Source organism: Prosthecobacter sp., from assembly GCF_034366625.1.
In the GTDB taxonomy this organism is placed as follows: domain Bacteria; phylum Verrucomicrobiota; class Verrucomicrobiia; order Verrucomicrobiales; family Verrucomicrobiaceae; genus Prosthecobacter.
In genome coordinates, this window is record NZ_JAXMIH010000007.1 from 57,672 (window position 1) to 115,342 (window position 57,671).

The 57,671-nt window shown below is 59.5% G+C and carries 47 protein-coding genes (2 of these 47 cut by a window edge); 31 read left to right on the forward strand and 16 right to left on the reverse strand.

The genetic code is table 11. The annotated features are described in order from the left end of the window. The 8 genes from U1A53_RS08225 to U1A53_RS08260 all read left to right on the forward strand — a co-directional run. Window positions 1–992: the 3' portion of a hypothetical protein gene (locus tag U1A53_RS08225; RefSeq protein ID WP_322280174.1), read on the forward strand. The gene continues 313 nt to the left of window position 1, outside the view; only the last 992 of its 1,305 coding nucleotides appear in the window; its start codon lies off the left edge, out of view; it ends in the stop codon at window positions 990–992. A 2-nt stretch (window positions 993–994) separates the two neighbouring features. Beyond that, entirely contained in the window at window positions 995–2,500 is a 1,506-nt protein-coding gene (locus U1A53_RS08230) for an alpha/beta hydrolase fold domain-containing protein (protein ID WP_322280175.1), read from the forward strand. Further along, window positions 2,497–4,155 (forward strand): phosphate ABC transporter substrate-binding protein, encoded by a 1,659-nt coding sequence (locus U1A53_RS08235; RefSeq protein WP_322280176.1) that lies wholly within the window; start codon window positions 2,497–2,499, stop codon window positions 4,153–4,155. The genes U1A53_RS08230 and U1A53_RS08235 overlap by 4 nt, the downstream gene beginning before the upstream one ends. Window positions 4,156–4,265: 110 nt before the next feature. Further along, the gene (locus tag U1A53_RS08240; protein WP_322280177.1) at window positions 4,266–5,651 is read left to right on the forward strand and encodes a hypothetical protein; all 1,386 of its coding nucleotides are present in this window, start codon (window positions 4,266–4,268) and stop codon (window positions 5,649–5,651) included. Window positions 5,652–5,679: 28 nt separating this feature from the next. Then, complete coding sequence (locus U1A53_RS08245) at window positions 5,680–6,747, forward strand: sialidase family protein (protein ID WP_322280178.1); 1,068 nt, start codon at window positions 5,680–5,682, stop codon at window positions 6,745–6,747. After that, window positions 6,744–7,664: a dihydrodipicolinate synthase family protein gene (locus tag U1A53_RS08250; protein WP_322280179.1), complete on the forward strand. Its 921-nt coding sequence runs from the start codon at window positions 6,744–6,746 to the stop codon at window positions 7,662–7,664. The genes U1A53_RS08245 and U1A53_RS08250 overlap by 4 nt, the downstream gene beginning before the upstream one ends. Then, entirely contained in the window at window positions 7,661–8,659 is a 999-nt protein-coding gene (locus U1A53_RS08255) for a D-2-hydroxyacid dehydrogenase (protein WP_322280180.1), read from the forward strand. The genes U1A53_RS08250 and U1A53_RS08255 overlap by 4 nt, the downstream gene beginning before the upstream one ends. After that, window positions 8,656–9,903, forward strand: coding sequence for a mandelate racemase/muconate lactonizing enzyme family protein (locus U1A53_RS08260; protein WP_322280181.1), 1,248 nt, complete (start codon window positions 8,656–8,658; stop codon window positions 9,901–9,903). Before U1A53_RS08255 ends, U1A53_RS08260 begins: the two co-directional genes overlap by 4 nt. 51 nt (window positions 9,904–9,954) lie before the next feature. Here the strand turns inward: U1A53_RS08260 and U1A53_RS08265 are convergent, their stop codons facing one another. Next, the gene (locus U1A53_RS08265; RefSeq protein WP_322280182.1) at window positions 9,955–13,989 is read right to left on the reverse strand and encodes a hypothetical protein; all 4,035 of its coding nucleotides are present in this window, start codon (window positions 13,987–13,989) and stop codon (window positions 9,955–9,957) included. A gap of 304 nt (window positions 13,990–14,293) precedes the next feature. Between U1A53_RS08265 and U1A53_RS08270 the strand changes: the two genes are divergently transcribed. Both U1A53_RS08270 and U1A53_RS08275 read left to right on the forward strand, forming a co-directional pair. Then, the gene (locus U1A53_RS08270) at window positions 14,294–15,685 is read left to right on the forward strand and encodes a hypothetical protein (RefSeq protein ID WP_322280183.1); all 1,392 of its coding nucleotides are present in this window, start codon (window positions 14,294–14,296) and stop codon (window positions 15,683–15,685) included. Between the two features lie 72 nt (window positions 15,686–15,757). Continuing rightward, window positions 15,758–17,047 (forward strand): MFS transporter, encoded by a 1,290-nt coding sequence (locus U1A53_RS08275; RefSeq protein ID WP_322280184.1) that lies wholly within the window; start codon window positions 15,758–15,760, stop codon window positions 17,045–17,047. A gap of 9 nt (window positions 17,048–17,056) precedes the next feature. On the opposite strand, the gene U1A53_RS08280 is transcribed toward U1A53_RS08275, so the two are convergent. Both U1A53_RS08280 and U1A53_RS08285 read right to left on the reverse strand, forming a co-directional pair. Further along, window positions 17,057–18,376, reverse strand: coding sequence for an ATP-binding protein (locus U1A53_RS08280; RefSeq protein ID WP_322280185.1), 1,320 nt, complete (start codon window positions 18,374–18,376; stop codon window positions 17,057–17,059). Window positions 18,377–18,435: 59 nt separating this feature from the next. Further along, on the reverse strand, window positions 18,436–19,680 hold the full coding sequence (locus U1A53_RS08285; RefSeq protein WP_322280186.1) for an MFS transporter: 1,245 nt from the start codon (window positions 19,678–19,680) through the stop codon (window positions 18,436–18,438). A gap of 102 nt (window positions 19,681–19,782) precedes the next feature. Between U1A53_RS08285 and U1A53_RS08290 the strand changes: the two genes are divergently transcribed. The 8 genes from U1A53_RS08290 (at window position 19,783) to U1A53_RS08325 (ending at window position 30,090) form a co-directional block, all read left to right on the forward strand. Then, window positions 19,783–21,312 (forward strand): hypothetical protein, encoded by a 1,530-nt coding sequence (locus tag U1A53_RS08290; protein WP_322280187.1) that lies wholly within the window; start codon window positions 19,783–19,785, stop codon window positions 21,310–21,312. A gap of 19 nt (window positions 21,313–21,331) precedes the next feature. Further along, window positions 21,332–22,228 carry a hypothetical protein gene (locus U1A53_RS08295; protein ID WP_322280188.1) on the forward strand — a complete coding sequence of 299 codons (897 nt, stop codon included), beginning with the start codon at window positions 21,332–21,334 and terminating at the stop codon, window positions 22,226–22,228. A 14-nt stretch (window positions 22,229–22,242) separates the two neighbouring features. Further along, window positions 22,243–22,902 carry an acyltransferase gene (locus tag U1A53_RS08300; protein WP_322280189.1) on the forward strand — a complete coding sequence of 220 codons (660 nt, stop codon included), beginning with the start codon at window positions 22,243–22,245 and terminating at the stop codon, window positions 22,900–22,902. Beyond that, window positions 22,899–24,434 carry a hypothetical protein gene (locus U1A53_RS08305; RefSeq protein WP_322280190.1) on the forward strand — a complete coding sequence of 512 codons (1,536 nt, stop codon included), beginning with the start codon at window positions 22,899–22,901 and terminating at the stop codon, window positions 24,432–24,434. Before U1A53_RS08300 ends, U1A53_RS08305 begins: the two co-directional genes overlap by 4 nt. Before the next feature lie 69 nt (window positions 24,435–24,503). After that, the gene (locus U1A53_RS08310) at window positions 24,504–26,012 is read left to right on the forward strand and encodes a hypothetical protein (RefSeq protein WP_322280191.1); all 1,509 of its coding nucleotides are present in this window, start codon (window positions 24,504–24,506) and stop codon (window positions 26,010–26,012) included. A 55-nt stretch (window positions 26,013–26,067) separates the two neighbouring features. Beyond that, window positions 26,068–28,371 carry an aminotransferase class III-fold pyridoxal phosphate-dependent enzyme gene (locus U1A53_RS08315; RefSeq protein WP_322280192.1) on the forward strand — a complete coding sequence of 768 codons (2,304 nt, stop codon included), beginning with the start codon at window positions 26,068–26,070 and terminating at the stop codon, window positions 28,369–28,371. Window positions 28,372–28,385: 14 nt separating this feature from the next. Then, window positions 28,386–29,360 carry an amidohydrolase family protein gene (locus U1A53_RS08320; RefSeq protein ID WP_322280193.1) on the forward strand — a complete coding sequence of 325 codons (975 nt, stop codon included), beginning with the start codon at window positions 28,386–28,388 and terminating at the stop codon, window positions 29,358–29,360. After that, on the forward strand, window positions 29,338–30,090 hold the full coding sequence (locus U1A53_RS08325) for an SDR family oxidoreductase (protein ID WP_322280194.1): 753 nt from the start codon (window positions 29,338–29,340) through the stop codon (window positions 30,088–30,090). Before U1A53_RS08320 ends, U1A53_RS08325 begins: the two co-directional genes overlap by 23 nt. Here the strand turns inward: U1A53_RS08325 and U1A53_RS08330 are convergent. Then, entirely contained in the window at window positions 30,047–31,504 is a 1,458-nt protein-coding gene (locus U1A53_RS08330; RefSeq protein ID WP_322280195.1) for a sodium/solute symporter, read from the reverse strand. The two genes, U1A53_RS08325 and U1A53_RS08330, sit on opposite strands and share 44 nt — an antisense overlap. Window positions 31,505–31,619: 115 nt before the next feature. Between U1A53_RS08330 and U1A53_RS08335 the strand changes: the two genes are divergently transcribed. From U1A53_RS08335 to U1A53_RS08345, 3 genes are read left to right on the forward strand one after another with little or no spacing between them, the layout of a single operon-like run. Next, complete coding sequence (locus tag U1A53_RS08335; RefSeq protein WP_322280196.1) at window positions 31,620–32,135, forward strand: hypothetical protein; 516 nt, start codon at window positions 31,620–31,622, stop codon at window positions 32,133–32,135. Continuing rightward, a complete protein-coding gene (locus tag U1A53_RS08340) occupies window positions 32,132–32,686 on the forward strand; it encodes a hypothetical protein (RefSeq protein WP_322280197.1) in 555 nt (184 codons plus the stop codon). Before U1A53_RS08335 ends, U1A53_RS08340 begins: the two co-directional genes overlap by 4 nt. Further along, window positions 32,643–33,620: a kelch repeat-containing protein gene (locus U1A53_RS08345; RefSeq protein WP_322280198.1), complete on the forward strand. Its 978-nt coding sequence runs from the start codon at window positions 32,643–32,645 to the stop codon at window positions 33,618–33,620. Before U1A53_RS08340 ends, U1A53_RS08345 begins: the two co-directional genes overlap by 44 nt. A 51-nt stretch (window positions 33,621–33,671) precedes the next feature. Here U1A53_RS08345 and U1A53_RS08350 read toward each other — a convergent pair whose 3' ends face one another. From U1A53_RS08350 to U1A53_RS08370, 5 genes are all read right to left on the reverse strand, one after another. Next, window positions 33,672–34,448, reverse strand: coding sequence for an SDR family oxidoreductase (locus U1A53_RS08350; RefSeq protein ID WP_322280199.1), 777 nt, complete (start codon window positions 34,446–34,448; stop codon window positions 33,672–33,674). A gap of 5 nt (window positions 34,449–34,453) precedes the next feature. Then, a complete protein-coding gene (locus tag U1A53_RS08355; RefSeq protein ID WP_322280200.1) occupies window positions 34,454–35,263 on the reverse strand; it encodes an aldolase/citrate lyase family protein in 810 nt (269 codons plus the stop codon). Then, window positions 35,260–36,222 (reverse strand): Gfo/Idh/MocA family oxidoreductase, encoded by a 963-nt coding sequence (locus U1A53_RS08360; RefSeq protein ID WP_322280201.1) that lies wholly within the window; start codon window positions 36,220–36,222, stop codon window positions 35,260–35,262. The genes U1A53_RS08355 and U1A53_RS08360 overlap by 4 nt, the downstream gene beginning before the upstream one ends. Continuing rightward, window positions 36,219–37,208: a Gfo/Idh/MocA family oxidoreductase gene (locus tag U1A53_RS08365; protein ID WP_322280202.1), complete on the reverse strand. Its 990-nt coding sequence runs from the start codon at window positions 37,206–37,208 to the stop codon at window positions 36,219–36,221. Before U1A53_RS08365 ends, U1A53_RS08360 begins: the two co-directional genes overlap by 4 nt. A gap of 75 nt (window positions 37,209–37,283) precedes the next feature. Then, on the reverse strand, window positions 37,284–39,995 hold the full coding sequence (locus tag U1A53_RS08370; protein ID WP_322280203.1) for a DUF1592 domain-containing protein: 2,712 nt from the start codon (window positions 39,993–39,995) through the stop codon (window positions 37,284–37,286). Between the two features lie 141 nt (window positions 39,996–40,136). Here U1A53_RS08370 and U1A53_RS08375 point away from each other — a divergent pair, with 141 nt between their 5' ends. The 3 genes from U1A53_RS08375 to U1A53_RS08385 are packed head-to-tail and all read left to right on the forward strand — an operon-like array spanning window position 40,137 to window position 42,764. After that, window positions 40,137–40,541 carry an FKBP-type peptidyl-prolyl cis-trans isomerase gene (locus tag U1A53_RS08375; protein WP_322280204.1) on the forward strand — a complete coding sequence of 135 codons (405 nt, stop codon included), beginning with the start codon at window positions 40,137–40,139 and terminating at the stop codon, window positions 40,539–40,541. Window positions 40,542–40,560: 19 nt separating this feature from the next. Next, entirely contained in the window at window positions 40,561–41,313 is a 753-nt protein-coding gene (locus U1A53_RS08380; RefSeq protein ID WP_322280205.1) for an SDR family NAD(P)-dependent oxidoreductase, read from the forward strand. 32 nt (window positions 41,314–41,345) lie between these two features. Beyond that, window positions 41,346–42,764: a N,N-dimethylformamidase beta subunit family domain-containing protein gene (locus U1A53_RS08385; protein WP_322280206.1), complete on the forward strand. Its 1,419-nt coding sequence runs from the start codon at window positions 41,346–41,348 to the stop codon at window positions 42,762–42,764. Between the two features lie 46 nt (window positions 42,765–42,810). Here the strand turns inward: U1A53_RS08385 and U1A53_RS08390 are convergent, their stop codons facing one another. From U1A53_RS08390 to U1A53_RS08415, 6 genes are all read right to left on the reverse strand, one after another. After that, window positions 42,811–44,160, reverse strand: a complete 1,350-nt coding sequence (locus U1A53_RS08390) for a DUF1501 domain-containing protein (protein ID WP_322280207.1) — start codon at window positions 44,158–44,160, stop codon at window positions 42,811–42,813. Between the two features lie 102 nt (window positions 44,161–44,262). After that, window positions 44,263–46,254 carry a DUF1549 and DUF1553 domain-containing protein gene (locus U1A53_RS08395; protein WP_322280208.1) on the reverse strand — a complete coding sequence of 664 codons (1,992 nt, stop codon included), beginning with the start codon at window positions 46,252–46,254 and terminating at the stop codon, window positions 44,263–44,265. Beyond that, complete coding sequence (locus U1A53_RS08400) at window positions 46,251–47,768, reverse strand: hypothetical protein (RefSeq protein ID WP_322280209.1); 1,518 nt, start codon at window positions 47,766–47,768, stop codon at window positions 46,251–46,253. The genes U1A53_RS08395 and U1A53_RS08400 overlap by 4 nt, the downstream gene beginning before the upstream one ends. Before the next feature lie 8 nt (window positions 47,769–47,776). After that, window positions 47,777–48,430, reverse strand: a complete 654-nt coding sequence (locus U1A53_RS08405) for a hypothetical protein (RefSeq protein WP_322280210.1) — start codon at window positions 48,428–48,430, stop codon at window positions 47,777–47,779. Window positions 48,431–48,462: 32 nt separating this feature from the next. Then, on the reverse strand, window positions 48,463–50,223 hold the full coding sequence (locus tag U1A53_RS08410; RefSeq protein WP_322280211.1) for a M56 family metallopeptidase: 1,761 nt from the start codon (window positions 50,221–50,223) through the stop codon (window positions 48,463–48,465). A gap of 126 nt (window positions 50,224–50,349) precedes the next feature. After that, window positions 50,350–50,754, reverse strand: a complete 405-nt coding sequence (locus U1A53_RS08415) for a BlaI/MecI/CopY family transcriptional regulator (protein ID WP_322280212.1) — start codon at window positions 50,752–50,754, stop codon at window positions 50,350–50,352. A 139-nt stretch (window positions 50,755–50,893) separates the two neighbouring features. Between U1A53_RS08415 and murA the strand changes: the two genes are divergently transcribed. Next, window positions 50,894–52,156: a UDP-N-acetylglucosamine 1-carboxyvinyltransferase gene (murA, locus tag U1A53_RS08420; protein ID WP_322280213.1), complete on the forward strand. Its 1,263-nt coding sequence runs from the start codon at window positions 50,894–50,896 to the stop codon at window positions 52,154–52,156. Here the strand turns inward: murA and U1A53_RS08425 are convergent. Beyond that, entirely contained in the window at window positions 52,153–53,013 is an 861-nt protein-coding gene (locus U1A53_RS08425; RefSeq protein WP_322280214.1) for a LysR family transcriptional regulator, read from the reverse strand. The genes murA and U1A53_RS08425 overlap by 4 nt on opposite strands. Before the next feature lie 80 nt (window positions 53,014–53,093). Between U1A53_RS08425 and U1A53_RS08430 the strand changes: the two genes are divergently transcribed. From U1A53_RS08430 to U1A53_RS08455, 6 genes are all read left to right on the forward strand, one after another. Further along, window positions 53,094–53,909 carry a sugar phosphate isomerase/epimerase family protein gene (locus U1A53_RS08430; RefSeq protein ID WP_322280215.1) on the forward strand — a complete coding sequence of 272 codons (816 nt, stop codon included), beginning with the start codon at window positions 53,094–53,096 and terminating at the stop codon, window positions 53,907–53,909. 36 nt (window positions 53,910–53,945) lie between these two features. Beyond that, entirely contained in the window at window positions 53,946–55,097 is a 1,152-nt protein-coding gene (locus U1A53_RS08435) for a Gfo/Idh/MocA family oxidoreductase (RefSeq protein WP_322280216.1), read from the forward strand. 88 nt (window positions 55,098–55,185) lie between these two features. After that, window positions 55,186–55,962, forward strand: coding sequence for an ABC transporter permease (locus tag U1A53_RS08440; protein WP_322280217.1), 777 nt, complete (start codon window positions 55,186–55,188; stop codon window positions 55,960–55,962). A 2-nt stretch (window positions 55,963–55,964) separates the two neighbouring features. After that, window positions 55,965–56,774, forward strand: coding sequence for an ATP-binding cassette domain-containing protein (locus U1A53_RS08445; protein WP_322280218.1), 810 nt, complete (start codon window positions 55,965–55,967; stop codon window positions 56,772–56,774). Continuing rightward, window positions 56,771–57,250 (forward strand): outer membrane lipid asymmetry maintenance protein MlaD, encoded by a 480-nt coding sequence (mlaD, locus tag U1A53_RS08450; protein WP_322280219.1) that lies wholly within the window; start codon window positions 56,771–56,773, stop codon window positions 57,248–57,250. The genes U1A53_RS08445 and mlaD overlap by 4 nt, the downstream gene beginning before the upstream one ends. Beyond that, window positions 57,247–57,671, forward strand: the 5' portion of a protein-coding gene (locus tag U1A53_RS08455) for an ABC transporter substrate-binding protein (protein ID WP_322280220.1). Its footprint extends 154 nt past the window's final position; the window shows 425 of its 579 coding nt (coding positions 1–425); its start codon is at window positions 57,247–57,249; the stop codon falls past the right edge of the window. Before mlaD ends, U1A53_RS08455 begins: the two co-directional genes overlap by 4 nt.

Genomic DNA, 57,671 nt, shown 5'->3' on the forward strand with positions numbered 1-57,671 from the left:
GGCATGAACTGCAAATCGGCAACACGCATGATGTCATCGTGCGGCATCTGCGTTGTCGTCCTGGCGATAAAACTTCCCAACCCGGCGACATGGATGCTTTGACGATCTGGGATGCACAAAACGTGATCGTCGATCATTGCAGCGCTACTTGGAGCACCGATGAGTGCCTCTCCGTCACGCGCGATTCCGACCGCATCACCGTGCAACATTGCCTTATCGCCGAGGCGCTTACTTCACACGGCCTCGGCTCTATCATTGGCTCTTATCACGGCCAGATTTCTTTCCTGCACAATCTCTACGCCAGCAACCGCGCGCGCAATCCACGCCCCAGTGGCTACCAGACGATGAAGGGTCATGAGAACGATCCCGGCCCGAGCATCGACTTTCGCCACAATGTCATCTTCAACTGGCAAAGCGGCGCAGGCTACACGGGCAGTGACATGGCCGACCAGCCCGAGCGCATCGCCATGAACTACGTCGGCAATTACCTCAAACCCGGCGCAGACACGTCAGCAACGTATCGGGCCAATGCACTCACCATTTACGCAGGCTCGACCGCCGAGATCTACCTCGACGGCAATCAAATCGATAACCCACCGCAACCGATCAACGTGCAAGCCGACCTGCTCATGCTGAAACCCGGCAGCACCCTCATTCTGCGTGACAAACCTCTCCCCTTTGAACCACTCGCCGTCAAACTCGCCTATCCGCAAGTCCTTGAAGAAGTCGGCGCGGTGAAACCCAAACGCGATGCCGTGGACACGCGCATCATCACCGGTGTTAAGGATGGCACAGGCCGCCTGCCCAAAGAACTCGCTGCGGATGCTTGGCCCGAATTGAAAACATCTGCTCCATCACCTGACGGCGATCACGACGGTCTGCCCGATGCCTGGGAGCAAGCCCACGGCTTGAACCCAAACGATCCCGCCGACTCCTCCAAGCCCTCGCCGCAAGGCTGGACGCATCTGGAGCTATGGATGAACTCGCTTTGACCATGAAACATCTCGCTTTCGCCTTTCTCGCTCTCCTTTCGTCTCTCGCGGCGCAGGAAAAATATCCGCCGATGCATCGCCTGACGTGGGAGGAGTATGCGGGCACACTGGCGCATTGGCGGAAGACGTATCCGAAGGTCGCCGTGCTCGAATCGCGCGGGATGAGTGGACAGAACATGCCGGTGTATTTGCTCAAGATCACCGATGCCACAGTGAAGAACACCGACAAGCAGGTCTGTCTCATGACGACGCTGCACAGCGGACCGGAGCGCACGGGGACGACTGGCGCCATGGCCTTTGCAGAGTGGTGCCTGAGCGATGATCCGCTGGCAGTGGAGACGCGGAAGCAGCAGATCGTGCTCATCATGCCGTGTGTGAATCCGTTGGCGATGTTTTATGCGCTGCCACCAGACATCCAGCCTGATGAAGAACTGGCTGCGGTGCAATCCGTGATCAACGAACATCGGCCTCAAGTTCAGATGGACCTCCATGAGGCCGGCTTGCAGGAAGCTAGGGCAGAGGCGCAGAAGTCCGGGCAAAGCAGCAGCCTCGCTGATCGGATCCATGGCCTCATGCGTGCAGGCTGGATGCCGCCCGCCGAAGTGCGCAAGCTTTACGCCACCGACAAGTCTGATGCCACGCCAGCAACCTTCGTCGATGTGGCGTATAGTCCGCATTTCCGCCAGACGATGGACGTGTGGCTGGCGAAGTCCGCGAAGCCCACGCCGGTCGTGTTTTACATCCACGGCGGCGGCTGGGGCGCACAGGACAAGACGGACATCCACCAGCATCTCGATGTGCGTGCCTTCCTCGATGCCGGCATCGCCGTGGCGTCGATCAACTATCGTTTCCTCGCCGATGCGAACGCCGCGAAGGTCTCGCCACCGCTGCAATGGCCGCTGCAAGATGCCGCGCGTGCCTTGCAACATCTGCGTTCGAAAGCGGCTGAGTGGAACCTCGACAAAACCCGCATCGCCGCCAGCGGCGTGAGCGCCGGTGGCTGCTCCAGCCTCTGGCTCGCCATGCACGACGACATGGCCGATCCGAAGAGCAGTGATCCCATCGCACGCGAATCTACACGACTCATCTTCACCGTCACCAAAGCCCCGCAGCCATCGCTTGATCCGAAGCAACTCGTCGAATGGATTCCCAACAGCGAATACGGCGGCCACGCCTTTGGCTACTTCGGCAAAACACGGAAAAAAACCTTCGCTCCCTTCCTCGCGAACCGCGACAAGCACCTCGACGACCTCCGCCGCTACTCGCCCATGTCCCACGCCAGCGCCGATGATCCACCCGCTTTCATCCTCTGCACGAAGGACGACAAACCCCTGATCAAAGGCGAAGCACAGAAAGATCCGACACACAGCGCACTGCTCGGCCTGATGATGCAAGACACGCTGAAGCCGCTCGGAGTAAACTGCGAGGTGCGCCATCCGCTGGATGGCCAACCGACGACCACGATGCAGGAGATGCTTCTTCAACAATTCAAAACTGAACATCCATGAAGCGCTGCCTTTTCGCCACAGCCTTGCTGCTTTCTCATTCCTTTGCGGAAGAGCCGAAGCCAGCCATCTCCGGCATCTGGCTGATGGGGCAATCGTTGTGCGACGGCTCGGAGTCGCTGCCCATTGTCACTACCGATGTCACAGGCTGGGGAAACTTTGCTTTCAAGCGCGGTGTGCGCACCTGGCTGCCTCGCGATAACTCCGCCACTCCAGAAAAGCGCCCCGCAGAGCAGTTTCGGTTGGTGCCTCTTCGCGCGCAGGCAAATGGCGGACTCGGAGAGACGGTAGCGAGCGGGCTGGCGGATCATCTCAAAGCGGCGCTCGTGGGAGCGAAGAAAAATGGGCCGCCACATTTTCTCGTGGCATGTGCGGGTCAAGGAGGCAGACAAATCCAGGAGCTTTCGAGCGCGGATCTCTCGACGGATGAACGCACGCCGGAGTCGCGTCGCAACGGCGGCGGGTATTACCGTACAAGCCTCGATGATGCACGGCGCGCGATGGAGCAGGCGAAGGCGATGGGCGCGAGCTTTCGCATCGAAGCGCTCTACTGGATGCAAGGCGAGGGCAATGGCGGGCCGACGGGCGGCATCATGCCCACACGCTGGGATACGGAGCTTCCAAGAGCACAAGGCCTAGCGTGGTATCGCGATCAACTCATGGCGTATCGCAAGCAGTGGTCGGCAGACCTCTGCGCCATCACAGGCCAGCGTGGGGAGCTGCCCATGTTTACTTATCAAACCCTCAGCCAATCTGGCGATGCGCAACTCATGGCGGCAGATGCAGTCACTTCCATCTACATGGTCGGACCTCACTACGCCGTGCCCAGCGCCATCAACAGCCGCACGACGCTAGGTCGGCACGGCGACGCCATCCACCTTTCCGCCGATGGCGAACGCTGGTGGGGCGAGCAAGTTGGCAAGGTGATGCATCGCGTGCTGCATAAAAACGAAGACTGGCAGCCGCTGCGTCCGCGTCGCGCAAAGCTCGATGCGACGCGAGATGGTGTCGTGATCGAGTTTACGGTGCCGCGACCGCCGCTGGTGATCGATATGAACTTCCTCATGCGGCAGGAAATTGCCATCAAGGGCGGCTTCACCTCGCTTGCGGGATTCCAGGTGCGCGGTGGTGGTGGTCAAACACTTACGCTGACCTCTGTCGAAGTCGTTTCGCCAACGAACGTGCGCATTCGCTTCGCCAAAGCGCTGCCAGCGAGCGAAAAATGCCGTGTGAATTACTGTCATCCTTTCGCGGCGGCGTTGGGGGCGATTGCCGTGATCCAAAAGACTGCGGACGGCGATGAGGAGCTGGTGCTCACGCGGCGTTTTGCCAAGGAACTGAAGCCGCTAACTGATGAAGGCGCGTTCCTCGTGACGAACACCTCCGGCACGAACACCCGCGTGCCGATTCGCAGCGTGCGCGAGGAAAACGGCGTCACCGTGCTGCGCTACGAGCCGCGTGAACTGCGCAATGGCACACCTTTTGCCATCGGACAGCCGGTGGTGGCGCAGAGATCCTTCAGTTACGGCAATCTGCGCGACTCCGATGCCGAGCGTTCCGTTCACACCTTCGCGGATGCCGCCTATGGCACTCGTGTAGGCCAGCCATATCCGCTGTGGAATTGGTGCGTGTTGTTCTCGGATTTCGAGGTGGAGTGAGGTGGTCTGACGGATGGAAAAAGAAGTCCTGGAGGTGGCTGGTCTGCTCAAAGGACCAAAAAAGCGTCGTTGGTTCTGCTGCCTATCGACCGTTCCTGATCACTACTGCCATGAAAGCCGCTTCACTCCTTTACCTCGCCCTCGCCACCACCGCGTGCGCCGAACCTCTCGACCTCGGCTCACGCTGGGAGCTTTTTGTCGATGAATTCCTCGTCGCACAGAAAAGCGGAGTCTCTTTGAAGCTCCACGAGCCCGTGCGGCGCGAGATCGTGCTCACCACCGATAAACCCTGGGAAGGGCCGACGTGCGCTTACTTCTCCGTCATCCAGGATGGCAAGAAGGTGCTCTTGTATTACCGTGGCTCCTCCGGCGGCTCGGATCACAGCGATGCCCAAGTCACCTGCGTTGCCGAAAGCACCGACGGCATCCATTTCACGCGTCCGAATCTCGGTTTGATCGAGGCTGGCGGCACGAAGGACAACAACGTCATCTGGCGCGGGGTCGAGTCGCACAACTTCTCGCCATTCCTCGACAGAAACCCCAATTCCAAGCCTGAGGAACGCTACAAGGCTCTTGGTGGGGTGAAGCAGCCTGGCAAGAACTGGCATCAAGGTGAAACGCCCGGAGGTTTGTATGCCTTCTCCTCGGCGGATGGCATCCATTGGAAGAAGATGAAGGACAGTCCGGTCATCACCAAAGGTGCGTTCGACTCGCAGAACCTCGCCTTCTTCGACACCACGCGGAGCCGCTACGCCTGCTTCAGCCGAATCTTTAGCAACAAAGTCCGTGCCGTACAGAGCTGCACTTCCGCCGACTTTCTCGCCTGGAGTGACGGCGTCCCGCATCGCTATGCCAAAGACGTGCCGATGGAGCATTTCTACACCAGCGCAACGGTGCCATGCCCCACTGCACCACATCTCTTTCTCTCATTCCCAAAACGTTTCGTCACCACACGGAAGAAGGTGCCTGAGCACGAAGGCCCCGGTGTCAGCGATGCCGTCTTCATGTCCAGCCGCGATGGCGTGAACTGGGATCGCCCCTTCCTCGAAGCCTGGGTGCGCCCCGGTCCCGATCTCAAGAACTGGACTGACCGCAACAACATGACCGCCAACGGTGTCATCGAGAGCAGCGACACCGAGTGGTCGCTCTACATCAGCGAGCATTACCGCCACGCCGATCACCGCATCCGCCGCCTCACCGTGCGCAAGCAAGGCTTCGCCTCCATGCACGCCGACGCGAAAGGCGGCGAATTTACAACACATCCGATCAAGTTCACCGGGAGCAAACTTCACCTGAACTATTCCACCTCCGCCGCCGGATCGATCCTGATCGAGGCTCAGGATGCAACTGGCAAGCCCCTTGCCCAAATGCCCGAACTCTATGGCGACGATCTCGATGCTTCCGTCCTCGATGTCAGCTCTCTCAAAGGCAAAGCCATCCAACTTCGAGTGAAACTTAAAGACGCCGATCTCTATGCGCTCCGCTTCGCCGACTAACTCATTCATCATCTTGCCCTTCCTTATCATGCGCTCCCTGATTCTCCTCTTCGCCCTCGCCTCGCTTCAAGCCGAGGAAGCCACCCCGCCATCCATCAAGCGCTTCGTCGCCATCGACAACGTCTGCGCCTGGCCGAACCTCACCCTGATGCCGGATGGCAGCATCAACACCACCATCTTTGGCAAACCGAGCCATGGTCAGGTCGCCGGAGCTGCGGAATGCTGGAATAGTCCTGATGGCGAGTTCTGGTCACTGCGCGGCATCCCCGCTCCAAACGATGCGGACACCAACCGCATGAACGTCGCCGCCGGTCTCGCGAAGAACGGCGACCTCCTCGTGCTCTGCTCCGGCTGGACCGATGTGAAACAACCGCAGCGTCCGAAGCAGCCCGTCTTCCGCGATGACATCCTCAGCACCTGGGTCTGCCGCAGCAGCGATGGCGGCAAATCTTGGTCGCAGATCAAATCATTCCCCGCGCCTGATGACGGCTGGACGAGCTACATCCCCTTTGGCGACATCAAGATCGGCGCTGACGGCGCACTGCATGTCTCCTGCTACGGCGGCGAGTGGAAAGAGTTCGCCATCAGCACGAAGACAAAGGGTTACCGCTCCTGGCACTTCCGCAGCGATGACGATGGCAAAACGTGGGTGCGCACTGGCACCATCCACAAGACCGGCAACGAAACCACGCTTCTTCACCTCGGCGGCAAGCGCTGGATGGCAGCCGCACGTGAGACAGGCATGGATCTCTTCATCTCCGAAGACGATGGCGTGACCTGGGGTGAGCCGAATCGCGTCACTGCCAAGAACGAGATAAACGGACACCTTGTTCGTCTCAAAGATGGTCGTATCCTCCTTGTGCATGGCAGCCGTGTGAAAGGCCAGTTCGGCGTGCTCGCCAAGCTCACCAGCGATGAAGGCAAAACCTGGAGCACAACCATTCGCATCGCTCACACGCTCGAATCGGACTGCGGCTATCCCAGCACCGTGCAACGTGCCGATGGAAAACTGGTGACCGCTTGGTATTCGAAGACCTCCGAGAACCACCAGCGCTATCACATGGGTGTGGCGATCTGGGAAGCGCCGATGCCATGATCTCTCCTCGTTACCGCCCCTGCGTCCTCGCCACATGCTGCATACCGTGGAATGAACGCTTTGAGTTCGAAGAGGTCATTTTTCGCCGGTCGGTGCGGCTGCAAATCGCCAGCGGCATTCGGGATCTCTATATCTTTGGCACCGCAGGTGAAGGCTATGCAGTCACCGAAACGCAATTCGACGCGGTCACGCGTGTGTTTCTCGATGAAACGCGAATCGACGGCGTGCAGGCGATGATTGGTCTCATCAGCCAGTCGCTGCCGATGGTGATCGAGCGCATCGAGCGTGCTCGCGACATGGGCGCGAGGCGATTTCAGCTCAGTTTGCCGAGTTGGGGCGTTTTGAACGACGCGGAGCTGAAAACCTTCTTTCGTGAGACCTGCGGCCGCTTCCCCGACTGCGAGTTTTTGCACTACAACCTCATGCGCACCGGACGAATCGTCACCGGAGCCGAGTACGGCCTCCTGGCTGGCGAGTATGAAAATCTCGTCGCCACCAAGAACAGCACCGCGGATGAGGCCAGGCTCACGAGCCTGATGACGGCGTCTCCGCAGCTCCAGCACTTCATCACCGAGGCAGGATTCGCCAAAGCTGCGTTGATGGGCGAGTGTGGCTTCCTCATCTCGTTCACTTCGACGAACTTTGTTCGTGCTAGCGAGTACTTCCGCGCGGGTTGTGAACAGGATGCTGCGAAGCTTGCTGCCATCGCCCGTGATTTCGACGGCCTCATCGCCGCCTTCAAAGAGGCTGTCGGCAGCACCGCGCACATGGACGGGGCTTTCGACAAGCTCTTCTGCCGCGTCCACGATCCCAAGTTCCCCCTGCGCCTGCTGCCGCCGTATGAAGGCGTGAGCGACGAGCGTTTCGACCGCTATCTCGCGCTGCTCCGTCAAAATCTGCCCCACTGGCTGCCATGAAGCCCCTCTGCCTCACCACCGCGCTGCCATTCGCCACGGCGGAGCCTGACATCGACGAACTCGACGTGCGTGTGCTGCGCGGACTGCCTGCCGATGCTCCGTGGCCTGAAGACGATGCCGATAAAGTTGAAGTCATGTTTTGCACCCATGCACCGCCGAATATCGCGGCCTTCAAGAACCTGCGCTGGCTGCAAATCGAGTCGGCGGGTTTCTCGCACTTGTTTCCGCATCGGCTGGGCGAACGCGGTGTCCTGGTGACGAATGCTCGCGGCATTTTTGATTGTCCCATCGCGGAATGGAACATCGCGATGATGATCAATCTCGTGCGGGATGTGCGCACGCTGATCCGGCATCAGGATGCGGGCATCTGGGAGAGGTCGGCGCAGTTCACGGGCGAGGTGCGTGGCAAAACGGTGGGCATCTGGGGTTACGGCGGCATTGGGCGCGAGACGGCGCGGCTGGCGAAGACCATGGGCATGACGGTGCATGTGCTGACACGCTCGGGTGTGAAGTCGCGGGCAGACTCGACGTTCATCGCGGGCACGGGCGATCTGGATGGCTCGTTGCCGGATCGCTACTTCACCGAGGAAGAAACAACGGCGTTTCTCAGCGGCCTCGACTTCCTGATTCTCGCTTTGCCGCTCACCACGAAGACGGAAGGCATCATCGGCGAGCCAGAGCTGCGCACGTTGCCGCGAGGAGCCTTCGTGCTGAATCCCGCACGCGGCACGCTCATTCGAGAAGCTGCGTTGCTCGCCGTGCTGCGTGACGGGCATCTTGGCGGCGCGGCCATCGACACGCATTATCAGTATCCGCTGCCGCCGGAGCATCCGCTGTGGGCCTTTCCGCATGTCATTCTCACGCCGCACATTTCAGGCACCTCGTTCTCGCCGAACTACAGTGCGGGCTTGCTGAACATCTTCCGCCAAAACGCCCGCCGTTTCGCCGCGGGCGAGCCTTTGCTGAATGTCATCCCACCTGACGACCTCCAATGAAAATCACCAAAGTCCGCACCATTCTCTCCACCGCGCCACAGCGGGATGTTTTCATGAAATCACGCGTGCGACGCTCGGCGGCGTTCATCGTGATCGAGACGGACACGGAGTTGACCGGCCTCGGCGAAACGTATGCGGGCTATTTCGTGCCGGAGTGCGTGCCAGACATCGTGGCGTTTTACGAGCCCATTTTGATCGGACAATCGCCGCTGGATGTGGATGCGCTGTATCGCCGCATGTTCATAGCGGGGAAGTTTTGGGCGCGTGTCGGGCTGGGCAGCATCGTGCTGAGCGGGATTGAGGCGGCGTTGCTCGATCTGAAGGGAAAAATGCTCGGCGTGCCGGTGTATGAGTTGCTCGGCGGGCGCTGTCATGAGTCGCTGCCGTGCTACGCGACGGGCGGCACGAGCCCGCATGATCGCGGCGAACTAGAGGGCAAGGTGGAGGCGTATTTGAGCTGCGGATTCAATGCGGTGAAGCTCGGCGCGGGCTTGTATCGGCCCGGACATCCGATCCTGGCCTCACGCACGCCGCAGGAAGCGCGTGATGTCGAGGTGAGCAAGGTGGAGTTCCTCCGCGAGCGCTTCGGCGACACCTTCCAGCTCAATCTCGACGCGCACATGGACAACCTCGCCGAGGGCGATCACCTGTGGGACGTGGCGACGGCGAAGTTCGTGCTGAACGCGCTCGAAGCCTATCCCATCGGCTTCTTCGAGGAGGCGCTGCCTTATACCGACATGCGCGCGTATGCCGAGTTGCGCAAAGCAACGACCATCCCCGTCGCGGGTGGCGAATGCCTCAGCAGCATGGAGGAATGGCGCGACTGGCTGGAGCACAAGCCCTTCGCGCTCGCCCAGCTCGACGCGAGCTTCATGGGCGGCCTGATGAGCTTCATCAAGATCGCGCGACTGTGCGAGTTGCAGGGCGTGAACATCGCCACTCATGCCTGGAGTGCCACGCCTGGAGCCGCAGCGAACCTCCACGCCGCCTTTGCCAGCCGAAACACGGCCATCTGCGAAATGGCAGCCTACAATCCCTCCCGTCCCGAACTGAACAAACACATCGAAGCGCCGCTCATGACTGAGTTGTGGATCGAGCCCCCCGTTTTGGAAAACGGTCGCGTGAAGCTCGCGGACACGCCTGGCCTCGGCGTGCGACTGCCCGATGGCTTCGCCGAAAAATACCCGTTTGAGCCCGGCAGCGGCGAGTTCTGCTCCGTGAAAGGGAAAGTGCTGCTGCCGTGAAGTTGTGGCAGGACATCAACGCCGAGGTGGGGGCGGGAGGTCGTGACGTTTTCAATCATCCGGCCATGGTGACTGTTCTTCTTCGGCACGTTTGATCGCGCGTTCGCTGTTTTGCACGATTTCCAAATAAAAGGCTCGCAAAAGGGGACGCTGGCGGTGTAGCGCAGACATTTCGAGTGCCTTGTCCCGATTATGAAGGTCGTGACCACGAGCTTGGCCTGGTTGCGCAGAGAATGAACGCGGGTGCAGGGAACTACGGAGACAGCGGCGCACGGTTTCCTGGCATGAAGCGCTCTGTTTGGCGGCCTGTTGGAGGATTCTTTCCGTGAGATCAGGATTGTTAAACGGCAGGCACGATTCGAGGCGCACTGGTTGTAGGGCGAAGGTCAGTTCTTCCTCATGAAGTGCGGACAGATGATCGCTTAGCCAGTGCTGGTAGGTTTGCCACGCGCCTTCGCCCAGGATATGAAACCAGTTACTCAGTTTGTCGGCCAGGGTAAGGTCTTGGGAGTGATGTGCGCCGATAAGTTGCTGGAAAGCGCTGTCGATCCTCTCGATAATCGCTGGGACAGAATCAAGCGAGTTCAGGTCGAGGTAGCCGAAGGGCTGATATTCGGCGTTTGGGGTGAGTTGCCAATGATCAAGACGTGCTCGGAGATAATCGACGACTTGTTGTGGATCGTGACGGCTCCAGGCTTCGATGAGATCATCCAAGCGCAGTTTTTGCAAATCGGGGATGAGCAGCAGCTTTTGGAGGATTTCTGCGCCGTGCGGAACGCCCTCGTAAGGAGGCCAGCCGAACCAAGTCATGATGCAGTCGCGGAGTTCTCCGCCAAGCCTGGGTTCCTCGACTTTGACCTTCACGGCAGCGATGATGCCGAAAACGACTTCGAGATGCGTAAAGTAGGTGTGCGCCTCTTTGGTCCAAGAAAAGACGTGAGAGCGAAATTCCACATCTTCATGGCTGGCGTAGCGTTTCAAAGCTGCCAGCTCATCGGTGGTGAGTTCGCGTCGATAGCGAAGACTGCGCAGCGCTTCCAGAGCGAGTGTTTTGCGTGGGCTTTGCAATGCTCGGAGCGTCCACTCGGTGCGGGTGGTTGGTTCGTCTTTCCAGGCATGATCGAGGGCTTGGTAAAGCCTGTCTAGCGTGCTGCTCTCGGAGGCCAAGAGGTGTTCTGCTAGCTGGGGAAGTAGCTCGGGCTGCTGTTTGCCGATGGAGCCAACAAATGCCCAAAAACTCATGCTGCCGAGCTTTTCGAGTTTTGGGTGCCATTCTTCAAGAAAGCGCCAGAGGCCACTGGCGTCGCTCGTGAGCTTCACAACCTCGTGAGTGGTGTGATCGACGAAGGCAGCCCACGTTTGGCGCTTTAAGGCGATTTCATCCTGGATGCTGTCATAACTTTCTTTGGAAGTGAGCTGCTTACCAGCTTGGTAAAGTGCCCTGCGACTGCATTCGGCGACACTTTGAGGCACATCGGATTCCTCAGAGGAAAGGAAGAGGCGATGAATCCGCAGTTCCAAAGTGTCAGGGAAGGCTTCCAGCAGGTCATGGATGCCGTGGCGGCCCGATTTTTCCTGGAGGGCTGATTGCAGGCTGTTGATGAGCGTTTGCCGCAGAGCCCAGAGTGTGGCGGCATCTTCGATGGCTGGAATGGCCTTCTTGAGTGCGCTGACTGCCCGCGCTTGCTCCTGTCGCCATGCCTTGCGGTCCTCGGCTCTTGCCCCATCTGCTTTCACTGGCATTTGGTCAGGCACGAAGAAGTGGCGGAAGTAATGAGCGGCGGATTGCCTCGCCTGCCAGATGGGGGAATGCAGCCAGTTCAGACAGATCGTGAGGACTTCCTTTCGCAAATGCTTCGAGGGGCCGAGTGGCAGCAGGTAGTTGTGAAACTGGAGTGTGCGCTGATCTGCCCACTCGTTCTCCATCTTGGTAAGTTGGAAGCATCCATCTAGCATGGCATGGAGAAGTGCTCCGAGCCTTTCATGTGATGGCAGAAGTGCAGGGTCGTAGATGCGGGCCTTGATCCACGGCATGGCTTGATTGGCAAAAACGGGCGGGCCAAAGCAGGCGACGGAGCAGATGGTGCTGATCTTGGACAAAAGGTCGCCGTATTGGCCGCCATCGATTTCCCAGAGCAGATCAAGGCAGGTGGTGACGTACTCCAGTTGAATGCTGCCGATGGTTTCGGCGATGCCAGCAGATACTTCGAGGATTTGGGCGAATGAAGGGGGCGCTGTGGCGAATGCTTCTTCAATTTCATTCGGCGACTCGGCAGGTTGGTCATTCTTCAAGCGCAAGGCTTCACGCGCCTGTAAAAGAGACTCGTGCGGCTGTAGCTCGCAGATGCCTTGCCACAGATTGAGGATACCTACACGACGACGCCAGCCAGCCTGGCGATATTCGCTTTTCAGCGCCTCGACGAGAGGTGTGGTGACACGCGAGGCTTGCGGGTGAATGAGGCGGGTGATGTATTCGGCCTCGGAGAGGTTTCGCAGCACTGCTGGCAGCAAGGTGTCACTTCCTAGTTGAGTCCAAAATCTCGCTGGCAATGGCTTTGCGTGCCCCTTTTCATCAAAACAAGCCTCGCAGGCACGGTAGTCTGCCGCTAGGTCGGGAATGAGCCTCCAGGTGCTCTGCTGCAAACCAGCATCCGCTTTGATCTGGAGGTGGCCAGACTCCTTCAAGACATCCAACAACCGACGAAAGTCTGGTGGAGTCAGGCCCATGAATGAAGCTGCTTTTTCCTCCAATACGGCGTCCACGGGCGCGGAAGATAGTAGGGCAAGAAGATCCAATGCTTCCTCAATCACAAACTCGGAGACTCCGTGTGTGGTAGCGAGCTTGGGCGTGTCAAAGAGGCTATGAAGCACCTCGCGGCGAAAATGCGCGTCCTGGTGCAGGTTGACCTTTCCGTCGTGTTTGTTGAGATGTTCAGCACCCGTCAGAATGATGAGAGGACTGCCACCCGCAGCATCCACGAGCGCTTTGGCAAGCTGTGTGAGGTTTGGAGCAAGCGCAGCTTTGGCGAGTTTTAGCTGCGCAGGCCGCTTGATCGAAGCTAGGGCAGGGAGGGGGTGGATCGGGCGAATTTCGGCCTGTCTGAGTTCGATCTGCAAATGGCGGAGGCAGTAAGGCCGTGTGCCGATGACCAGCCGGAGACGCGCACCCCAGCGGAGGCGCATTCTCTCGAAATGCGCCCGCAGCTCTGGCTGCCACCTGTGGGCGTCGTCCAGGATAATGACTGCTTCATCACACGGAGGCATCCATTGCATGGCTTCGTCGAGTTCCGTGGGCGTGCATGGCAGCAGAAAACGCACGCAGCGACGGATCGGCTGCTCAGCGGCTTCCTTGGCAAATTCAAGCAGGAGGCGCGTCTTTCCTTCGCCGCCAGGAGCAGGCAGAAGGATGGCTTGATGGCCTGCGTCGAGAGCATCCAGCAGCGATTTCTTTTCAGCGTCCCGGCCGAAAAGTTTTTGCTTATGGCTGAATGAGCCCTGAAATCCTTCCATCATCGCCAACTCGGTGATCAGTGGGCTGGCTTCGGTCATGCCGAGCACATCGAAAGATGTGCCCCTTCCGAAGTATTTGGTAAGGAGTCTGGCTCCTTGCGGGGTCTTGAGGTTTTGCCCGATGTGGCGCTCAATATCGCTGATGAAAAAAACATGCCAGTGAGGCTGCCCGGCTGCTTTGGTGCGATTATGCTCGTTAATGGCGCTCTGGATCGGGCCATCACCACCACCGCCAGCATCCATCGCTAGCACGAGCACACACTCGTCCGCCGCTACGGTGACTTTGGAGATCGCTGTGCGTGTTTTGTCTGCATCCCAGTCGCGGGTGCGTTTGCACTGGAAGACGACGCGCACTCGTTTTTCCTCTCCGGTCGGGTCATGTCTGAGCACATCAGTCTGGATGTCGATACCATCCTGATTCTGGCCGGAGCGGGCAAAAGGCTGGGCATGGATCACCTCGCCGCCGAGCAGCGGTGTGCAGGGGCTGAGCTGGAGCCATTCGCAGCAGAATTGCTCGAACAACGGCCCAGAAAGCGTGTGAACCCGGGTCGGCAGGGTATTGTTTTCGCCATTCATAGCTTGGCAGTGGGCTTGGGTTTCATCGGTGTTTGCGGGACGAAACGATCTATGGTGTGGCGTGCATCTCTGGATGGTGGCAAGCGCCGGAATGGTGGCAAGCCGGGAAGGAGTATCCGCTGTCGCGTGATGGGGGGCGAACTGACGCGACAGGAGCAAACTCATCGGTTTGTGCCTCTAGTTGCTTTTCATTTGGTCCTTCAAATGAGCCAGAAGGTGCGGACGGAAACGGTCGTTTGCATGGGTGATGTCTGCTTTCTTCTCCTCTGTCTCGCGCTCATTGTCGGTTCTCCCATGTATCTGCATGCTGTGGCTGGTCGGTTTTGGCATGGCCGCTGAGCCGATCCAACTCGATTCACGCAGCGAGTTGTTCGTGGACGAGCACCTCATCGAATCGAAGAACGGCGTGACTTTGAAGCTGCACAAGCCGCAGGCGCAGAATGTGGCGTTGATTTGCGATGCGCCATGGGAGGGCAATACGTCGGGCTACTTCACGCTGCTTCAAGATGGCGATCTTTACCGCTGCTACTACCGAGGCTCGCATCATGGTGAGGAAGGCGGGAGGCCGAGTCAGTCAGGCGTGACCTGCTACGCGGAAAGCCGCGATGGCATCACCTGGACGAAGCCGAATCTCGGGCTGCATGAGTTTGAGGGATCGAAGGACAACAACATCACGCACATGGGCGATGGCTGCTCCACCTTTGCCCCGTTCCTCGACACGAACCCGAACTGCCCGCCCGAGTCACGCTACAAAGCGCTCGCCACCACGGGCGACAACGTCGAGCGCAAAAAGAACCCGTCCCTGCAAGCCTGGCATTCCGCCGATGGTCTGCGCTGGTCGGTGATGCGCGAAAAGCCGGTGATCACCGCAGGTTCGTTTGACTCGCAAAACACCGCGTTCTTTGACAATGAACTCGGAGCCTATCGCGCTTACTGGCGTTATTTCACCGGCGGTTATACCGATGAGCGCGGCTGGAAGCCCGCTGGTGTCCGCGCCATTCGCACAGCAACTTCGAAGGACTTCCTTTCCTGGGAAAATCAGGCCGACCTCGCCTACGGCAAGGATGCGCCAACCGTGCAGCTTTACACGAATGCCGTGCGTCCGTATGCGCGAGCGCCGCATCTATTGCTCGGCTTTCCCACGCGCTATCAGCCGAAGGGATCGCAAGTCGAGCCTGTGCTCATGACCAGCCGCGATGGCGTAAATTTCAAGCGCTGGGAAGAGCCGCTCATCCCCATCACCGCACCCAAAGATCGTGACTGGAACCGCAGCAACTACATGACCATCGGCGTGCTCTCGCTGCCAGGAAAGCCGAACGAACTCAGCGTCTATGCCAGCGAAGCCTACTACCAAGGTCCCGGCAGCCGCATCCGCCGCTTCACCTTCCGCGTGGATGGTTTTGTCTCCGCTTCATCGGCGAAAGGCGAACTCATCACCAAGCCGCTGACCTTTGAAGGAACGAAACTCATGCTGAATCTGCTCAGCGGCGGCGAAACGCGTGTGGAAGTGCAAGATGAGGCTGGCAAAGCCATTCCAGGCTTCGCGCTCGATGACTGCACGCCACTGAAAGGCGATCTCATGGATCAAGCCGTCACCTGGAAAGGCGGCAGCCTCGCCACGCTGGCTGCAAAGCCCGTGCGGCTGAGGTTTGAGCTGCGCGGGGCTGATTTGTTCGCGTTGCAGTTTGTTCCGTGAATCAACGCCATGGAGGCAGGAGAACGCGATGAATCGAATGCCACTTAAATTCAACTGTCTCCACCTTCCATCGTGACCCCAACCACTCCTGATCTCGCCATCCGTGTCCGCAACCGAGTGATGGGGCGGTTGATGCCGTATTTGATCCTGCTGTATGTGGTGGCGTATCTGGACCGGGTGAATGTGAGCTATGCAGCGTTGGAGATGACGGCGGATCTTGGGTTCACGGCGGAGATGTATGGGCTGGGCGCGGGGATTTTCTTTGTGGGGTATTTTTTGCTGGAGGTGCCTGGGGCGGTGATCGCGCAGCGCTGGGGCGTGCGGGTGCTGGTGTGCCGGATCATGATCACCTGGGGCGTGCTGGCAGCGGCGATGGGATTCATCCAAAACGCGACGCAGTTTTACTGGCTGCGTTTCCTCATCGGTGCGGCGGAGGCGGGCTTTTTCCCGGCGATGATTGTGTATCTCGGGCATTGGTTCCGCGCGGCGGATCGCGGGAAGGCGGTGGCGCTGTTCATGTCAGCCATTTCACTGGCGATGGTGATCGGTGGGCCGGTTTCGGGCGCGTTGCTAAAGCTGGACTGGCTGGGGCTGGAGGGATGGCGGTGGTTGTTCATCCTGGAAGGAATGCCGGCGGTCGTGCTGGGCATCACGAGCTGGTTTTTCCTCACGGAACGGCCTGCGGACGCGAAGTGGCTGCCGGACGATGAAAAAGCCTGGCTCGTGGCCGAACTGGAGCGCGAGCGCATGTCGCGTGAGGCCTTGCAGACTCGCAAACCGACGGTGTGGCAGGCATTGTGTGATCCGCGCGTGCTGATCTTTTCAGCGGCGTATTTCTTCGGACTGCTGGCCTCGAACGGCCTCGGCTACTGGCTGCCGACGATGATCAAGTCGCTCTCCGGTTTCTCGAACTTCACGGTGGGGCTGCTCGTGTCGCTGCCTTACTCGCTGGGAGTGATCGCGAAGGTGCTCGCAGGCTGGTCATCGGATCGCACGGGCGAGCGGCGCTGGCACACGGCGGGTCTGCTGCTGCTCGGTGGCGCGGGTCTCGCGGCGGTGGCGATGCTGGAGGCGCATCTCGCCTTCGCGCTGCTTTTTCTCTGCATCGCCGTGATCGGCCTCACAGGCTACACACCGAGCTTCTGGGCCTATGCAACGAGCTTCCTCGCAGGCACGGCCAATGCGGCCGCCATCGGCCTCATCAACAGCATCGGCAATCTCGGCAGCTTCGCGGGCCCGTATGCGATGGGCTGGCTGAAGGAGCACACCACGGGCTATGCGGCAGGTGTGTGGATGCTGGCAGCTTCATCGGTGATAACGGCACTGTTGGTGCTGGCTGCTCGGGGGAACCCGAAATCGTGACTGATCGGCTCACTGCAACAGCCAGCGCCACATGCGAAGGTGCTCGATTCCTGCCGGGATGACGGCACCTCGCGGCAGATCGCTTTCGGTCAGCAATAATCGACGGGCATCGGGAAAGGTGGCAGCGGTTCCCACCAACGAACGCACTTCGCGTTCAAAGGTGGCTGGCGAAGTCACGTCGGCTGAGACTTGAATCAGGCAGCGTGAGCCATCAAACATCGTGGCGAGAAAATCGACCTCGTGACCGTCTTTGGTCTTCACATAAGCCACATCGCTGCATTGCCGTGCGAGTTCGCAGGCGACGATGTTTTCCAGCAAGTGCCCGCGATCTAGTCCCGGCCCGGCACTGAAGGCACGAGCGAGTCCGTGATCAGCCAGATAAAGTTTTCGCGGGTTTACCTGCCGCCTGCGCTCGGAGCGCGAAGCAAGAGGCACGGTGAAAACGAGGAAGGCGTCCTCAAGGTGCGCCAGCATGTCGAGCAGTGTCTCCTTGGAAACTCCGACGCCGCGCGAGTGAAAGTCGGCGTGAATCTTGCTGACGCTGAACGTGGTGGATGGCTGGCGTAAAAGTTGGCGCACAAAGGCACGTAGGGCCACAAGATTGACCACACCATGACGCTCCGCCACATCGCGGAACAAAACGCTGTCCACATAGCCTTGCAGCAGCGCCGTTCGCTCGCGTGGCTGCTCGAAACGGCCCGCCTCTGGAAAGCCGCCGATTTCCAAATATGCGTCAAGGTGTGCCAGCCATGCCGACTGAGCAGCAGAACTCACGAGTTTGCCCGCAGGCGGTGTGGCACCACGCGCACGAGCAAACTCGCGGAAACTAAATGGCGTGATGATCGTCTCCAGCGCTCGTCCGCGCATGGTTGTCGCAACCTCACGGCTCAGCATTCGCGCGGATGATCCACTCAGCAGCACCTCCACGTTTTCTGAGTCGAGCATGCGGCGCACAAATTTCTCCCAGCCCGGCACAAGCTGGATTTCATCCAGGCACCACGTCACACACGACTCCCGACGATGACGGGGAAAGTCGCGGTAGTAGGTTTCCAAAATCATGCCGAGGTCTGCCGCCTCAAGCCCTTCCAACCGCTCATCCTCAAAGTTGAAATAGACCAGCCGCTCACGCGCAACACCTGCGGCAAGCCGGTCTGCCAGGCATTGATACAAAAATGAGGTCTTCCCGGCACGCCTCATGCCGATGACCGCACGCGCTTTTCCAGATGGCAATGCGGAACCCGGAGCATCCCGCCGCGTCAGCTTTGGAAATGGGAGAGTGATGGCATCCCCGAGCTTCTGCTGGATGGCTTGGAGCGTTTGGTCTTTCATGGCGACCAAAATACCTCAAAACCAGTCTTTAGCAAAGACCGCTTTTAAAGTGAGCCCGATCACTCGCTCCGCGCAGGACGCACGGCGGCGAGCAGCACTCCGCTGAGCAGCACGCCGAAGGCGGAGGCCATGAGGATGTAGCTGAGGTCCACGTTGCGTTCCTTGAGCCAGCCGCCGAGATACGCGGCCACCGCTCCGACGAGGCAGGCGATGAAATTCAGAATACCGTAGCCAGTGGCGCGATGGCGTGGATCAGCCACCTGACAAAGGATAGGCATCATGTTTGAGTCGGAGCAGCCGCGCGCGAAACCGAACACCACGAGACAGGCGGCGACGATCCACAGGGTGTCGCTATTGGCGCTGATGAAAACGAAGGGCGAGGCCAGCGTGAGGGCGATCATCGGCACAAAGATGCGTCCACGCGGATGCCTGCGGCTCCAGCGGTCCGCCAAGACGCCGCCGCAGAGCACCCCCGCGAGCGCGGCGGCCTGCATGTAGGCCGTGGCGGTGAATCCGGCCTTCGTTTGCGTGAGATCGAAGTGCTCACGCAGATAACTAGGCATCCATGTGACGAAGGCCCAGCCTGCAAAGCCGAGCAGGCTCCAATGCAGTGTCAGCAGCCAGAGCTGCCTGTTGCGGCCTAGCACGGCGAGGGTTTGGAAAAGCGGCACCGTTTCGACCACGTTGTCCTCGTTTTGTACACGCGGCACATCGCGCAGAAAGGCCGCCAGCACGACTGCATACGCCACGCCAAACACGCCAAACACGAGAAACCCGGACGACCAGCCGTGGGTGTCCGCCATCCAGCCGCCGAGCCCGCCGAGCGCCATGCCGGCATACACGCCGCTGATGTTGATGCCCGTGGCGAGCGAGCGCGTGCTGCCACGATGATAGTCCGCGATGAGCGCCAGCGCCGCCGGAATGTAGCAGGCCTCGCTCACGCCCATGAGCACGCGAGTTGCGAGCAGTTGATTGTAGGTTTGCACATAAGCCGTGGCCCACGTCACGGTGGACCACACAGCCAGACTGACCAAGATGACACCGCTGCGGCTGAAACGATCCGCGCACCATCCGCCGAGCGGACTGAGCAGGCCATACACAATCAAGAAGGCCATTGTCAGCGCACCGAAATCATCATCGCCCATCGGGATCGCCGCCTTGATGGAATCACGCATCGTCGTGAGCAGCACGCGGTCGAGGTAGTTCAGACAACCCACCACCCACAGCAGGCCCACGATCAGCCAAGCGCGTGGCAGCGGGGCCGTGTCCGCAGCGCGGGAGGTGGAGAGAGAGTCTGCGGACATGTGCAAAACCAAACGCGCGGGAGGCGGCTGAACTTCGATCCGGATTCCTGGTCTTTTGATTGAACCAGGAAACTGCGGAGCCTTTGCCACGTTACGCAACGGATGAAATCATTGACCTGTGCTCTCACGGCCCTGCTGCTCCACGGCGGACTCAGCACTGCGCACGCCGCTCCTGCCTTGGAGGCAGCCGCGTTGGAGTTCAGCATCACGCCGGGCACGGGCGGCCACACATCGAGCAAAGTCGGCGCGCTGGTGCAGAAGGTGGAGGGACCGCTGAAAACGGCGGTCACGCTGCTGAAAGCGGGCGAGACACGCGTGTGCCTCATCACTCCGCACATGAACTCGCCGAAAGGTGCGAACATCAGCCCGCTCATCCGGCGCACGGCGGCGGAGGCTCTCAATTTGCCGCTGAGTCATGTGCTGCTCATGGTCTCGCACAACCACACGGACCTCAATCTCGTGAGCAATCACATCGAGGCCTACTCAGCCATCTCGATGAAGCCGGAGGAACTTCCAGCGCCGAAACTGGTGCCTGCGGGCGAGGAGTTTTTGAAACAACTCACCGCCACGGCAAAACAACTGCCCGCGCTGCTGCAACCCGTGACCGTCTGGTGGGCGGAGGGCACGGAAGGTCGCATCAGCTATAATCGCAAAGGTCGCTATGCCGATGGCACGAGCTACCTCATCCGCGAGGAGGATCGCGACCTGCTCGGCGTCGATTTCAATGGCGACATGGACAGGCAGGCACCTATCGTGGTGCTAAAAAACGAGCGCGGCGAGGTCGTCACAGCGATCACACACTTCACCAGCCATCCGTGCTCCTGCTTTCGTCCTGAGAAGCCGATCATCTTCGGCGACTGGCCGCAAGTGGCCTGCGAGCACGTTGCACAGCACCTATCGCCATCGAAGCCGATCACCGTGAGCTTTCTGCAAGGCTGCGCCGGTGATGTGAACTCCAAAGGCATGTTTCGCGGCGACGCCGATCTCTCGCGCAAATATGGCCGCATGCTCGCCGACAGCTACATCACTGCATTGGCTGACTTGAAAGCATCGAAGCGAGACGGTCTCGATTTTGCCACCGAGAAGGTGCGCATCCCGCTCGCGCCGCTGCCGTCAGAAGAAGCGCTGAAGGCTGAAATCGCCGAGATGGAGGATTTCATCAAGCGCGCAACCGCAGGCGATGAAAACACGCTGCGCTGCATCGGGCATAATTTCCCGCGCGAGCTTACGCCTGCCTATCGCGGCAAGTTGATCGAGATGATCCTGCCCTGGAGCAAGTGGGCGCTCGATTTGCGACAGCAGGGCAAGGCGGACACCGTGGACAAATTTCTCGAAGTGGACATCCAGGTGCTGCGCCTCGGCGATGTGGGCATCGTCGGCATGCCCTTCGAGCCATTTCAAGGCATCGGGCGGCAAATCCGCGCCGGATCACCGCTGCCACTCGTCCTTCCCTGCGGCTACACGAATCTCTCGTATGGCTATCTCACCGACGGCGCGAACACCAACCCCGGCGACGGCGAATACATGAGCGCCCACTACCGCTACAGCAAGTTCCGCGCTCCTTATGCCAAGCCTGCGGGCGATGTCATCGCGGTCAAAGCGGTGGAGGTGCTGAACCGCTTCGCGAAGTAACTTCAAGCCCATCAAACCCATGACTGCGCTGACTCACTGCCGACTAGCCACCCACCTGCTCATCTCGTGGGTCGCCACCGTGCTGAGCTTCGTGTGGCAGGCTTCGGCAAGCGCTGAATCCGTCGCGGAGCCGGTCAAAGGTCAGCGCGTGTTCACCGCCGGGCACAGTCTCTTGATGTACATGCCGCCAGTGCTCGCGGAAGTCGCGGCGGCGGCCAAAGCCGAAGGTCATGTGCAGGCGGGCATACAGAGCATCGGTGGTTCGCAGGTGATTCGGCATTGGGATCTGTCGGGCGCGAAGAACACCGTGAAACCGGCACTACGCAGAGCCGCGGTGGATGTGCTGATGCTCTCGCCGATCTATCTGCCGGATGAGGGCATCGAAAAACTCGTGATGCTGGGTGCACAGCACAACCCGGACATCCGCGTGCTCGTGCAGGAGTTTTGGATTCCGTATGATGATCCCACCGTGCTGAAAGCTGGCGCAGGCCCGAAGATCGTGGATCGTGATTCGCGGACCCTGGACGAGCTGCGCACGATGCATGCGGCCTACTTTCAGAGCATGGACGATCACGCCAGCGCGCTGAATGCGAAGCTGGGCAAGCGCACGGTGTTCATCGTGCCCGTGGGCCAGGCGGTGATGGCGCTGCGCGGCAAGATCATCGCGCATGAAGCACCGGGCCTCACCAAGCAGAGCGCGCTCTTCACGGATGGCCTGGGCCATGCGGGGCCGGTGGTGAAGGTGCTCGCCACCTACTGCCATTTCGCCGTCATCTATCGCCGCAGTCCCATCGGTCTGCCCGTGCCAACGATGCTAGCCAGCCAGCTCGAGGCGGAGAAACTCAACCGCTTGCTCCAAGAACTCGCATGGGAAGCAGTGACGGCACATCCTTTGAGCGGGATGAAAAATAATTGAAGCCTCTCCACCCCATGAGTCTCCCCACACAACCTTTCCACGAAGTCGGCGCGAACGCGCAGATCGATCCCGATGTCATCCTCGGCTATCGCTACCCCGGCGACTCACAGCCCACGCGCATCGGCGATCACGCCATCATCCGCAGCGGCAGCATCATCTACGCGAGCACGACCATCGGGCATCGCTTTCAATGCGGCCATCAGGTGCTCATTCGTGGTGAGATCGTGATCGGCAACCGCTGCGTGGTGCATCACAAATGCACACTGGAGGGCCGGCTCAAGATCGGCAACGGAGTCAAAATCATGGCGCACGTCTATGTACCCAGCCGCACCACCATCGGCGACTATGTCTTCATCGGCCCCGGCACCACGTTTTTGAACGCGAAGTATCCCATGCGCGAAGGCACCGTGCAGGGCGCGACCATCGAGGAGCATGTCTGCATCGGCGGTGGAGTCACGATCTGCCCCGGCGTGACCATCGGACGCGGTTCCTTCATTGCCGCCGGAGCTGTCGTGAACAAAGACGTGCCGCCCGGCATGATCGCCATGGGTGTTCCCGCACGATTCAAGCCCCTGCCGCCCAACATCCTGCCTGAGAACCTGATGGAGCAGCTTTTACCGCAGACGGATTTGTTTGGAGCCCACCACGACGACACCTGGAAAGACGAACTATGAAACGAATCGCCCTCCTTCTCGCCATCAGCCTCTCGACTGTTGAAGCTGCCGACTACTTCGATGAAACGAAGGCCACGACACTGTTTGCTTTCGACACCGTCTCCATTCCGCACACGCAGAACCTGCGGATCGAAATGCGCCAGCCTGCGCGGCATCCGGCGAATCCGGTGGTGAAGCGTGGAGCGCCGGGCACGGCGGATGCGCATGGCGTGCAGTTTTATGGTTCCATTATCAAGGACAACGGCAAATACCGGCTCTGGTATGTGGCCTTTGATGATGATCCTAACAACAAGGTGGCCTCATCACGCTGGCGCGCGGCCTACGCGGAGAGCGTGGATGGTTTGAACTGGGTGAAACCGGATCTCGGACTCGTCGAGTTCCATGGCAGCAAGAAAAATAACCTTCTCGACATGTGCGGCGAGTCCTGGGGCTTTGTGAATCTCAAAGTCCTCAAAGACGACGCCGATCCTGATCCTGCGCGGCGCTACAAAATGACCACGCACGTTTATTATCGCCACACGCGACGCCTCGGCACGCTGCTGCCGTTCGTGAGCGCGGACGGGCTGCGTTGGAAGCCGGTGAAGGACGTGAAGCCGCTCAAGGCGGAACTGCGCAAGGAAGACCTCTTCATCCCCGGCTTTCACTTCGAGCCCAGCGGCGGCCTTTACCAATGGGACGGCCAGTTTGTCATCTCCGGGCAAAACGCCATGCCTGGCATTCATCCGTATCAGGGCCGCTCAGTCCGGCACTATCGCAGCGCCGACTTCGTGAACTGGTCAGCCACCAACAATATCGCCTTCGTGCGCGCGTCGCAATATGAATGGCTGGGTCCAAATCGCAGCCGCGAGGGCGAGCAGTGTCACGAAGGCATCAGTGTGTGGAATCGCAGCAACGTGCTGCTTGGCATCTATGGTCTCTGGCATGGCGCGTCAGAGTGGAAGGATGTGCGCATTGATCTCGGCCTCGTGATGAGCAACGATGGTCTCAACTTCCGCGAACCCAAACACGAATGGACCTTCCTCGAACGCGGCAAGGATGGCGAATGGGACCAGGGCGGTCTGATCCAAGGCCAGGGCTTCGAGAACATCGGCGAGCAAACTTTTGTTTATTACGGCACCTGGGATCCAAGGCCGACGGGTGGCCCCGAAGTGCCGCGCGGCGGTGTCGGGATCGCCGTTATACCAAGAGATCGTTTCGCGGGCCTCATGGTGGACACAAGCGGTGAAGGGCCGGGTGACTACCAATTGCCGAAAGTAACTGCGGAACTGGTCACCCACTCGTTTGCCGTGACCAAACCGAGCTTCTTTATCAATGCAGATGGTTTGGGTGATGAGGCGGCTTTGCGCGTGGAACTGCTCGATCACCTTGAGCGGCCCGTTCCAGCATACAGCAGCGTTGTTCGTCAAAGTGGCTTTCAAACGCCGGTGGTTTTCAAAAGCGACGTGAAGCTTCCGGATCGTGTGAGGCTGCGAATCGTGTTTGAAGGCTCAAAGCGCCGGGACATTCGCTTGAGCGCGATCTATGTGAAATGATCGACTGGTCTGCCAACTGAACCAGGAACTTGTACTGGTAGGGGTATGGTCGAGGATCAGAATCACAGCATGAAGTACATCTTTTGCCTCTTGAGTTGTCTCGCGCTCCAGGTTCATGCCGTCGAGCAGGTGTTTTTTGCTTTTGATGACCACAACATCGCCTGGCAGCACAATCTGAAGGTCACGCTGGAGGTGGCAAAGAAGCATCCAGCAAACCCGGTGCTTCGCAGCGGAGCGCCCGGCTCGCCTGATGCAGGCCATGCCATCCTCTACGGCACCGTTTTGAAGCAGGGCGACACCTTCCGCATGTGGTATCTCGGCATGCATGAGCCGGAGATCAAAGCCGGGCAGGCTCCGGGCTGGTGGCGGCCGATGTGCTACGCGGAGAGCAAGGACGGCGTGACGTGGACGAAGCCGGAACTGGGCCTCGTGGAGTTTAATGGCAGCACGAAGAACAACATTTGCCTGATCGAGGGCGACCCGAATTCGATGACTCGGGTGAATGATTTTCTCTCCGTGCTTTACGAGCCCAATGAACCTGATCCATCGAAGCGTTACAAGTGCGCCTACATCGCGCACATGCCGATTGAAGAGGTGAAGGGAGGGCGCAGTAAGATCGGGCCGAATGAAAAGCGCTGGGGTTCCTTCGTCACGGCGACGAGTGCGGATGGTCTGAAGTGGAAGTGCGTCGGAGATCGCCCGGCAAACGCGGGCGGAGAGCGCTTCGAGGTGAGCGGCTTGTATCGCTTCGGCGATTTCTATTATGCCACAGGTCAGCTTCTCAGCCCGTGGTCGTGGCGGCCGGATGGTAGTGACATCGGGCGTGACATGCTGGCGTATCGCTCACCAGACTTTGTGACGTGGTCGAAGGCGAAGGCGATGTCGTATGCACGGCCCGGCCAGCTTTCCAATCCGCCCGTGGAAGGCCAGCAGATGCACATGGGCGCGGGCCTATGGAATCGAGGCAACGTCATGGTCGGCCTGCACGGCATGTGGCAGGACGCGGAGCAACCGCCGCCGAAGGGCAAGAGCTGGAACTACGGTGTGCGCGTCGATCTCGGCCTGATGATCAGCAACGACGGCGTGCATTTCCGCGAGCCTGTGCCGGGTTTTCAAATCATCCCGCGCGGCAAAGAAGGCGAGTGGGATGATGTCGCGATCCTCCAAGGCCTCGCCTTCGTGAACGAGGGTGACAAGACGATGATCTGGTATTCGCACTGGGACACCGGCGGCGTGCTCGAAGACATGGACATCGGCCTCGCCACGCTGCGACGCGATGGTTTCGGCTCGCTGTCACGCAAGGTGGCTGAGGAAGAGGGGCATTTCATCACGAGCACGTTCGAAGCGAAGCAGATCGCACTGAACGTCGATGGCATCACCGCAGAGTCGCCGCTCTCTGTCCAACTGCTTGACCATCTTGACCATGTTCTTGACGGCTACGAGGCCAAGGTGACCACGAATGGTGTGCGTGTGCCGCTTACCTTTTCGAAATCGCTGCCAGAAGGCAAAAAGCTGGCTCTGCGTGTGAACTTTGCCGCTAACTGCGGAGCGAAAGTCTATACCGTGTATGTAGAATAGGCTTTCTAGCCTGTTTCAGAAACCCACAGGCTAGAAAGCCTATGCTACGAATCTCATGTCCCTCAAACTTGTCACTGAACTCAACGATACTGACCGCAAGCTGCTGAACCGTGCTTTGGACGGCTTTGTGCCGCAGAAGGTCTTCGATGCGCATACGCACCTGTTTCATTCGCGGAATTTCGCGGAAGGAAAGCGGCCGGCGTTCCTGGATGAAGATCACGGCTATGGCATGGCCGATTTCCAGGCGGCGATGCGGCTATGGATGCCGGGCAGGGAAGTCGAAGGGCTGTTCTTTGGCTATCCGAGCGCTGGTAATGATCGAGCAGGCGAGAATGCGTGGGTGCAATCCCAGATCGACATGACGACAAACTCGCGCGCTCTGGTACTGGCTGCACCGACGGATAATCCGGCGGAGATGCGGCGGCTGATGAGCACGGGCGCGTTTGTGGGCATCAAGCCGTATCGTCTTTATGCCGATGTGCCGGACACGCGGGAGGCAGAAATAGAATCCTTCGCGCCGGAGTGGATGTGGGAGATCTGCCACGATCACGATGGCATCATGGTGCTGCACATCATGTTAGCGGGCGGCATCACCGATCCGCGCAACGTGGAGGCCATTCAGCGACTGTGCCGCCGCTATCCACGCTGCAGGCTGATCCTGGCGCATGTGGCGCGGTCTTTTAATTATCGTCATGCCCGTGAGGGGCTGCATCACCTCGTCGATCTCGACAACGTGGTCGTGGACACTTCGGCGGTGACACAAGCGGGCGCGTTTCGAGCAGCGATTGAGATATTGGGGCCGCAGCGCGTCCTCTGGGGCAGCGATTACATGGTCAGCGAGCTGCGCGGCTCCTGCATCACGCAGGGCGACGGCTTCACCTGGATTCACCCGGAGATTGCAGGCGATAAACTGACGATCTTCGGCCAATACACGACCGTGGGCATCGAATCGCTCATGTGCATGCGTGAAGCATGTGAAGACACAGGCATGACGCAGGGTGATCTGGAGGACATTTTCTGCGAGAACGCCCTGCGGCTACTCAAGCCGGCCTCCGAGGTCAAAACCGGCCCAAAATTGTGGGAAGAAGCGAAAACGAAAATCTCTTGTGGCACGGGGCTCCTTTCGAAGCGGGCGCATCTCTTCGATCCGCAGTCGTGGCCGTCGTATTTCTCGCGGGCGAAAGGCGGGAGCATCTGGGATCTGGATGGGCGGCGCTACACGGACTTCACGGGCGGTGTCGGAGCCATTTTGCTCGGTCATGCGGACGATGAGGTGAACGCGGCAGTGAAGCGTCGCGTGAATCTCGGTAGTTACGCCACACTGGCGTCGCCAGATGAGGTGAAGCTCGCGGATCTGCTGCTCGATCTGCATCCGTGGGCTGGCAAGGTGCGTTATGCGCGCGGTGGCGGCGAGGCGCTCGGACTCGCGGTGCGCATCGCGAGAGCGGCCACGGGCAAAAGCGGCATCGCCTTCTGCGGCTACCATGGCTGGAGCGATTGGTATCTCGCAGCGAACCTCGGCGATGATGCCGCGCTCGATGGTCATCTGCTGCCCGGTTTGCAGCCGCTGGGTGTGCCGCGTGAGCTGGCGGGAACGGCGGTGCCGTTTCGCTACAACGACCTCTATTCCTTCCGCGCTGCCTTACAAAGGCTCGATGGTAAACTGGCCGCCGTGGTGATGGAGCCGATGCGCAGCGAGTGGCCGCGTGACGGCTTCATGCAAAACGTGATCGACGCCTGCCATGCTGCTGGCGCGGTGTTTGTGCTTGATGAAGTGACGAGCGGCTGGCGCTTTGGCTTCCCCGGCGCAGCGCCGGTGCTCGGCATCGAGCCAGATCTCGCCGTGTATGCGAAGGCGATGTCGAATGGCTATCCCGCCGGGGCGATCATCGGCAAAAATGAGGTCATGGATGCCTCGAACAGCAGTTTCATCTCCAGCAGCTACTGGACGGACGGCGTGGGCACGGCTGCCTCATTGGCCTGCATTGGCAAAATGCAGCGCGAAGGCGTCCAGCAGCACGTTTGGGAGCTTGGAGGACGATTGCAGAGCGGTTTGCGTGAGGTGGCGGCACGGTATCCGGCACTGCAACTCAAGATCGGCGGCATGCCATGCGCGCCTTCGCTCGGCTTTGCCGATCCGGCAGCAAAAGTGCTCATGATTCGCCACATGCTCCAACGCGGTTATCTGATGTCGAGCCAGCTCTATGTGGCTTGGCCGCACACGGATGAACTGATTGCTGGAATGCTCGCGGCGCTGGATGAATCGCTCGCTCTCGTTGCCAAAATGCAGGAACGAGGCGAGTTGAAGGCCGAAGCGGGCGTTGAGGTCGTTCCGCAAGGCTTTGCGCGTCTTGTCTAACCTAATTCACCTCCATGATCATTGATTGTCACAACCACGTCGGTTCCGATCTGCTGTTTTACCTGCACGGCGACTTTCCCTATGCCCAGCACCTCGTAGCGATGCACGACGAGGGCCGGGCGCTTGGGATCGACCGCTGGATCGTCTTTCCGTTCGTCAGCCACCTCGCGCTCGATGTGACGGCATTCATGGACAACGAGATCAAGGACGAGAAGGGCCGCCTGCACGACATTCCGTATGCTTTCGAGAACCGCCGGCTCATGAAGGAGTGCTACGAGCTGTTTCCCGACGAAGGGAAGCGCATGCTGCCCTTCGTGATGGCTGATCCGATGCGGAACACGGCGGCGCAGGCTGTGGAACTACGCAAGCTGCGCGGCGAATACCGTTTCCACGGCATCAAGATGCAGACGACGATCCTCCAGGCGGACATCAAGCACCTGCGGGACCGCGGAAAGGTCTTCGTGGAACTCGCGGCTGAGTGGGATGTGCCGTTTTTGATTCATTCGAGTGTGGCGGAGAGTGATCTGTGGGCGCAGGCGAGCGACATCCTCGACATCGCGGAAGAAAATCCGGGCGTGCGCTTCTGCCTTGCTCACTCGTGCCGCTACGACAAGGAATGCCTCGACCGGGTGCAAGCGCTGCCGAACACTTGGTTCGACAACTCGGCGCATTGCATTCATTGCGTGGGTGCGGTGAAGGACATGCCCTACATTGCGCCGAAAGCCCGCCGCTTTGACAGTGACTACACGAATCCGGCCCGCGTGATCGCCGATCTGGCGGCGGCGTATCCGCGAAAATTCATGTGGGGCAGCGATTCGCCGTTTTACAGCTATGCCGCCGAGATCAATCACGAAGTCGTGCGCCTGATCAGCACCTACAAGGCTGAGGTCGATGCGTTGACCGCCGCTGGCGAGACCGTGGTGGCCCGCATTGCGAACACAAACATCCGCGATTACCTCAAGCTCCATGATGAAAGCATTCTCTCTTGAAGGCCATGCCGCATTGGTGACCGGATCATCGCAGGGCATCGGCTTGGCGATGGGCAAGGCCTTGCAGCAAGCTGGAGCCAAAGTGGTGTTTCATGGCCTTCAGGATGCCGTGGAAGGCCTTTCCAGTTATGTGAAGGCCGATTTGATGGAAAACGATGGGCCGCAGAGCCTCGTCGAGCAAGCTTTTGTGCTTCAACCCGGCCTCGACACGCTCATCTGCAATGCAGGCAGCTTTTTCGATCTACCGCTGCTGGAGATGACGCGTGAGCGCTGGGACAAGACGATGCAGCTCAATCTGGCGTCGGCGTTTTTCACGGCGCAGGCCTTTGCGAAGCGTCTTGTGGCCGAGAAGCGTGGTGGCAGCATTGTCATCACGTCCTCAACGAATGGATTCCAGGCAGAAGCGGATTCGTGCGCGTATGACGCGAGCAAAGGAGCGCTGGTGATGCTGACGAAGTCGCTCGCGGTGTCGCTGGCGGATCACGGCATTCGTGTGAACGGCATCGCGCCCGGTTTGATCAAAACGCCGCTGACTTCGCAGTGGATGGAGTCGCGGGACCGCTCGGTGCTGGAGCACTACGAGAAGAAAATTCTACTGCGTCGGGTGGGTGCGCCGGAAGATGTGGCCGGGGCAGCGGTGTTTCTGTGCTCAGACGCCGCCAGCTACATCACCGGCGAGATCATTGTCATTGATGGGGGACTGACGGTTTCGCAAATCGGCCGGATGTGACATGACCAGTGATCATGGTCACAATGGCGCTGAACATCGTGATCCAGAGGAAGGAAACGTGGAAATAGAAATAGAGGCTTGAGGCCAGGCCAACGACGCAGCCTATGATGGCACCTCGCTGGTCCGCTTTCTTGGTGAACATGCCGAGAAGGAACAGCCCTAACATCGGTCCACCGATGACGCCCATGATGACGTTGATGGATTCGACCAGATTTGTCTGAAACTGGGAGATGACAAAGGCGAACATGGTCACGAGGACGCCATAGATCAGCGTCCACCAGCGTGCGCGGCGCACCTGCACGGCTTCGGGGACTTTGTCCTTCTCCAGGGTCTGGTAAAAGTCGCAGAGTGTCGCCGAAGTAAGCGAGTTCACCCCGGCGGAGACGGTGGACATGCTGGCGGCGAAGATGGCGGCAACGAGCAGGCCAGGCAGGCCGGAGGGGAGCTGCGTGATCACGAAGTAGGGGAGAATCTGGTCTGCCCTCTGGATGAGTCCGGCGGCAATCGGGTCACCGTGCTGTTGGTAGAAGGCATGGAGCACAAAGCCCGTGCCGAGGAAGATCAGAAAGACAGGGACAAACATCCACAGCTTGATCCAGAGCGCGCGTTGCGCGTCGCGCAGGCTGCCCGCTGTGAGGTAGCGCTGCACGGAGACCTGGTCGGTGGCCATTTGCACGAGATTGAGGAAGGTGCCGCCAATGAGCGCTGCCCATACGGTGATGCGCGCCTGGGGATCGAGCGAAAAATTCAAATCCAGCTTTCCTGCCGCCTTCGCTGTGTCCCATGCTCCGGCGAAGCCGCCGTCCACCATGCCAGCCGCCACGAGCATGATGAGGAACTGCCCGCCAAAAAGCACGCCGAGTTGCATGACATCCGTCCAGATCACGGCCTTCATGCCGCCCTTCATGGTGTAGAGGGTGGAGATGAGGCCGGTGCTGAGGATGGTGAAAGGCAGCGGCAATCCAGTGACGGCTCCGATCGCCAGCGCTGGCGCAAAGATCGCCCCGCCCAGCCACAGTGACACACGCAAGATGAAGAGTCCTGACGCCAGCAGCCGGACGGAAAGGCCGAAGCGATCCTGAAAAAAGTGGTAGGCCGTGAAATAGCGCGCGTTGTAGAAAAACGGCATCAGGAACACGGCGGTGAAGGGCGTGGCAATGAAGAATGACAGGAGGACAAAGGAGAAACCGATGCCGTTCAGATACATCTCCGCCGGTGTCGCGATGTAGCTGATGCCGGAAAACAGCGACGCGAGCACCGTCATGGCAACGACGTAGCGGTTCACACCGCGGCCAGCGAGGAAGTAATCGGAGAGCGTCTTCCCCTTGCCTCCAGCCATCAGGCCGACAACCGTCGTGGCAACGAGATAGACGCCGAAGATGGTGTAGTCGAGCCAGGAGAAATGATGCGTCATGAGGGAGATGTTACTGGAGGCGGTTTTCCCGAAGCAATCGCTGTTTGCGAGCGTTTAGTATTGCGTGCGGTTGCGGCATCTTTCACAATCGTCTCAAGTTCTGAAATTACGGCTCATGATCGACCCCCAACCCATGTCCCAAGCGCTGCCCTACACCGACACGAAGCCGGTCGGACACGCGGATTTCTATTTTGCGGTCAATGCGACGTTTCGCTTCATCCTGAAACGCTTCGGCTATGAAAAGCTACGGGAATACTGGCAGGACATCGGCACCAGCTATTACAAACCGGTCTCCGAGCAGTGGCGTGATCATGGCTTCGCCGGTGTGGCGGAATATTGGCGTGTATTCTTCAAAGCGGAGCCCGGTGCGGAGGTGGCGGTGCATGAGTCGGCTGATGAAGTTCGTCTCGAAGTGCAGCGATGCCCGGCGATCCATCATCTGCACGAGAACAAGCGCGAGATCGTGCCCTGCTTTTGTCAGCACTGCTTTTTTGTGAACGAAGCCATCGCCGCACCTGCCGGCATGACCGTTCGCGTCCAAGGCGGGAATGGCAGTTGTGTGCAGCGCTTCATGAAACGCACCGCGGAACTGCCGCCGCAAAGCCTGGAGGACATCGCCACGGCATCATGATCGGCTGTTACGATTTCTGCGGGCATTACGAGTGGACTTTCGAGTGGTTGCGAAAGCAGGGCGGGCATGAACTGGTGAAAGCCTACTGGGACGAGGCGATTCATCACGATTCACAGCTTCACGCCTCGAAACTGATCGGCGAAAAGGGCATTGAGGGCATGAAGGAGTACTGGGGCCCGACGCTGGCGGATGAGGGGGCGGTGTACGAACGCACGGTGACGGAGGATGTGTTCCGCATCGACATGCATGAGTGCCCATCCAAGGGATTTCTTCTGCGCAACGGACTGGAGCAATACCGTGACTACTGCGATCACTGCATGGGTTGGATCGGACCGCTGATGAAGCAGGCGGGCTTTGTGGTGGATCATGAGCACAATCACTGCGGGCAGTGCTGGTGGGAAATCCGCCGCAAAGACGATTCCACGCCAGCCAGCGCTCCGGGAGACCTCAGTGGCGATCACGACGTGCGCCTGCGTCCCGGCTGGAAATCCACTCACACCGACCACTATGACCGCACGACCGACCCTGATGACAAGAGCACTCTGTCTTAGCCTCACTGCTGCATTCGCCGCCAGTCATGCTGGTGAATGGGAGGCGCTGCCTTCGATGCCGGAGCCGAATGGGGGATTCTTCTGCGGCGTGGCGCATGGGAAAATCTGCGTCGTGGGTGGCACAAACTGGGAAGGCGGGAAGAAGAACTGGCTCAAGGCGGTTCGAGCGTATGATCCCATGACGAGAACTTGGACAAAGCTCAAAGACCTTGAAAATCCGGTGGCCTACGGTGCCGTGCTTCGAGACGGCGACGTTTTTGCCTACGTTGGCGGAAGTGATGGCAAGCAGGCGGTCAAAACGCTTGCAAGCATTGAAGAAAAGATGTCGCCAGTTCATCTGCCCGGACTGCCTGCTTCGGTCGTTTCGATCGCAGGGGGATCTGTGGGAAACCGACACATCATCGCTGGCGGCACTGACGACGCCTTGAATGTGGCAGGGGTTCAGCGCGCAACGCATGCAATCGAGTTTGTGGCTGGAAGCTGGAAGGTGGGCAAACTGGCTGACTACCCTGGCAAACCTTTCTCCACGGCCGCATCCGCTGTTGTGGGTGATGAGCTGTTGATCTTCGGTGGCATGAACTACGTTGAAGCTACCCAGCAGGTGGTGAACACGACCGAGGCATATGCTTTCTCGCCTGAAAAGAACGTCTGGCGCAGACTGAAGCCGCTGGTTATCGCGCGTCGTGGCATGTGTGCGGTGGCGTTGGATGAGGGGCTGGTGTATCTTGCTGGCGGTTACGCGGAGGAGTTTACGACCGATGCGTTCATCTATGATGCGAAGACGGACAGCTACCGGCCCGCGAAATCGCTGCCGTATGCCGCGATGGTGTCGCTGGTGAAGCACGATGGCTTTGTGTATTGCCTCGGCGGCGAGGACAAGAAGCAGTCGCGCACGGACAAGTTCTTCCGCATTCCGCTGGCGGAGCTAAAGTAGTAATGAGCTTCAGCTCGCCATTCCAGGCACGGGCTAAAGCCCATGACTACTTTATTTCGCCGTGTAACCGCCATCGACGGGCAGATTGACGCCGGTGATGTAGCGGGAGGCGTCGCTGAGCAGGAAGATGACGGAGCCGCCGAGATCGGAGTCGTCCGCCATGCGGTTGAGCATGGTGTGCTCACAGTAGCGTTGCAGGAATGGTTCTGGCTGATTGTTGAAGAAGCCGCCGGGGGAGAGGCAGTTCACTCGGACGCTCTTCGGGCCGTAAAGCGCGGCGTAAAAACGAGTGAGGTTCAGCATGCCGCCTTTGTGGAAGAAATAATCGGGCGGCATATCGCCCATGTTCGTGCCGGTGTAGAGTTCGTAGCTGGGGCCGATCATGCCCTGGATGCTGCCGATGTTCACGATGCTGCCGCGTCCGGCCTCGGCCATCGTTTTGCCAAAGTGGCGATGCATGAGCATGATGCCGGTGGCGTTCACGCGCATGGACTCGGCGAATTGTTCCGCAGCTCCGTTTGCGCCCTTCATCGGGCGTAGCACGGCGTTGTTCACGAGGCCGTCCAGAGCGCCGAATTTGGCTGTTACTCTTTCATGAAGGGCCAAAACGGAGGCTTCATCGCCTTGATCGAGTGATTCGGCGAAGACGCGATGACCTTTGGCGGTTTCTTCATCGGCCACGAATTGCAATTTTACCACGTCGCGGGCCGCCAGGATGATCGTGGCACCCGTTTGAGCCAGCATTGCGGCCAGACCGCGGCCGTAGAGCCCAGCACCGCCAGTGAGGAGGATGGTTTTGTCCTGGAGGGAGAAGAGGACGGCAGACATGATGGTTACTTGGATTGGTAAACAGAATCACTGCTTGGTGCCGCTGACCCGCCGCCGAAGTCTTTGACTATTTTGTGGAAGGCGTTGCCGAGTTCGATGACATCGGCTCCGAGGGTGAAGATGCGAGTGCCTTCTTCGATGAGCTGGTCCTTTTGACCGAAGAGCGAGGCGACAGCGACATACTTCCCTTGCTTGATGGCGGCGGCATGGACGCGTTTGCGAGCAGCGACGACTTCGGGGCAGGTGGCCTGGCCGAGTTTGCCGATGCGGTGGCTGAAGTCGCCCGCGCCGAAGAGCAGCATGTCGAATCCGGGCACGGCGGCGATTTCATCGACGACTTCGAGGGCCTCGGGACTTTCGATTTGGAGGATGACGAACTTCTCGGTGTTGCAGTGATGCGCGTAATCAGCCAGCGGCACCTGGCAGAAAAGGCCGTCCATGTTGCCGGCGTCGAGGGCTTTGCTGCCAAGCGGGCGGGTGCGGACCATATCGACCACATGGCGTGCTTCATCGGCGCTCGTCACGTGCGGGACCATGATGCCGGTGGCGTCGCACTCGAAGGGCTTGATGTAGTCGCTGTAGCTGCCTTTGCTGACGCGGACGATGGTGTCCATGTCGTAGAGCTTGGCCGCGCGGATCTGGTGCTCCAGATTGAGCCAGTCATTCGGCACATGCTCATTGCAAAGCCACACGCTGCTGGCCCCGGAGAGTCCTGCAAGTTCGACGATGCGGGGATCACCCATGTTGAGCTTGATGACAGTGCTGTTTTGACCGGCGCGGAGTTCGCGGAGAATGCGGGAGGGGCGGAGTTTCATGAGTGAAGTTCGGAAAGAATGTCTGCGATGTGAATGAGCGCGCCATTTTGCTCACGGCTGCGGCGTCCCGCGATGATGACAGCCATGAGTTCGACGGTTTCGTCGAAGGGCAGGGGACGCGTGCCCGTTTGGAGCATGTCGATGAAGGCGACGAGCTGAGAGCGGAAGGCGTTGTAGGTGTCGGTGAGGCGCAGCGGGAGCTGCCCTTTCGTGCCGTAGAGATGCACGGCTCCGAAGCTGCCGTAAGCGTCGTGGATCGCGCCGATGGTGACGCGGACGCCTCTGCGATGCGTCAGGTGCATGACATCGCCGCCGGAGTCGCTGTGAGCCTGTACGGTTAGAAAGCCGGGCCCTAGGAGCGGTTCGATGGCTTCTAGGGCATGGATGCCGTAACGCTCCCATGTTTTGCAGGTGAAGCTGGTGATCCAGCGCAGATCACCGAGCTGGGTGAGCTGTTCATCGCTCAAACGCATCTCCGGTGCGTACCTCATGCCGCTGGTGGAGAGCAGGGTGGCGCCAGCCTGATGCCAGCGAACGAACTGGCGAAGATCGGCGATGTTGGTGGCCATGGGCTTGTCCACGAAGACGGGCAGGCCGGCTTCGATGAACGGTTTCACGCGGAGTATGTGGTCATCGCCGTCATCAGTCGCAACGATCACGGCATCAACGTGTCCAATTACATCCTCGGGTTTGGTGACGATGTTTTCGATCAAGCTGGCCGCTGCGACTTTCGGTGCGTCGGCGCGATCGTCGGTCCAGAGATGCGTGACTCGTGCACTGGGGATCCGCACGGACTCCAGTGGCTGCAGGTCCATGTAGGCGGAAATGCCCGGGTAGGGACACTTCGCCATCTCGACCGGATTGTAGCCATTGATGATGCCGCTCCATGAATACGGATGGCCGTTGCCTTCGATCATGCCCAGCATCGCGAGGCGTAGTTCTTTGCTGCTGCCGCTCATGGAAGGTCGATGGGAAGTCCGGTGGTGGAGGATTCGAGAGCGGTTCGATTGAAGCGCAATGTTTGCACGGCTTCGTCGAAGGTGCTGAGAGCACACGGCTTGCCTTCCATGCCATCCAAGAAGGCATTGGCCTGGACAATGAAGAGTTCATCGCGCTCAAGCGGCGGTGTGACGTGCCAGGTCCAGTCTTTGTCTCCAAGTTTCATGGTTCCCCAGCGCTGCGCATGGGATTCGATTTTCACGCTGCCGTGTTCGCAGTGGATGAGCAACGTTGTTTCGTTGGGGGCCTGAAATTGCGTCATCGCATAGCTGGCGAGGACGTTCCCGTGACGCGCGGTGACATTGACCGTGTCTTCGACGGTCACGCCTTCGAGTCTTTGGTGCGAGGCATCGCAAAACACGCGCGTCATCGGGCCGATGAGCCATTCCATGGCATTCACGAGATGCGTGAGGGCATCCTGAATAGCTCCACCGCCAGTTTCATGGCGGGTGTAGTAGATTTCACGATACGCAGGACGAAACGTGGGGAAATGCTGTCCGGAAGCCACGCTGGCATGCAGCGGGGCACCCAACGAGCCACCAAGCAAAAAATCACGAGCGGCCGCGACCCACGGGAAGCAGTGATAGACATACGCCACGGCGGTGAACCGTCCGCTGTGGACGATAGCCGACCGGGTTTCCTCGATGCCATCCAAAGTCACAGACAGCGGCTTTTCGATCAGCAAGGCGGCTCCGTGTGCCGCACCTTCACGCGCAATGGCGAGATGCGTGTGTGCGGGCGTGCAGATGACCAAGGCATCGAAACGTTGTGCGCCAAGGGCTTCCTGAAGACTGGCAAACGCTGGCACAGCATAGCGCTGGCTGACATCGGTCAGCAGCTTGGCATTCGCATCACAGGCACTGACCTTGCATCTGCCGGTCTTTTGAAAACAGCGCAAGTGGCGCTCGCCAATGCTGCCGCAGCCGATGATCAGGATGGAATGCATGAATGGGAGTAAACGCGGAGCAAAGACTGCTCAAAGGTGAATCGTCTGGTCTGTGCAAAGAACCAGTGAGCCGGATCACTCGGCGGCTTGATTGACGCGCATCTTTTGAAACGGCACGCTTTCACAAACAGCGAGGATGATGTCCTGGAAGCGATTGCCGGAGGCCTTCGCCTTGCGCAGAATCTCTTCAACCGTTGGTTTGTCCGAGTATTCGACACCGCGGCCCAAGGCATAGGTCAGGAGGTTCTCCGCGAGGTTTTTGACAAACTGGTCACCCATGTCTCGCACGAGGATGGTGCGCAGATCGGTGAGGTTTTGGAAGGTCTGGCCACGCACGAGGCTGCCGGAGGCATCAATGGGCTGGTTCTTCTCCTGATCACGCCAGCGGCCGATGGCGTCGTAGTTTTCAAACGCGAATCCCATGGGATCGAGGAAGGCGTGGCATCCAGCACAGGAGGCGTTGTTGCGATGCTCGGCGAACTGCTGGCGCAGTGTGAGATTGGAGCGGCGGGCCTGTTGTTCATCCAGCGGTGGCACGCCGCCCGGAGCAGGCGGCGGCGGGGTGCCGAGGATGTTTTCGAGCAGATACTTGCCGCGCTTCACCGGCGAGGTGCGCGTGGGGTTGGAGGTGAGCGTGAGGATGCTGCCCTGCGTGAGGATGCCGCCGCGTGGCGTGCCTTGCAGCGAGACTTTTTGGTATTTGTCTCCTTTGACGCCATCGATGCCGTAGTAGCGGGCGAGTTTGTCATTCAAGAAGGTGTAGTCGGCATTCAGGAACTCAATCACGCTGCGATTCTCACGCAGGATGTGATCGACGAATGTTTGTGACTCCTTTTTCATCGCATAGGCGATGCCGCCTTTCCAATCTGGGAAGGCACGTTCGCTGGGGGAGGCGAGATCGATGTCGCGGAGTTGCAGCCACTGGCCGGCGAAGTCCTCAGTAAGGCTCCAGGCGCGATAGTCGCCAATCATGCGCTTCACTTCGGCGGCAAGGTTTTTGCGCAGTTCGCCTTTGGCCGCGAGTTGCATGAGCTTGTCATCGGGTGGGGCCGACCAGAGGAAAAATGAGAGCCTCGAAGCGAGACTGTATTCATCAATCAAGGCGATGCCGTTTTGCGCATCGCCCACAGGCTGGGGTGAGCCGCGATAGAGAAAGGCGGGAGAAACCAGCATGCCGCGCAGCACATAGCCGAGTGATTCCATCGGCTGGAGGCCTTCCTTGATGCCTAGATCGACGAGGCCACGCCACTTTGCCTTCTCATCCTCACGCAAAGGACGGCGGAAGAGGCGCTGACCGAGTTTGTCGATCAAGGGGTGAGCATCCGTCGCGGCGATGCCCGCAGGCTGATCGACCGGACCTTCAACTGTGAACTGGTGCAGCCAGAAATTGCGGTCCTGCTGCGTTTTTTCGTCATAGAAATCGTTCAGGAACCACACCTGAATCTCGTGTTTGCCAGCGGGTAGATCGACTTCTGCTTTGAACCACTGGGGAGCCTGATTCTTGGCGGTGATGGAGAATGAGCCTGCGTTTTTTCCAGCGAGTCGCACGTCAAACTTCGCCGGTTCGCTTCCTGCCTGCTGAGCGCCAGCTTTGACAATGAGGCGATATTTGCCCGGCTTCTCGATAGTGAGGGGATGCTTCACATATCCGCTGCTGGCGAGTTGAATGGCACCGGTGTCACGATGGGAGTCACCTTCGCCACGCTCGAAGTCCTCTCCGCTCAGCTTCATGGCGGGCAGACCGGCGGGTTTGCCATCCAGCAGCCATTGCATGAGGCGTGAACCACGCGGTGGGAGCAGACCGTCGGGGCCTTCGATCTCGATTTTGTCGAGGGCGAGGTTGCGGTCGCGTTTTTCAGGATCGGGATTCTGTGGATCGCTGAAATCATTCAAAAACCGTACCACGACTTTGTGTTCACCGCCTTTAAGCGGGACTTCCTGGCGGATCGTCTGCCACGGGCCTTTTTCGCCGTGGTAACGGGCGGTCACGTCGAAAGTGCCGAGTTCCTTGTCATCCACACGCAGCGCCACTTTGGCCGCATCAGGCCCGGCCTGCGTGGCGGAGACGCTAAACTTTAACTCATAGGTGCCGCTGGCGGGCACGGTGAATTTGGTGGCGGCATCCGCATTGCTGTGAAACCAGCGGATGCCCTCCCACTCCTTCGTTTCGCCCTTCTGGTTCCAGAACTTTTTCGCTCCCAGCTCGAGATCGACGCGTTCGACATCGGAGGTGTCCATGGCCTTTTCAGCCACGGCTTTGGCGGCGCGGATGTATTTCTCCATCAGCATCGGTGAGATGGTGAGGACGTCGCCGATGTTATCGTAGCCGTAACCCGTGTCGTCGGGTGGGAATTCATTCGCCGGGCGCATGTCCACCATGAGCGCGTCACGGATGGTGTTGTTGTATTCCGTGCGGTTGAGACGGCGATAGGTGATGTGGCCGGGATCAATCTTCTGTGGATCAAACCAGAACACAGTGCTGTCGATCCAGGCGACGATCTCATCGCGCTCTGGGAGCGAGGGTTTGTCCTTTTTCTCCGGCGGCATCACATGCGTGACGAGCTGTTGGCGTGTGTGGTCCCACAGCACCTTGTCAGAGATCAGCTTGGAATATTCGGGGTATTCGTCCAAAGCGAAGTCGCCTTTGTCCGAACCGTCGCCGTGGCAGTCGTAGCAGAATTTTTGCAGCAGCGGCAGGATGCGCTGGTTGTAGGCTTCCTGACCGCGTTCAGCGGCGGTGAGCAGGGACGGCAGGGCGATGCACGCGAATGTGAGGCGTCGGAGCATGAAAAAGCAGGTTTTGGGGGCTTGAAAGGTTACGTCTGGAAAGTGGCCCGGATTTCGCCGAATCCAACGGCGCATTGTGCGGGATTTGCGGTTGCAACGGTGCGGTCCCGCAGGAAGAACACAGGCCCAACTTCTCATCGCATGTCCCAATCTGCTCTCGAACTCGGCAAAGCCTTCCTCACTGAAAACGCCCGCAAACCGGGCATCACCACCACCGCCAGCGGCCTGCAATATGAGGTTTTGCACGAAGGCACCGGCCCAAGCCCGAAGGCGAAGGACACCGTGGTGGTGAATTATCGCGGCACTTTGCTCAATGGCGTGGAGTTTGACAGCTCCTATCTCGCGGGGCGCGAACCGGCGGAGTTTCCGCTGAAGCGTGTGATCAAAGGCTGGACCGAGGGACTGCAGCTCATGCAGGAAGGAGCAAAATTCCGCTTCTTCATCCCGGCAGAGCTTGCGTATGGCAAGCGCGGCGCTGGGATCGACATCGGCCCGAATGAGACGCTCATCTTTGAGGTGGAACTGCTGAAAGTCTGGGAGGACTAGGCACGATTGCTCTGCCCTCATGAATCAAATCGACCTTAAAGACAGAGTTGCCATCATCACCGGCGGTGCGCGTGGCATCGGCTATGCCATCGCGGAACGACTGCTTCAATCCGGCGCTCATGTCTGCCTGTGGGACATGGATGCTTCGGCGCTGGATGCTGCCAAAGGCGAACTCTCCGCTCTCGGCAAAGTTCATACCGCCACCGTGGATGTGACGAGCCTGGCATCGGTCGAAGCCGGAGCAGCTTCCACCATTGGAGCTTTTGGCAAGATCGACATCCTCGTGAACAACGCTGGCATCGCCGGGACGAACGCGAAGACTTGGGAAACCGACCCGGCCGACTGGCAGCGTGTGATGGCGATCAATCTGAACGGTCCGTTCCATTGCTGCCATGCCGTAGTGCCGCACATGCTCAAGAACGGCTACGGCCGCATCGTGAACATCGCCTCCATCGCCGGCAAAGAAGGCAATCCGAACGCGGCGCACTACAGCGCCTCGAAGGCGGGTGTCGTTGCTTTGACTAAGTCGCTGGGCAAAGAACTCGCGACCAGCAACATCATCGTTAATGCCGTCACGCCTGCGGTGATCGAGACCGACATTCTGAAGCAGCTCACGCAGCAGCACATCGACTACATGCTCTCGAAGATTCCGATGAACCGCTTTGGCAAGAGGGAAGAAGCTGCGGCGCTCGTTGCGTGGCTGAGTTCCGAGGATTGCTCGTTCACCACCGGCGCGGTCTTTGATTTGTCCGGTGGCAGAGCGACCTACTGATCGTTCTGGCCCCAAAGCCGCGTAATCAGGTCATGTCCCTGATCACCGAAGAAAACGCGAAGCCCGGATCGAACGACTGGCAGCTCACCCGCATGCGGCTGGACAAGAACGACAGCTTTCGTTCACCTTTGATCGAAGGCTACTGCTCGCGGCAATCGGTGAGGGCAGGGGAATCGTTAGACATCTTCGTCAGCACGAAGCCGACGGCTCGATTCAAGATCGAAATCTACCGCACGGGTTACTATGGCGGCAAAGGAGCGCGTTTGATGACGGAACTCGGGCCGTTTGAGGGCAAGGAGCAGTCCGTGCCTGAGATCGGCGAGAAGCGGCTGCGCGAGTGCCGCTGGGAGAAGACGACCTCGCTCACGATTCCGGCGGACTGGGTGAGTGGAGTGTATCTTGGCAGGCTCATGACCTTGCCCGCGTCGAAGGACGAACCGTACTGGCAGAGTTACATCGTCTTCATCGTCACCGATGACCGCAAGGCGGACATCCTGTTTCAATGCAGCGACAACACCTGGCAGGCCTACAATCGCTGGCCGGATAATTATTCGCTCTATACCGATCCGAAGGGCAATCAGGGGCCGTGGTCGGATGTGAGTTTCGACCGGCCGTATGCGAAGTATGCGCAGATCTATGAGAACCCGCAGTCCGTGGGCAGCGGCGAGTGGTTGTGCTTCGAATTTCCCGCCGCCTACTGGCTGGAGAAGGAAGGCTACGACGTGACCTACTGCTCCAACGCCGACATGATCACGCCGGATCACGGTTTGAAGTGCAAAGCCTTCATCAGCATCGGCCACGACGAGTATTGGGACATCCGCCAGTATCAAAGCGTGGAGAAGATGCGCGATGCGGGTGTGAACCTGCTCTTTCTCTCCGGGAATTCCGTCTGCTGGGTCACGCCGTTTTCACCCAACGCCGCTGGCGAGCCGAATCGCCGCATCTTCCGCGGCGGCCCCTATGGCGGTGACTACAAGTATGCCGTGGATCGTGAGAAGGATCACGGACCGTATCCGCATCGCGGCCCGGATGAGGGTTATCTCATGGGCGTGCGCAACATCGACCCCGTGAACGGCGGCGGCGACTGGATTTGCACGAAGCCCGAGCATTGGATCTTTGAAGGCACAGGTATGAAGAAAGGCGACTCGATCCCTGGCATGATCGGTTGGGAATACCACGGCGATCCTCCCAAGGACATCCCCAGCCTGGAGATCGTGGCAGGCGGCACCGCCTTCCAAGGCGGACGCAATCCGCAGCAGTGGCAGGCGGTCATCTTCGACGGCCCAAAGAACAACTTCATCTTCAACGCCTCCACCATCTGGTGGGCGCAGGGTTTGAGCAAACCGCCGGGCCACATGCCGGTGTGGAGCCACTACTCACGCCCGCATGGCACGGACGAGCGCGTGCAGCGCATCACGGCAAATCTGCTGAAGCGGGCGATCAAAGCGTAGATCGAGTTTTCCAACTCGATCCTCCGACCGAACTGGAAAGTTCGGTTTACGCGAGGATGTCCTTCGCCACCTCACCATGCACGTCGGTGAGGCGGAAATTGCGTCCCGCATACCGATACGTCAGCCGCTCGTGATTGATGCCTAGGAGGTGAAGCACTGTGGCATGCAAATCATGCGTGGTGATGATGCCGGTTTCGGCGGTATCGCCCATGGCGTTAGTGCTGCCATAAGTAAAACCGCCTTTCACGCCGCCGCCGGCCATCCACATGGTGTAGCCGCCGCCGTTGTGACCGCGGCCGTTGTAGGGTTCGTTGTCGTAACCGCTGCCGCGGCCGAATTCGCCGCCCCAAATGATGAGCGTGTCCTTGAGCATGTCGCGCTGCTTCAGATCGGCGATGAGACCGGCGATGGGTTTGTCGATGCTGGTGGCCTGACGAGTGATGCCCTCGCGAAGCTGCTGGTGATGGTCCCAGCCGGTGCTGGTAAGCTGGATGAAGCGCACGCCTTTCTCGGCCATGCGGCGGGCCATGAGGCATTGGGTGCCGAAGCGCTCGGTTTCGCCATCATCGAGGCCGTACATGTCGCGGATGTGCTGGGGTTCTTGGTCGAGATCCAGCACGGCAGGCACGCTGGTCTGCATTTTGTAGGCGAGTTCGTAGCTCTGGATGACACCTTCGAGTTCCGGGTTGCCCGGATCGCCCGAGAGTAGCCTGCGATTGGCTTTTTGGATGAATTCGATCTGCTTCCGCTGTTGCGCGTCGCTGAGGCGGCCATTCGAGAGATCGGGAACGCCGCCACCGCCGCTGCTGAGACGCGTGCCTTGAAAGCTGGCGGGCAGGAAGGCCGAGCCGTAGTTCATCGCACCGCCGGTGTCGGCCACGGGATTGATGGTGACAAAGCCGGGCAGATCCTCCGCTTCGGTGCCGAGGCCATAGACGATCCACGCGCCCATTGAGGGCCGCACAAACGTCTCGCTGCCGATGTGCAGCGCCACGGTGGCCATCTGATGCGCGTTGGTGCGTGTCTGCATGCCGTTGAGCAGGCAGAGGTCGTCCGCGTGTTTTGAAAGCTCGGGGAAGGCTTCGGAAATCATGATTCCGCTCTTGCCGCGCGGTTTGAACTCAAACGCCGAGCCCATGTACTTCTGAATCTTCTGCTCCTCGGCTTTCGCGAGTTCCGGTTTGTAATCAAACGTGTCCAGATGGCTCGGCCCGCCCTGCATGAACATGAAGATCACCCGCTTCGCCTTCGGCGCGAAGTGCGGTGGCTTCGGTGCAAGAGGATTGATCGTCTTCGGCGGCGCGGCGGCATTCGCCCACTGCTGATGCAGCGCATTGAAAGCCAGCCAGCCGAAACCAGCGCTGGTGGATTGGAGGATGGAGCGGCGTGTGGTCATGGCAGTTGAATGGGATTCACCACAGAGTTCACAGAGGAACACAGAGGTTCTGAATTCTGATCTCTGTGCTTCTCTGTGAACTCTGTGGTTAAAAATGGCTGATTAGAAAACATACCTGAACTCCGCTGTGCCCAGAAGGGCTTGCACGAGCGTTTGGAGGTCCAAGTCCCTCGCATCGGCGATTTCTTCGAGACTTGGTTCGCGGCCCAGAACGAGCTTGTAGGCCGTTTTGAGGTCTTTCCCGGCTCTGTCGGCGATCTCGGCGGCGAGTTCCTCGACGAGCGGGTTGTTCATGAAAAAGAGAGCCTGTGGAGCGACGGTGGTGACATCGCGCTGGCCTTTGATTTGCGTGGGGCCGGGGAAGTCGAAGGTGCTGAAGAGTTCGGGGATGTTGTCGCGGACGACGGGGAGGAAGATGGTGCGATACGGATCTTCGACGCTCAGCAGGCCGCGCGTGATGCCGTGGCGGCCTTTGCCACCCGAGCCGGCGACTTGGATGCCTTCGGGGCGGTCGAAGGTGAGTTTGCCGGCGAGTTGCAGCAAGGTGTCGCGCAGCGGTTCGAGTTCGAGGCGCTTCGGGTTCATGCGCCAGCGGAGTTTGTTGCCGGCGTCGGGATGTTCGGGGTTGCCGGTGGTGGCGAGTCGGTAGGCGCGGCTCAGCATCATCACGCGGATCATTTTCTTCACGCTCCAGCCGTTTTCGACAAAACGAATCGCCAAATGATCGAGCAGCTCGGGATGCGTGGGATCAGCGCCGGTGTGGCCGAAGTCATCGGGCGTGCGCACGAGGCCTTCGCCGAAAAGATGCTGCCAGAGGCGGTTCACCATGACGCGGGAGGTGAGCGGATGCGTGGGCTGCGTCATCCATTGCGCGAGCTCCATGCGGCCCGATGATTTGGGTGGAATGACCGGCATCGGCGGCAGCGCGGGCATTTTCATTTTGCCACGATCCGGCGCGGATTCGCGCTCATAGGGATCACCGCCGACGGCGAGTTCGCAGTCCTTGATCTCGCCATCAATGACGCCCATGCAGAAGTGCGGATCGTGGTCGTAGCGGATGGTTCCTTTGGGATTGCCGAGTTCGCGGAGGTCATCCATCGAGTGAATGCCCGCAGGCAGTTTCGTGGGCGGGCCGACGGGTTCATCAAGCGCAGTGGGGAGATCGACCAGCGCTTGCGGGCTCACATAACCACCGCTGACTCCATCGTTGCGGTTCGGCGTGCCGCTGAGGGTGCGGCTGCTGTAAAAGATGCCCGCCAGCGCATAGTAGTCCTTCTGGCTCACGGGCTCGGTTTTGTGATCGTGACAGCGCGCGCAGGCCAGCGTGAGGCCGAGGAAGGCGCGGGAGACGACGTCGATCTGGTCATCGACCTGATCGAGCACGAACTGCTCGTAGTTGCCCTCCTGCACGTTCATGCTGCCGAGCGCCAACATGCCGGTGCCGACGATCTGATCGCGGCGCTGGAGCACGGTCTTCGCAGGAATCAGATCTCCGGCGATCTGCTCGGCGACGAAGCGGTTGTAGGGTTTGTCGGCGTTGAGCGAATCAATGACCCAGTCGCGATAGCGAGCGGCATACAGAAACGGTGCGTTCCAAACGCGGCCGATGCTGTCAGCGTAACGAACGACATCGAGCCAATGCCGCGCCCAGCGCTCGCCGAAGCGCTCGGATTGGAGAAAAGCGTCCACGACTTTGGCAAAGGCGGCGTCATCAGGAGAAGGATCGCGCAGGAAGGCGTCGATCTCGGTTTGGGAAGGCGGCAGGCCGCGCAGATCGAAGGACGCTCGACGGATGAGGATGGCGCGTGGTGCATCGCCGATGGGGCGGAGGTTTTCTTTTTCAAGTCGCGCCAGGATGAAACGGTCGAGGTCGTCTTTGGGCCACGCAGCGTCTTTCGTGGAGGGAATAGGATGACGGAAGATGCGCTGGTAGGACCAGGGCGTGGGGTTTTCGTATTTCTCGGCGGCTTGGGCTGGAAAGAGGCCAAGGAGACAAAAAATCAGAAGGATGGCAGTAGAATGAGGGCAGTAGAATTTTTCAGTTTCAACCATTCTGCTGCCACCATTCTGCTGCCATTTGGATTGGGTTCTCATTTCGTGCCTCCTTTCGCTTTCAGCCACGCGCTTAGCGCTTTCACGTTCTGCGTGAAGTCGAGGCTGTAGATCACGCCGCCGGTGGGCTTTTGCTTTTTGCCGTTCGCATCGCGCATGACGCCGCGTTCATCGTCGGTGACGGGCCAGGAGCCGTTGGGGGCTTGTTCTTTGAGGATGGTGGCGATGTCGGCGTCGGTGGGCGGGGAGGACCAGCGTTCTTTTTCGGTGCGGGGGAAGGTGACTTTTTCTCCACGGGCGATCTGGCTGCCGGTGGCTTGCAGGGCGTCGAGTTCGCTGTCCCAGACCCAGCCGTAGTTGGAGGAGGCTTTTTTGTCGGAGTAGGTCAGCTCGAAGCCTTTGCCGCCGGGGCCGCGCTCGAAGTAGAGGGGCTTGTTGGTATTGAGTTCGTAGAAGCGGGCGAGCTTGTTGCCGGGCAGCAACACCGTGCGCAGATACGGGATGGCTTTGGCGACGGGCGGGAGATATTTTTTATCACCCGTGGCGGCGGTGAGCTTCAGCAGCGCCCACATGGCGGCCTGGCTTTCGCGACCGCTGATGGCGGTGGGCTCGAACTGGCGGCTCCACACGGGCTGCATCTCGGCGTTGTATTGCTGGCCCCAGGCGGGCTGCGGATCGGGCATCTGGGCGGTGACGAGGAAATCGCCGCCGCGTTTCGCCGCGTCGAGGCATTTTTGATCGCCGCGAAGCTCCCAGGCGAGCAGCAGCGTGCTCATGAGCGTGGCGTGCGTGTTGTCATTGAGCACATAGCAGCCGCTGAAGTCCTTCGGCCACTTGCGCGGCCAGTCGGCGGGGTAGTTGCCGGGCTTGATCGGATACTTGTCCGCAGGCGGAGGCGATGTGGGCGCGTCGTCGAAATTCGCGCTCCAACCGCCCGCCGGATACTGCGTCATGATGATCGTGTGCAGCGCGAAGTCGGCGGCTTCTTTGATCTCTGCATCCTTGCCGCCGAGCGCGTGATCCACACGCACGAGCAGGCGCGTGGCGGCCTGGGAGACATCGTCGTCATAAGTGGAGTAGTTGTTTTTTTCCTGACGACGCCAGTTATGCCAGCCAGCCTCGCGGGTGGCGGTTTGCGGTCGTGGAATGAGCTTTCCGTCCGAATCACGGCGATAGAGCTTCGATTCGCGGCCTTTGGCATCGAAGTGGCCCGAGTAGTCCCAACCACCCGAGGCGAGCTGCGTGCGCGAAACACATCGAGCGGCCTCCACGGCGGCTGCCAGGCACTTTTCATCCTTCGTGGCCTCATAAGCATCCAGCATCGCCATCGCGACGGCAGGCGTCCCCGGCGGCTGAATCCAGACCGTGTCCGGGCCGGGAATGCCTTCCGCTTCACGCAGCGTGAAGTCAGCGCTGTAGCGATAGACGTAGCCGCCGTGGGCCGCCGCTTTGGCGTGGTAGAAGGAGACGGCCTTGATCAATACCGAACTCACCTCGGCTGGCGAAGCCGCACCAACTTGGAAGGCGACTGACAGGAAAATGAAAATGCGGTGCATCGGAAATTCTAGTTCTCTGAGTTGTTATCCTTAGCGACGAAAACGCGAAAAATGCTCCCAACGTCCTCTTTGCGATGTGTTGGCAGATTACTCGGAAAAAAATGAGGGAACCAAGTGTTACCACACCAATACTGTATGCGAGACTCACCAACATAGCCGCATGGGAATGCGGGATCCGACGTGGCTGCAAATTTTAGCGGTGTTTTTTTGTAGCCGAGCAAAGCCTGGACTCGATCAGGAGGAAATTGGTTCATTTCGGCAACAAAGGTCACTCCACGCAGTATGTGCCTTGAGCCATCAGTGGCGATGAGAACGTTTGGGGGGGCCACGCGATCCAGTGTCAGTGGTGATTCGATCAAAGGGCGATTGTCTTTAAGTGCTGGCTGTCCAAGAAGTTTAAAACCTGCCAAATGACAGCCTATTATAACAACTGCGACAAGCAATGGTGCCGCAGCCAACAACCTCGGCCTTAATCTTAGCGATAGCCGAACTCCCCAAAAGGCGACAAAACCAAGCCAGACGATTTCTGCCATGAGAATCATGCCCAGCACCAAGATCGCCAGAGAAATCACCAACGGTGCTATGCTGCGCCCCGAAAGCCTTTCGCCAATCAACAGAATGATTAGCAAGGCGAATGCAATCAAGATGATGACGCCGTCCATGACAGAGGGGGCTATGGTGAGTGTGCTCTAAATTACTCCGTCTTGATGCCCACGTTCTTGTTCCCGTTGTCGCGGACGGCATCGACGATTTCGTGGAGGGATTTGAGCGGGGTGTCGGGATCGCCGGAGACGACGACTTTGGCACCGGGGTGGTCGGGGAGGAAGGTGCTGAGGTGGCCGCGGATGCCGCTGAGGGGCTGCTTTTCGCCGTTGATCAGGACCGTGTCGCCGCTGGCGGCGACGTGCATGGTGATGACCTCACTGCTTTTCACGGAGGCGGAGTCGCCTTCGCCTTTGCGTGTCTTGGTGCCACCTTCACCGTCGCGTGAACCCGTGCGAGGTTTTTCGCCATCACGCTCGCCAGTGCGCGGCTTCTCACCATCGCGTTCGCCGGTTCTGGGTTTCTCGCCGTCCTTCATGCCGGGTTTGCGGGAGCCTTCGCCATCGCCGCTGCCAGGTTTCTTGACTCCGCCTTCACCATCGCGGGCACCGGGCTTCTTGGTGCCTTCGCCGTCACCGGTGCCGGGCTTTTTGACTCCGCCTTCGCCATCGCGAGCGCCGGGTTTCTTGGTGCCGCCGTCACGTTCAGCGGAAGGTTTGCCGCCCTCGCGTTCGCCATCACCGGTTTTCTTCATGCCGCCTTCGCCTTCGCGGGTGGCGGGCTTTTTGCCAGGAGTCTCGGAGTCGCCGGACGCGGCGGTTTTTTTGAGGGTTTCACCTTCGCGGACTTTCGGCGGGACTTCTTTTTCCTGCGCACGGGCAGTGGTGAAAGAGTAACAAACGAGGACGCTGAGCGTGAGGACGAGCAGCGCGTGGAGCCAGGGCTGGCGGGTGGTTGGGTGCGTGATCATGAGAATGCGTTGACGCAGGGTGGGATGGTTACGCACACATGGAGCCAACCCTGCAATGGCCGGTGGTGCGAAAAAGGTCTCTTGTATGCGGAGGAGGGTGTGTCCGTAGTCCAGACGCTCGGCGGGCGAGAGCAGCGCGAGCGCCCCGGCATCGCAACGCAGCTCACGGTCCGCCTGGAAGCGTGACACAACAAACCACACGAGCGGATTGAACCAATGCAGCGCCTGCACGGCGATGGCGGCCCAGTTCCAGAGCAGATCACGCTGCTTCACATGCAGCAACTCATGCAGCACGACATGGCGCAGGCTGCGGTCATCAAAACGCGACTCCCAGTCCTCCGGCAGCAGCAGCTTTGGCCTGCGGACGCCGACCATGGCTGGCGTGGTGCCTCCTGGCATGAGGAGGATGCTCACAGGCATTTTGACACCAGCTTTCTGCGCGAGGCTGGCAACGAGGGCGCGAAGGTATGGGGATGTGGCGCGAGGACGACGGCGCAGAACGGCGTCGAAGAGGCGCTGGCGAAGAAGGGCAGCGAGGATCACGGAAGCAGCACCCGTGAGCCAGATCGCGAGGAGGATCAGGTTTCCAGAAAGGATTCCCGCAGATTCAGAAAACCCGCCGATTGATTCAGAAGCATTCATCTGCGGGTTTTCTGAATCTGTGGGAAAAACGGATTCAGAGCCATGCACAGGGGCGATTATATTCGTGGACGAGACAGTCTGGACCACCTCCTCAGCCTGAAGCCAGCCGCCGAGGCCGAAGCCTGCGGGAATGAAGGCGGGCAGCATGAGCTTCATACCGACGAGCATCCAAAGGCCGATGCGCCACGCGGGACTCAAGCGCGTACCGAGCATCAGGCGCAGGCCGAGCACAGCGAGAATCAAGATGCTGGCCTCAAGGGAGGTGCGCAGGAGCCAGTGGAGGAGGGCGTCGGTGCTCATGGTTGGATGCGGTGTGTTGGTTTAACCACAGAGACACGATGGACGCAGAGGTCGGAATTCTGAGTGCTGTTCTCTGTGTTCATCGTGCCTCTGTGGTTAAAAAGAATGGAGTGGTGGCGCGTAAGGCTACTTTTTGAGCTTCTTCTCGGCTTCGGCGAGCATCTGACGAAGGGCGGTGAGGTCATCTTTCGACACTTCTTCCCGCTCCATCATCCCCGCTACGAATGGCGTGAGGCGGCCGTTGAAGACGCGATCGAGGAAACTGACGCTCTCCTCATGCTGACACTGATCCTGGGCCACGGCGGGCGAGTAGCGGAACTCGCGGCCCACAGCCTCGACCGCCAGGGCGCCTTTGTCGGTAAGGCGGCGAATGAGCGACTGCACTGTGCGCGGCTTCCAAGCCAGACGGCCTTCGAGATCCTTTACCACTTCGGCCAGAGTGCTCGTGCCGCGCTCCCAAAGCACCTTCATCACCGTCCATTCGGCGTCGGAGATTTTGGGGGAGGGTGGTGTTTCGGGACGGCGTGCCATGGTGGTGGATTACAGATGTGATCCACGGATTACGCATGTAATCCGTGTTGGCAAATACTTTTTTCAAACAGCCATTCTCTGCCTCGGAAACCGAAGAAGCGCTTGCCACTGCGCCATTCCGCAGCACAAAGCCTGCAACATGGAAAAACTCATCGTTCACGGCGGCGCTCCGCTGAAAGGTCGCATCAACATCAGCGGATCGAAGAACTCGTCGCTGCCCATCCTCGCTGCCACGCTGCTCACGAAGGACACCTGCACCATTCGACGTGTGCCTGACCTCTCGGACACGAATTACATGCTGCAAATTCTTGGCGAACTCGGTGCCGAGGTCGAACGTGCTAGCGGTGTCGTCGTCGTCAAAGCAGAGAAGATCAAATCCGTCGCGCCTTACGACCTCGTGCGCAAAATGCGCGCTTCCATCTGCGTGCTCGGACCGCTCACAGGCCGTTTGAAAAAATGTACCGTCTCCTTGCCCGGTGGCTGCGTCATCGGCGACCGTCCGGTTGATTTGCATCTCAAGGGCCTCGAAGCGCTCGGCGCACAGATCACCGTGGAAGGCGGCGACATCTTTGTGAACGCCAAAAAAGGCTTCAAAGGCGGCCCGATGAACCTCATGGGCAAACATGGCTCCACCGTGCTCGGCACCGACAACGTCATGATGGCCGCCGTGCTCGCCAAAGGCACCACCATCATCGAAGGCGCTGCCGCCGAGCCGGAAGTCGAAGACCTTGCCAATTTCCTCATCAAAATGGGTGCGAAGATTCAAGGCGCGGGCACCAACCGCATCGTCATCGAAGGCGTGAAGGAACTCCACGGCGCGGAGCACATCGTCATCCCGGATCGCATCGAGGCCGGAACCTTCCTCGTGGCCGGGGCGATGCTTGGTGACGGCGTCACTTTGAAGCGTGTCATGCCGGAGCACATGAAATCCGTCACCGATGCGATGATCAAATGCGGCTTCCCGTTGGAGATCACGAAGGACAGCATCACCGTGCGCCCGAACCCGAACGCCAAGGGCTTCGACCTCACCACGCTCTGCTATCCCGGCTTCCCCACCGACATGCAGGCGCAGTTCTGCGCTCTCGCCTGCGTCATCAATGACACCAGCACGATCACCGAGACCATCTTCCCGCAGCGCTTCATGCATGTGGCTGAAATGAACCGCATGGGCACCAAGATCGAGATTCAAGGCGCAACCGCGCGCATTCGTGGCGGTGAGAAGATGAAAGGCGCACCCGTCATGGCTTCCGATCTGCGTGCTTCTGCGGCGCTCGTGCTCGCCGGTCTCGTTGCCGAGGGTAAAACCGAGATCAATCGTCTCTACCACATTGATCGTGGCTACGAGCACCTGGATGACAAACTGGCGGCGCTCGGTGCGCAGTTGGAACGCGTGCAAGGTTAAGGAATCAGTTTCAGCAAAGCTTGGGCGGCGGGCGAGAGCACGCTGTCCTTCTGCCACACGGCAGCGATCTGGCGCTGCATCTTCGGTTCACGAATTGTGATCGCTTGAATGGTCTTGGGCAGATTTCCGGCGGCCAATTGCGGCACGATGGCTAAGCCGAGACCTACCGCTACCAACGCACGCACCGTTTCGAGTTCGCCACTCTCACAGGCGATGCGCGGCTCGAACCCGGCCTTGCGGCAGGTTTCCAGCGCGGTGTCACGCGCACGGCCTTTGTAGAAGATGAAGGATTCCGCCGCGAGTTTCTTCAACAGCACTTCCTTCGGCTTCGCCAGCGCATGCGACTTCGCGACGAGCAGCACGAACGGTTCGGTGATGATCGTCCGCGTCTCAAACGCCGCTTTGCTGGCCGGGAGTTGAAGAAAACCGACATCGGCCAGACCGGATTCGACGCTGGCAGCCACGCGCTCGGAACTGTCCTCGATCAATTGCACCTCCACCTTGTCATGCAGCCTGCTGAAACTGCGAATGACCTCCGGCAGCAGGCAGGCGCTCACGCTTGGGATGGCGGCAATGATCAGTTTGCCGCCGCGAAGCTGCGCCACATCGGAAACGATGGCCTTCGCCGCCTCGGCTTGAGTGAGCAGCGCCTCCGCACGCGGCAAGAAGGCTTTCCCGGCGGCAGTGAGTTGAACTTCTTTGCGACCACGAATGAACAAGGCAGTTCCAAGCTCCGCTTCGAGATTCTTCATCTGCTGACTCAAAGCCGGCTGCGCCATGTGTAAACGCTCCGCCGCCCGCGTAAAACTGCGCTGCCGGGCGATCTCGATGAAGTAGCCGAGTTGGTAGAGTTCCATGATCGAGCATCAGTATTTCCAATCCCGAGCATCGTAAAATCATCTTTTTCTTATGAGTGGTCGCTGCCATGATCGTTCCCATGCGCCGACTTTGCGTCCACACCATCACCACCAAGCCCCTGAGCATCGAGGAATGCCTCGTGCAGTTTCCCAAGCGCGGCGTGACCGGCATCACGATCTGGCGGCAAGCGCTCGAAGGCCGTGATTTGAGCACGGTGAAGCGCCAGACGAGCGAAGCGGGCCTCGAAGTCGTCAGTTTGTGCCGTGGCGGCTTTTTTCCGGCCACATCGGCTGCTGCGAGGCAAACCGCCATCGACGACAATCTGAAAGCCATCGAGCAGGCACACGCGATTGGCGCTCCGCTGATCGTGTTGGTCTGTGGGGCCGTTCCAGTCCAGTCTCTTCTCGAATCTCGGAAACAGATCACGGATGGCATCGCTGCGGTGCTGCCTGCGGCGGAGAAAGCGGGTGTGAAACTCGCCATCGAGCCGCTGCATCCGATGTATGCGGATGATCGCAGCGCGGTGAACACGATGCGGCAGGCACATGAGATTTGTGATGCACTCGGTTCGCCGAAATCCCTCGGCATTGCCGTGGATGTGTATCACGTCTGGTGGGATCCCGAATTGAAGGCGCAAATCGATCTTGCCGGCAAAACGGGCCGCTTGCATGCCTTTCACATCTGCGATTGGAAGACACCGACCACTGATCTCCTTAATGATCGCGGTTTGATGGGCGAAGGCTGCATCAACATCCGCGAAATCAGCGACTGGGTGGACGCCACCGGCTTCACCGGCCATCGCGAAGTCGAAATCTTCTCCAACAAATGGTGGAGCGTCGATCAAAACGACTTCCTCGACCAAATCGCCACCAGTTACTCGCAGCTCTACTCTTGACCCCAACTTGACCAACCCTTGACCTCTTAACACACCATGGAAACCAAACGAATCGGCATCATCATGAACGGCGTCACCGGACGCATGGGCACCAATCAGCACCTCATCCGCTCCATCAAGGCGATCCGCGATCAAGGCGGCCTTCGCGTGAACGACGATCTCACCTTGATGCCTGATCCTATCCTCACGGGCCGCAATCATGACAAACTCCAAGCTCTTGCCCAGCGCACGGGCGTCAGTCGTTTCACGACGGATGTCGATGCCGCGCTCGCCAACAAAGACGACACCATTTTCTTTGACGCCTCCGGCACCTTGCAACGCGCAGGCTTTATCGAAAAGGCGGTGGCCGCTGGCAAAGCCATCTACTGTGAGAAACCCACCGCCGTCGAAACCAGCGAAGCGCTACGCCTTGCCAAGCTTTGCGAGGACGCGGGCGTGAAGAACGGCTGCGTGCAGGACAAGCTCTGGCTGCCCGGCATTCGCAAGTTCCGCACGCTGCGTGATCAAGGTTTCTTCGGCCGCATTCTCAGCGTGCGCGGTGAATTCGGCTACTGGGTCTTCACCGGCGAGGATGGCGACCAGCCTGCGCAGCGTCCGTCATGGAACTACCGCAAGGAAGACGGCGGTGGCATCATCGTCGATATGCTCTGCCACTGGCGCTATGTGATCGACAATCTGTTTGGCAAGGTGAAGGCCGTGAGCTGCCTCGGCGCCACACACCTGCCGAAACGCCTCGACGAGCGCGGCAAACCCTACGCCTGCACCAGCGACGACGCCTGCTACGCCACGTTTGAATGCGAAGGCGATGTCATCTGCCAGTTCAACAGCTCCTGGACCGTGCGCGTGCGTCGTGATGATCTGCTGACGATGCAGGTCGATGGCACGCACGGCAGCGCCATCGTCGGCCTGCGCAAATGCTGGGTGCAAAGCATCGGCACCACGCCACGTCCGACGTGGAATCCCGACATCGACCAGCCGATCAATTTCTTCGGCGGCTGGCAGGAAGTCCCCGACGCCACGACTTACGACAACGCCTTCAAGATCCAGTGGGAGGAGTTCCTCAAGCACGTCGTGCTCGACACGCCGTTCCCATGGACGCTGCATGAAGGGGCCAAAGGCGTGCAACTCGCCGAACTCGGCCTGCAAAGCTGGGAACAGCGCAAGTGGCTGCCGGTTGAGGCCTTGTGAGTGTGATTGAGCACAGCGAGGAATATTGAAGTGTGCTCGCTGCGGCGTTGCACAATTCCAGCGCGTGGGCGAGGGTGACTGTTATCGCATGTTGCGCATCGTTGGCAGTTACTCACTCTCCATTGTCCATGAACTGGGCGATTTTGCCCTTTTCACGGGACGAGCTTTTCGTTCTGCCGTGGGATCCAGACGTCTAGGCAAACGGATCGTCCGCGCGGGTTTTGAGCAAGGTGTGCGCTGTTTGCCGGTGATTCTGATTGTCGGCATGTTCACCGGCTTGGTGCTTGGCTTGCAGGGTTATTATGTGCTGAATCGCTTTGGATCAGAGAGCTTGCTCGGAACGCTGGTTTCGCTGAGTCTGGTGCGCGAATTGGGGCCGGTGCTGGCGGCATTGATGCTGGTGGGGCAGGCGGGGTCCGCGCTGGCCGCCGAACTGGGCATCCAACGCAACACGGAACAGATCGCGGCGCTGGAGACGATGGGCGTGAGCAGTCATGCGTATTTGGTGACACCACGATTGATCGCAGCGCTGCTGGTGTATCCGATGCAAACAGCGCTGTTCATCACCGTGGGGTTGTGGGGCGGCAGTCTTTCAGGTTCGCTGCTGCTGGGGTTGGAGCCGGGCGTTTACTGGTCTTCGGTGGAGCGTGCGATTGAATCTCAGGATGTGCGGGAATGCTTCACCAAGGCTGCCACCTTTGGTCTGCTGACGATCGGACTGTGCGCCTACCACGGCTTCAACGCGCACCGTTGCCGCTCGGCCACGGGAGCGCGAGCAGTCAGCGCGTCCACCACGCGTGCGGTGGTGCAGTCGAGCATCATTGTTCTGGCAGCCGATTACGTCATCACCTCCTTTCTGGTCTGATCATGAGCGCCGCCACACCTGACCTGCTGCTGCAAATTGATGGCCTGCACAAACGCTTCGACGACAACGTCGTGCTCGCTGGTGCGAGCCTCGAAGTGCCGCGTGGGAGCCTGGTCACCGTGCTGGGCCGCAGTGGCACGGGGAAATCCGTGCTGCTGAAGTGTCTGGCCGATGTGATTCGCCCGGATGAGGGAGTCATCCGTTTCGATGGCAAGCCTCTTGGGGTGGACGATGCCGCCGCTCGTGCCGACTTTCGCCGTCGCTGCAGTTTTTTGTTTCAAAGCAACGCGTTGTTCGACTCGCTGAGCGCGTTGGAAAATGTGTCGCTGCCGCTGGAGCAGACCACCGACCTGTCTGACAAGGAGATCCGTGAGCGCAGCCTGGAAGCGCTGAAACAGCTTGAGCTTGATGCGCATCAGGACCGATATCCCAGCCAGCTTTCCGGTGGCATGCAGAAACGTCTGGCCCTGGCTCGTGCGATCGTGACGCGGCCTGAACTGGTGCTTTTCGACGAGCCGACGGCAGGACTGGATCCTCTGCGGCGTAATGCGGTCTTTGCCATGATCGCCAAATATCAGCGTCAATTCCGTTTCACGGCGCTCGTGGTCACGCATGATCTGACGGAGGCGCTGATCGCCAGCGACCGTGTGGCGCTGCTTGACAAGGGGCGGATGTGCTTTGAAGGCACTCCTGCTGAATTTTCCGCCTCCACCGAGCCGGTGGTGTGCGACTTTCGCGACAGCGCGGCGGCACTTGGCAGTTCTCTTGCTGCCATTCGTCGCGGCGAGGCCATTCATTCCGAAGACTCATGAAACAATCCAAGCTGGAACTTTTCGTCGGTGCCTTTGTGCTCCTGGGCATTGCCGCCGTCGCCTACCTCACCGTCAAACTCGGCTCTGGATCGCTGATTGGGGGTGACACCTACATGATTGAGGCGCGCTTCACCAATGCGGGCGGCCTCAACAGCGGATGCAGCGTGCTGGTGGCCGGTGTGCCCGTCGGGCGCGTCGAAGACATCCGTGTGGATGACACGGACTACACTGCCATGGTCACGATGCGTGTACTCGTCGGTCTGCGCCTGCCGACGGACACGATGGCATCAATCAAAACCACCGGTCTCATTGGCGACAAGTATGTGGCCCTCGCTCCTGGAGCAGATGAAACTTATCTTGAATCAGGCGCACGAATCACCATGACTGAATCTTCGGTCGATCTTGAGTCATTGATTGGCAAGATGGCCTTTGGTAGTGTCGATAAAGCAAAAGACGAAAAAGAACCCCTTCCATGACCACGCGCCTGTTCCTCACCCTTCTTCTGGCTGCAACACCACTGGCCGTCTCAGCCCAGGTCGCTGAAGCACAGACACGCCTCAAATCAGCCGTGAATGAGGTGCTCGCTGTCGCCGACCGCACTGCCAATCGCAACGCTCTGGCGGAGAATGTGCGACCGGTTCTCCTCAAGCACGTGAGCTTTGAAACCATGACCAAACGTGCGGTCGGGCCCGGCTGGCGGCAGTTCACACCGGCCCAGCAGAAGCAGGCCACGCAGCTTTTCTCGACGCTGATCATCCGTACCTACAGCAACAAATTCACTCCGGGCGAGCATCCGGTCATCACTTATCAAACGGCAGTGACTCCTGCGGCTGGTCGTGTCGATGTGCCCACCAGCATGGTTTACAAAGGCAGTCATTACAGCGTCACCTACCGCAT

What these genes read in the sequence shown, in the direction of transcription:
- U1A53_RS08330 (WP_322280195.1), bottom strand. Translation starts at nt 31,504, where the DNA reads ATGACGCATCATTTCTCCTGGCTCGACTACACCATCTTCGGCGTCTAT.
- U1A53_RS08315 (WP_322280192.1), top strand. Translation starts at nt 26,068, where the DNA reads ATGTCCCTCAAACTTGTCACTGAACTCAACGATACTGACCGCAAGCTG.
- U1A53_RS08260 (WP_322280181.1), top strand. Translation starts at nt 8,656, where the DNA reads ATGAAAATCACCAAAGTCCGCACCATTCTCTCCACCGCGCCACAGCGG.
- U1A53_RS08380 (WP_322280205.1), top strand. Translation starts at nt 40,561, where the DNA reads ATGAATCAAATCGACCTTAAAGACAGAGTTGCCATCATCACCGGCGGT.
- U1A53_RS08440 (WP_322280217.1), top strand. Translation starts at nt 55,186, where the DNA reads ATGTTGCGCATCGTTGGCAGTTACTCACTCTCCATTGTCCATGAACTG.
- U1A53_RS08345 (WP_322280198.1), top strand. Translation starts at nt 32,643, where the DNA reads ATGACCGCACGACCGACCCTGATGACAAGAGCACTCTGTCTTAGCCTC.
- U1A53_RS08355 (WP_322280200.1), bottom strand. Translation starts at nt 35,263, where the DNA reads ATGAAACTCCGCCCCTCCCGCATTCTCCGCGAACTCCGCGCCGGTCAA.
- U1A53_RS08365 (WP_322280202.1), bottom strand. Translation starts at nt 37,208, where the DNA reads ATGCATTCCATCCTGATCATCGGCTGCGGCAGCATTGGCGAGCGCCAC.
- mlaD (WP_322280219.1), top strand. Translation starts at nt 56,771, where the DNA reads ATGAAACAATCCAAGCTGGAACTTTTCGTCGGTGCCTTTGTGCTCCTG.
- U1A53_RS08255 (WP_322280180.1), top strand. Translation starts at nt 7,661, where the DNA reads ATGAAGCCCCTCTGCCTCACCACCGCGCTGCCATTCGCCACGGCGGAG.
- U1A53_RS08335 (WP_322280196.1), top strand. Translation starts at nt 31,620, where the DNA reads ATGATCGACCCCCAACCCATGTCCCAAGCGCTGCCCTACACCGACACG.
- U1A53_RS08245 (WP_322280178.1), top strand. Translation starts at nt 5,680, where the DNA reads ATGCGCTCCCTGATTCTCCTCTTCGCCCTCGCCTCGCTTCAAGCCGAG.
- U1A53_RS08410 (WP_322280211.1), bottom strand. Translation starts at nt 50,223, where the DNA reads ATGAGCACCGACGCCCTCCTCCACTGGCTCCTGCGCACCTCCCTTGAG.
- U1A53_RS08425 (WP_322280214.1), bottom strand. Translation starts at nt 53,013, where the DNA reads ATGGAACTCTACCAACTCGGCTACTTCATCGAGATCGCCCGGCAGCGC.
- U1A53_RS08265 (WP_322280182.1), bottom strand. Translation starts at nt 13,989, where the DNA reads ATGAATGGCGAAAACAATACCCTGCCGACCCGGGTTCACACGCTTTCT.
- U1A53_RS08235 (WP_322280176.1), top strand. Translation starts at nt 2,497, where the DNA reads ATGAAGCGCTGCCTTTTCGCCACAGCCTTGCTGCTTTCTCATTCCTTT.
- U1A53_RS08435 (WP_322280216.1), top strand. Translation starts at nt 53,946, where the DNA reads ATGGAAACCAAACGAATCGGCATCATCATGAACGGCGTCACCGGACGC.
- U1A53_RS08285 (WP_322280186.1), bottom strand. Translation starts at nt 19,680, where the DNA reads ATGTCCGCAGACTCTCTCTCCACCTCCCGCGCTGCGGACACGGCCCCG.
- U1A53_RS08385 (WP_322280206.1), top strand. Translation starts at nt 41,346, where the DNA reads ATGTCCCTGATCACCGAAGAAAACGCGAAGCCCGGATCGAACGACTGG.
- U1A53_RS08400 (WP_322280209.1), bottom strand. Translation starts at nt 47,768, where the DNA reads ATGCACCGCATTTTCATTTTCCTGTCAGTCGCCTTCCAAGTTGGTGCG.
- U1A53_RS08300 (WP_322280189.1), top strand. Translation starts at nt 22,243, where the DNA reads ATGAGTCTCCCCACACAACCTTTCCACGAAGTCGGCGCGAACGCGCAG.
- murA (WP_322280213.1), top strand. Translation starts at nt 50,894, where the DNA reads ATGGAAAAACTCATCGTTCACGGCGGCGCTCCGCTGAAAGGTCGCATC.
- U1A53_RS08320 (WP_322280193.1), top strand. Translation starts at nt 28,386, where the DNA reads ATGATCATTGATTGTCACAACCACGTCGGTTCCGATCTGCTGTTTTAC.
- U1A53_RS08415 (WP_322280212.1), bottom strand. Translation starts at nt 50,754, where the DNA reads ATGGCACGCCGTCCCGAAACACCACCCTCCCCCAAAATCTCCGACGCC.
- U1A53_RS08280 (WP_322280185.1), bottom strand. Translation starts at nt 18,376, where the DNA reads ATGAAAGACCAAACGCTCCAAGCCATCCAGCAGAAGCTCGGGGATGCC.
- U1A53_RS08250 (WP_322280179.1), top strand. Translation starts at nt 6,744, where the DNA reads ATGATCTCTCCTCGTTACCGCCCCTGCGTCCTCGCCACATGCTGCATA.
- U1A53_RS08230 (WP_322280175.1), top strand. Translation starts at nt 995, where the DNA reads ATGAAACATCTCGCTTTCGCCTTTCTCGCTCTCCTTTCGTCTCTCGCG.
- U1A53_RS08305 (WP_322280190.1), top strand. Translation starts at nt 22,899, where the DNA reads ATGAAACGAATCGCCCTCCTTCTCGCCATCAGCCTCTCGACTGTTGAA.
- U1A53_RS08350 (WP_322280199.1), bottom strand. Translation starts at nt 34,448, where the DNA reads ATGTCTGCCGTCCTCTTCTCCCTCCAGGACAAAACCATCCTCCTCACT.
- U1A53_RS08295 (WP_322280188.1), top strand. Translation starts at nt 21,332, where the DNA reads ATGACTGCGCTGACTCACTGCCGACTAGCCACCCACCTGCTCATCTCG.
- U1A53_RS08405 (WP_322280210.1), bottom strand. Translation starts at nt 48,430, where the DNA reads ATGGACGGCGTCATCATCTTGATTGCATTCGCCTTGCTAATCATTCTG.
- U1A53_RS08430 (WP_322280215.1), top strand. Translation starts at nt 53,094, where the DNA reads ATGCGCCGACTTTGCGTCCACACCATCACCACCAAGCCCCTGAGCATC.
- U1A53_RS08445 (WP_322280218.1), top strand. Translation starts at nt 55,965, where the DNA reads ATGAGCGCCGCCACACCTGACCTGCTGCTGCAAATTGATGGCCTGCAC.
- U1A53_RS08395 (WP_322280208.1), bottom strand. Translation starts at nt 46,254, where the DNA reads ATGAGAACCCAATCCAAATGGCAGCAGAATGGTGGCAGCAGAATGGTT.
- U1A53_RS08310 (WP_322280191.1), top strand. Translation starts at nt 24,504, where the DNA reads ATGAAGTACATCTTTTGCCTCTTGAGTTGTCTCGCGCTCCAGGTTCAT.
- U1A53_RS08290 (WP_322280187.1), top strand. Translation starts at nt 19,783, where the DNA reads ATGAAATCATTGACCTGTGCTCTCACGGCCCTGCTGCTCCACGGCGGA.
- U1A53_RS08270 (WP_322280183.1), top strand. Translation starts at nt 14,294, where the DNA reads ATGCTGTGGCTGGTCGGTTTTGGCATGGCCGCTGAGCCGATCCAACTC.
- U1A53_RS08370 (WP_322280203.1), bottom strand. Translation starts at nt 39,995, where the DNA reads ATGCTCCGACGCCTCACATTCGCGTGCATCGCCCTGCCGTCCCTGCTC.
- U1A53_RS08325 (WP_322280194.1), top strand. Translation starts at nt 29,338, where the DNA reads ATGATGAAAGCATTCTCTCTTGAAGGCCATGCCGCATTGGTGACCGGA.
- U1A53_RS08360 (WP_322280201.1), bottom strand. Translation starts at nt 36,222, where the DNA reads ATGAGCGGCAGCAGCAAAGAACTACGCCTCGCGATGCTGGGCATGATC.
- U1A53_RS08340 (WP_322280197.1), top strand. Translation starts at nt 32,132, where the DNA reads ATGATCGGCTGTTACGATTTCTGCGGGCATTACGAGTGGACTTTCGAG.
- U1A53_RS08390 (WP_322280207.1), bottom strand. Translation starts at nt 44,160, where the DNA reads ATGACCACACGCCGCTCCATCCTCCAATCCACCAGCGCTGGTTTCGGC.
- U1A53_RS08375 (WP_322280204.1), top strand. Translation starts at nt 40,137, where the DNA reads ATGTCCCAATCTGCTCTCGAACTCGGCAAAGCCTTCCTCACTGAAAAC.
- U1A53_RS08240 (WP_322280177.1), top strand. Translation starts at nt 4,266, where the DNA reads ATGAAAGCCGCTTCACTCCTTTACCTCGCCCTCGCCACCACCGCGTGC.